The sequence below is a fragment of the Haloarchaeobius sp. FL176 genome (assembly GCF_024609245.1).
Taxonomy (GTDB): Archaea; Halobacteriota; Halobacteria; order Halobacteriales; family Natrialbaceae; genus Haloarchaeobius.
Genome location: NZ_JANJYH010000004.1, coordinates 223,364 through 281,034 on the forward strand (window position 1 = coordinate 223,364; position 57,671 = coordinate 281,034).

Below are 57,671 nucleotides of genomic sequence, written 5' to 3' on the forward strand. Positions count from 1 at the left end.
ACTGGCGGGTTCCGCGATGATCTCTCCGGAAGCTCGCTGGACACCGTCCTCGTCCAGCAAGACGATGTGGACGTATGGGGCGTCGATGACGTCGAACAGGAACTGCGTCAGCGGTTCGGGAGCGGAACGACCGCGCTCGATATCGGTGACTTCGAACTAGAACTCGTTGAAGACGGCGAGATCTGGATCGACGGCGACAGCCACGACGTCGTGATGCGGGCCATCGGTCGGCTCGCTCGTGAGGAGCAGTACGTTATCGTCAAAGGGAACGAGATCCTCGATAAACCACAGTCCGACGCGACGGTCCGAGACGTCGGCGGCGCGGAGGTCGTCGGTGCGTCGTCCCTCGTAGACCGCATCGAGACGCATATCGACGACGACGGCTATGCGAACCTCGACACAATTATCGGCGAGGTCCGTGCCGAGGAGTCGGTGTTCCTGCCGCCGGATGAGACCGAGTCCGTCGCCCGCGAGGCGGTCAACGAATTCCTCGTAGACGACTACGTCCTGGAAGCCGGCGGTCGGTACCTCGGATCGCTGGGAGACCGTGACCCGACGACGGTAAAGATCGTCCCGACCGTTCCCGAACGGATCGGCGACCAGATCCTGGAGTACATCGAGGACTTGGAACCGGGTGACCAGTTTACGGTGAACAAGGTCACAGATCGGTTCGACAGCAGTGTTACCGAGTACATGGTGCGGACGTACCTGCTGGAGAACATCGGAAAGGACGAAGAACCCGAGTACGTCGTCAACACGACCGGCTCGGAGAAAGCCTCCGACTGGGTCCCCGGGTACCCGTTCCGGAAGGCCGACACGGAGATACCCACGTGGCGCTTTGAGTACAACGGCGACGACGTCGCCGCGATGCGGAGCAAGTGGCGGAACAACCACCAAACGGGAAGTGTCGATTACGGCGACGTCACGTTTATGCTGCCCGACCGCGAGGGTGTTCCCGGTGCTCTTCAGGGGACCGCCGACGTTGAGCGGACGCAAGTCAGCCTGACGCTGCGATCCGGACAGGACTACACGAAGGTCCAGGACCTGTTCGAGCGGATGCCCGAGGAGGCGTCAAGTTTGAAGATCGAGATCACCTTCCAAAAATAGCCATAAAATAATTTCTCTGTCATTTCTCAAACTCACACTACTGTTTAGCGTAGCCATTAGTCGTTATTGGACTCTAATCCTCTTCTGAGTCGAGATCCCACGTCAAAATGTGTTCTCCATCTTCGAATCGAGACACTCTCCGAAACTGACGCAGACGAGTGTGACCATACTCCTCGGGTTCGGGAATATCCTCATCGGATCGATATCGATAGACTTCAAAATGCGATCCAACGATCTCGTTTCCATCTTTCGCCCAGAGGGGAACTATCTGTATCCAATCCACAGTACTGTACGTTGACCAGTCCGTAGACTCGATCTCGCTCTTTAACCGTTGATCAAGTTCCTCTTCAGATGTACGGAGGTTCTGATTTCCATAGACAATCTGACTCGGGCACCACTTGGAATCCCTCTCCAACCGAGAGCGCTCAACATCGGCTTCAATGGAATGTTCTGTGAGGAGATTCTCAACCTGCCGTATCTCGGCTTCTGATGCACCGGGCTCCACAAGAATCCTGTTGATGACTGTATCTGATTCGAACGACGCGAACTCCTTCTCATCGTAATCGGGGAGCGGGAACTCTTCATCTGGGTCGTCTCGGATGTCCACGATTGGGTATCCACCTCCAACAAGGGCTATGCGAAATTCATTTTCCCACGAATAGTCTAAACCCTTGAAGAAGTACGTCTCCGGCGGAGAATTGGGGATTGTGTCTCGTTTTCGATCGATATACCTAACCATCCCTATGTACACTTCTGCATCAGTGTGGAGATGTCGCCATATCTGATTGACGGTGGTCTCGATTGCGACACCCAGCTCCCCCGTCCCGAATTTCTCCCAGTGTTCGGGGGTCTCATCGGTTCCGAGCCGCCAACACGAGAGGAAGTATTGTGATTGAGTATTCTGACGGAACCTCTCCATACCAGCTGAGACATTCATCTTACTCCCGTCCTGTAATATGGGCTGCTCGCTGGCCGATTGCACCCGCTCTCTGGTACGAACTTCTTCAGTTACCTGACCTTCTTCGGGGTCATCATCCGCATAGCTCGCTGCCGGACCGAAGTATAGTTCGCCTTCTTCAAGCGTTTTCTCGAACCACTCCAACCCAGTATAGCGACGAATCACCATCTGGTTCGAGGGTAGCGTCCACACCGTATTCCGATAGGCGACCGGATAGGGAACACCCGGTGGCCCAGATACCTCTTCATTGCCTGAGGTACCCTCCGAACTCTTGTCTGCGCTCTCACCTAGCGACTGCTCGGGGTCTGCTTCGTCACTCATATTCTCAGATTGTGGTGATCGGTGCATGAAGATTACTGCCACTTCTACATATTGCGCGTTCCTCGTTGGATGAGAGCGGGCACACTTATGTGGCTCGTACACAATCGCTTCTACATACTGAATAATGTCTGAGCAATCTGGATCTTCACAGGGTCGGCAGGAGCGGACAGAACTCCCCATTGAGCGTGGATTCCCCATTGAGCGTGTCAACGAGCTCGCCGAGAAAGAAGGTCGGGCAAAAATGCACTACCGACCGAACTACACGATGCACAAGTGGTGGGCACGGAGACTCGGTTGTGTCTTCCGTGCCATCTCTCTTTACAGCCTGCTTGACGATCCGGAAAAGGTCTCAGTTTTCGAACCCGGTCACGAGAGTGGGACACTGGCAGATTACGGCGACGAAGCCGAGAACGCAACCGTCGATATCGCGTCGCTCATCGATGGAGTCAATATGTCGGATCCAGAGAGTCTGTGGGAACTCTACTCAAAGGACGTTCGCGTTGAGGACAAGAAGATTCTAGACCCATTTATGGGTGGCGGCACCTCACTCATGGAAGCTTCTCGATTCGGTGCTGAATGCCATGGTAATGATTTGAATCCAGTTGCATGGTATATAACAAGCAAAGAAATCGATGCAGGGACAACAAATCTTGGAGAACTAAACAATGCTTTTGATAGAGTGAAAGGCAAAATCGCTGACGATATTCAGAGTTATTATAAGACCGAATGTCCGAATGGGGATCATGAAGCAGATGTCATGTATTTCTTTTGGGTCCGTCAATTAGATTGTGTTTCTTGTCAAAATACGGTGTCCCTTTTTAAAGATTATCGGCTGGGAAAATCAAGATATGGGCAAGATGGTTATGAAGTACTCTGCCCAGACTGTCATTCAATAGTACATACGGAGGACTGGAGAAGCCAGACCTCATGTGACGACTGTGCAGCTAGTTTTGTGCCGCAAGAAGGAAATTATAATCGAGGAAATTATAGCTGTCCTGACTGTGGTCAAAAGTATCGGGTTACAGACGCAATTCAAGAACAAGGAGGATATAATCAACAGCTGTGCGCTATTGAATATTATTGTAGTACCTGTGATGAAGACGGACTAGATAGATGCGATTATAAAAATTATAAGAGTGTAGACGAGTTCGATTTGAAGTTAGTACAAGAAGCGAATCAAGAATGGAATAACTCTGAGGAGCTGAAAGAATATATCCCCCAAGAATCTATTCCAGAGGGTGCTATTACTGCAACTGTTGATGGAAGCCAATCTTCGTCCGTAACCGGAAACAACGTCTTCCAACACAATTTCAATAATTGGTCAGATATGTTTAACAGTCGCCAATTATTGTCGCTAGCAAAAATAATGAAAGCTATAGATGAAATTGAAAATCAAAATACATCTGAATTTCTCCTGCTTGCCCTGACCGAATCTTTAAATTATAACAATATGATGAGTGGGTACCAAGCATCGTATAACAAAGCAACAAACCTGTTTAAATCAAACTCTTTTGAACCACCGGTTCTTCCAGTTGAGATAAATGTATGGGGGTCAGAATATGGTGCTGGTAGCTTTTCAGCGATGTGGGATATGGTAGTGTCAGGAGTTGAATATTCGAATGCTCCCACTGAAAGGTATATAGAAAATGGAGAAACTCACGAGACTGAACCGTTCAGCCAGCCTCTCGGTAATAATTGCAAGGTTACATGTGGTGATATGAGGGAAATGTCTACAGATTCAGACTACGATGCGATAATCACAGATCCACCGTATTACGATAATGTTATTTACTCCGAATTATCAGATTTCTTTTATGTGTGGCAAAGAGTCCTTCTAAAGGACGAATACAAAGAATTTGAGCCAGAGATGACGCCACGACAAGAGAGTATTGTTGCCAATCCCGCTCTAAACAAAGGGGCAGAGGAGTTTGAGACCGAACTAGGGCAGGCATTTAGTGTTCTCAGAAACAGCTTGAAAGAAGATGGTGTACTGACATTCACATACCACCACAGTGATTCCGATTCTTGGGGAGAACTACTTACTTCTGTCTGTAACTCTGGTTTCATAGTTACTGCAACGTACCCGATTAGTGCAGACATTCAAAAGTTCATAAAGGGTGAGGCTGTTTCATTCGATATCGTAGTTGTGGCGCGTCCAATTAATGAAACAGAACCGGTATCTTGGAATTCCCTCAGGCGTGACATCTACCGCACAGCCCGGCGGACACGTCAGCAACTCGAAGAGACTCGTGATCTCTCACGGGGCGACATAGGCGTGATGGAGATGGGTGCATGTTTCCGCGAGTACTCCAAGCATCACGGGAAAGTCCAGCGCGACGGCGAGATCATGAACGCGAAGGAGGTTGTCCAGGAGATATACGGCATCATCCAGGAAGCCAGCGACATCGGCGTCGAAGACGTGTTCATCGACCTGCTCGACACGTCGAACCCCTCCTTCGACGACGTCAACAAGCTCTGCCGTGGGACGAACGCTACGCCGGAGGATCTGAAAGAGACGCACCTATACAACCAGGACGACGGCTTCGAACTCGGCACCTGGGACAACGAGAAGCGCCAGGCCTACATCCAGGAGCGCGTCAACGGCGACGGCGGCGAACACCTCTCGAACCTCGACAAACTCCAGTTCCTCCGGTACCGCTATGAGAAGGGGCAGGCGGTCCAGAACTATGTTGAGAAGTGGGACGTCGATGACGACCTGCGCGAACTCGCCGGTCGGCTTGCCGACGTGACCGGCGACGACACGTACACGCGCGTGCTCGGGGATCGGGACATCACGAGCTACGGCGAATAGGATCCCCGAAGCTGACCGCGAAGGCAATTCCCGCTGGCGCTTTTCGATAAACCATTTCGAGACTCTCGCTGGGAGTGCTTCTGTTGCTTGCCGTAGCCCATCTTCCTACGGACTGTCTAAGGCGAGTCGGCGATATGGTCGTACTGTGAGCCTGCTTCCCGGACTCTGAATCCGAATATTGGCCATATAGACGCTATTGGGTCGATACCACGGTGTTCTCTGGGCAGAGGTTTTTACGCACCTGGTTATTTGACCCATTCCCAGAATGGTAGCAAAACAACACCTCGCAACGGCGGGCCGTCCGCGAATGTGGTCAAGAATTGACTCTGCCCGCCTTCTGAATCGAAGAGCTCGATCAGTCGTTTTCTCGCGCGTAAGGAGTGGTGGTTGTGATGAGTGACACTGATCATCGCGTCATATTTGTGGAGTCCATCCAACCGTACTGCACGTTCCCGATCTCTCAGAATGAACGAGATACCCTCCTTCGGAATGTGACCAGAGAGATGGACAAGCAACGCTCAGATCCGACCAGGGACAGTGTAGCGACGTGGTTGCAAAACCTGCGGCCCGTGATTGAGAAGCCCGTTTCGATACTTCAGCTTGATATGTCGGACCACTCGAATCTGTCCACCCTCCTTACCCAGGTGATGGACTCAGACGATCTCTTGGATCGATTCCGGGCGGCGACTCCTGAGTGTCACTGGTGTGGCGATTCTGCCGACCGGCAGCTCGATTTCCATGACTACTATCTCGTATTGGTCTGTAGCGAGTGCCTCGCAACGATTGATTCGCCGGATGGCCACCATCTTCTAGAGGATCTCGATCCCACGATCACTCCTGCGACGACAATCGACTGTCAGGATGGATCCACCCACCAGAGAACGAGTGAACAACAGTCCACCCTATTACAATTCAATACATCGGACTAACGCCGACCACGGCGGAGTTCACGATATCTAACTCGGATTATTACGTGTGGAAAAGATTTATTCCCCCTTAGGGCGGAGACTGTGTATGGAAGAACCGCGCGAGGAACTGAAGGCCGATGCCGATGAGCGTGCTGAGGCACCCGACTTCGAGGCCTTGACTCCCCCAGATGAGTTGGTTCGCGGCGACCGAACGCGGGACGATTTCTTCGACGCGGTCCTCGCACTTGACAGTCCAGCGACGGCGAACGACGTCGCCGAACTCGCGGGACATGGTGTCGATGCCGCACGCGAATATCTGGACTGGTTCGAACGGATGGGGATCGTAACTCAAGTCACAGAATCACCGGCGACCTACGAGCGGAATCAAGAATATCTGAACTGGCGGCGGGTTCAGAAACTCCGGCAGGACTACGCCACAGAAGAACTTCTTGACCTTCTCAAGGCGGAGTCGGAGCGTGCAGAGACGCTGGAAGGAGAATTCGACGTCGAATCACCGGATGAGATCTCGATTTCCCGCTATGCGAGCGAGACTGACCAGTCCATCGAAGACGTCTGGGAGCGTCTCTCCGCGTGGCAAACAGCACGTCGTCGGGTGGCGCTGCTCGAACGAGCCCTCACGACCGAGTCCAGTGACGGCGCTGATCTACAGTCTGCGGTATGAGCGGCGGCGACGAAAATTCGGCTGACTCACTTAGCGGTGCGCCGATTGATTTCGACCGACTTGACGCTATTCGAGAACGGTTCTCGGCTGATGACCGCTTCAAACGAACCGATGAGCAACCGGCGTTTGCTCCGGACCGCCTGGTGTGCGTGTACGACCGACGGTTCTACCCAGAACGAGTTCGTGGTGCTCGACTAGAAATTGCCTGGTTCGAGAATGGAGACTTCTCGCTACACTATCACGAAGAACACGACACCAGTGAGTTCGATCATCGATGGGATAGGCATCCATCTGGTCACAACACCCGTGATCATGTCCATCCAGGCCCTAACGCACCGACGCCGGGTGACGACACGTCACACCCAATCGACTGGCGAGATGTTCTCTCGATGGCGCTCTCTGAAATCGAAGAACGCCAGCGTGCCTTCTGGGAGGAGTAGGACTTTCGTAGAGATGCGTGACTACGCTAACATATCCATTTTTGTCCCTTCGGAGACGTTGTCTGCGTAATGGCAGGCCCCGGACAGATACCTGGACAGTACAACCTCGTTATCGATGGTGCCTACGAGACCTTCGAGCACCAGATCCCCGTGAAAGATTTCCTCCAGCGGCTCACGGAAGACGACGTTCCTGAGACGGTAAGTGTCGTCGGACTCGCAGATGCTCTGGCCGACGATGACTTGGCGAATGAACTTGCTCGTGAGATGGACCGACGTGCGAACGATTTGGAGTACCAGAGTCCCACGGTACAGTTCGTCGTCGAAGGATCGTTCCACCGAAGCGGGAAGACCTACGACCTCCGGTACGACGACGAACTCTACTCGCTCCAGCAGGTCTTCGGTCCGCAACTCGATCGGAAAGAGGACGGGAAATGGCTTGTCGCGCCGTTCTAAGGCACTACAGTAGTTTCAGCGGTCCCTCCTTCTCAACCTCACCGCCACCGTCTAGGAAGTAGAGGTCGATCCACTCCTGCCCCTGTTCACGACAAAACACCGGCAGGCACGTCGTCGTGTGTTCGTAACGCTGCTCACAGCGCGTCTCAATCTGTTCCCGCGTCCAGTCACCGTCTTGCTCCAGATCGTACCGGTTTCGGACCTCCCAAGAGTGTTCGTCGGCGGCAGCCTTGAGAACACGTAAGGAGAAATCCCGAGCATCCTTGAACGTGAACGGACCGCTCATCGACTTCGCGTCGCTCAGATCTGTCTCTTCGACGCCATCGAGGCACAGTCGGTTTTCCGCAACGGCGCGGAAGGCTTCGAGTTCAGCGGATTTGCGGACGAGTACGTCGTGCAGATAGTCGTGGACGACGTCGCCGTACCCACTCAACGTAAACTCCTGCTCGGGCGAAACGATCTGCAGCTCGGCATCTGTCTGTGTGACTCGCCGACGCTTCGGTTCGAGAAGCGGACACAGGAACGCGAGTCGATCGGAGTGAAGGAGATACGCGTAACTGAAGAGCCGTGATCTGGACGGGGATTCCTTCACGGGATCGTGACCCTCTGCGTAGTATTTCGAGTCCAGTACAGCCAGTGTCTCGTCACCTTCCTGCAGGGCGTGGTCTGGTTCGTGGTATATCTGCCCTTCATCCTCGAACGGGTTCACCGATGGTGACCGAACGGGTGTCACGTCGTCGAGGTCTCCGAGGTGGTCGTAGGACTTGATGTACGAGAGTTCGCGCTCGATGACGACCTGCGAGTACTGCTCGAACAGCGACTCCATATTCAGGACGTAGTCCACGACCAGCTCCCGTGGGCCATCACGGAGTTGCTGACCGAGCGACGACGACATCACCGCCTTGGCGACGTCGAACGCCTTCTGGTAGTAACGTCGCTGCTTCGGAAGGTCGCTGAGCGAGAGGCGTCGATACGCGTCCATCCGGTCCAACCCGCTGCTGACACCCATACTCTCCAGGCGTTCCACCTCGCGGTGTACTTCGGAGAAGATCCGATCATATGCAGGGTGGTCGTTCTCGTGGGAGTTCTGTCGGAAGAGCCGAAGGAGCGTCTTTCCAGCGAAGTGGAGCAGCGAGTTCGCAGCGTTGTCGTACTCGGTCTCGTTGCGGATCCAGTGTGGCTCCAACGTCCCGCGCCCGTGGTTCAACAGCGTTTGTTCGACGTCAATCTCCCCCCGTCCGTCAAGACTGTCGAGCCGGCGGATGACCAAGTCGCGGATGTACCCCTGCCGGTGGATCGTCTCCAAGCCATCCAGGTAGTTGATCGCCAGCACCACAAACACGTCGTCAAGATGGATGTCGTCGGAGAGGAAGTCCTGCAGCGGGATTCCGTGATACTCGATAGACCGGTTCTGGTCGTAGACGGCCAGGAGCATGTCGAAGATGTGTTCCCAGTCGATCTTCGGATCGACCTGCACCTTCGACGACGGCGTGAGGCTCACGACGCCGATGATGTCCGTCGCCTCAACGTGGAGTACCTCGTTCTCGTCGCCGTCTACTGTGACCGTGACAACTTCGTACTCTTGCTCGCCATCGAGTGCCGCCTGACTCTTCGTGAAGACGCCGGGGCTCTCCTGTGTGAAGGACGCGCGACGAAGTTGATCCCCGATGGACGACGGACAGCCCTCTATCCGGATCTCCCCGCGTTCGGGGACGTTGAAGGTGTCCTGCCCGTACTCGTAAACTTCGTCAACCGTACTCATTACTCGTAGGAGCCCATCTGGCGTCGTTCCTGTTCGAGTTCCCGTTCGGCGAGTTCAGCTGCCGGCGCGAGATCGAACTCCTCGAACTCGCCGTTCATCGCGCGGTAGTGTTCCGCGATGCGCTCGATTTGCGGGAATGCGGCTGCGTTCAGGAGCCGCGGGACGATGTACGTCCGGAACGCCTGTCCAACCGCGTCGGTCTGATCGTACTCGTACTCGCTGCCTTCCCGGCAGCCGACGCCAAGGAAGACGGCAACGTCGCGGTAGTGCATCGGACCAAACCGCATAATCGAACCCTGCGACGTCGATTCGTGACCGTGATTGATCCCTTGGTAGTCCCGCTCGAACAGGCGGAGGATCTCGCTTTCGCCGAGGTCCGTGTGGTCGGTGACGTGCGTGGTAATCCAGTCTTTGAACAACTGTCTGCGCTTGTCTTCCTCGTATTCGTCCAACTCGATCATGGCGAACCGGCGGGTGATCGCGTTGTCGAGTTCGTTCACCGTCCGGTCGGACATGTTCATCGTACAGATGATGTTCACCCGCTCATCCAGTTCGATGGTCTCGCCCTCATCGGTCTCGAAGATGGTCTGATGGGGGTTCTCGATGGCGGTGTACAGCGGACCAAAGATCTTCGAGATGTCTGCCCGAGTGATTTCATCGAGGATGACGCCGTATTCGACGTCGAACCGGCGAGCACGCTGAACGGCTTCGGACACGCAGCCAAGTTTCGTCCGGTAGCTTAGCGAGTCGCCGGTGTAGTCCGGACTGATGCCGCCGATGATGTCCGACGGTGTCCACGAGGGAGTGGCAGTGTTGAGGGTGTATCCGATTCCGGTTTCACGAGCGAGTTGCTTAGCAAACGTTGTCTTCCCTGTCCCGGTCGGCCCATACAGGACGACTGGCTTGCCAGCTTCCAGCGCGACCTTCGCGTTCCGCTCAACGTCGTTCGGAACGAGTATCTCTTTAGGCGTTTCGTCACCGCGGAGACTCACGACACGCTTGAGTCGATCTGACGCCAATGGAGATTCAAGTACGGCACGTCGGACCTGCCCCAACCCCCGCTCACCGTCGTGGATCACGTCGAGTTTTTCGTCCTCAATCAGGAACTCCAGTACCTCCTCGTTCTCCGCGCTCTGGATTGCTTCGACGACGTCGTCGGTCACACGGCGAAGAATTCCGACTTCGTCTTGCGCATCCTCAAGCGTATAGTCGTCCGACGAATCGCTCATTACCAGATACAGGTAGTTCTGAGTATATAAAATCCCGTTCAAGAGCCAAGCAGATTCCTATTGGCCCGCAGGTGCCTATATTCATCTAACCGTTTTTACTGGCATTGAGATACTGATTTCTCCTGTCCATTATACCGGACATCGTTGCTGGGGCAATATCCAGTTCGTCCTCCACCTCACGGTAGGTCGATCCGGCCTCAACCATATGTATGGCTTCGAGGACAATCTCAAATTGCCCGTTCCGATCAGGTACCCATTGTTTGCCCTCGTTATCGAATCGAAATCCGATTGGAGGGCGACCGTGATCGTATCCTTTGTCCACCCGCTCTTGGACAGCTTCGCGTGCGCGCTCAATTTCCTTCTTCTTAGCCTCATGTTCGCTGGCTGCTTGGAGGACTTCGACGGCAGCCTGGACCGGGTCAGAGAGGTCAAGCTCGCCCTCTTCGAAGGTATGGGCTTCAACACCGTATTCACGGAGATCCAAAATGAGTCTCATCGTTTCGTCGAAGTCGCGTGCGAGACGGCGTTTATCGTTGATGACAACCGCATCAATATCTCCAGATTGGACACGACTCCGGGCCTGTTGGTACTGTTCTCTGCTCTCATCCCAACCCGACGTTCGCTCGCCGTCGTCGTAGATACGTTCGAGTGGCATCCCGTGTTCATCGGTGTATTCCCGGATATGACGCTTTTGGCGCTCAATAGAGGCATCTGAGTCCTGTGAGAGGCGGGTGTATCCGATTACCTTAGCCATCGTCTTCACCTCGGGGGTCACCGACCGGGACCGCGCCATATTCGGGACAATCAATCCAACCTTGTCCGAATGCGCCTCCCATCCCACTGTCGGGATACCATTCGTGCATCTCTCCACAGACGTTACACTCTACCAACGGGGGATCCTGCTCAAGAGCCTCCTGCTCGATATAGTGATTTCCTTGGTATGAGTCGCAATGTTCACAGATATTCCCCCAAACCTCTCTCCCCTGGGTCTTACTGTACACCTTTTGGACTGGGTACTCACCTGCTTTCGCTAGCTTCTCACCTACGTCACTATTCAGGTGACTCTCCTCTGGCCAAACAACGGGTGTCTCCCGTTCACATTTCCAGCATTCGGTATTCCATTCAAGCACGGCAACATCACTCATCGACAACAGTCACCTCCAATGTGTTCCCCGACTTGACTTTCCATTCTAGTCGTTGGCCATCCAAGGCCATCGCTTCCGCGATACCCTTTGGAACAGTGACCTTGTACTGTCCATTCGCCCCCTGGCTGACTCTTGTTTTTGGCATCTCTGTATAGGCCTTTAGATAGGCCTATATTTAGTACTATTCCGTGTCTTCGAGAAACCGGGGTTTCTCGAACAAAGGCAGCGTGATCAGTGATACAGTTCTTAAAGAGTATCTGCCACTCTGGGGTCTCGGTTGCATCTTGTCGCTGTGCGAGACCAAATCTACTCGGATAAACGGTGATTTGAGTCGATGCAGTGAATTGCCCTACTAAGCAGGATTGCGTTTCGAGTTAATGCCAGTACGACCATCGTGGTAGCCACCACGCCACACGATGGTCCGGCATTTTCGGGGGAACACTTTCTCTCTCGTGGGGTGCCGTGTGTTAACTCCCACGGCGACTAAACACAGTGTAGAAAACCACATAAACAGTCGTATATCACTTCGCAAGTCGAGACTCAGAATACCACGGGAATAATCGGCACCTCGGTGAATCAGCTGTTTGTCGAATGATTCCACAAAGCCTGTCCGGGATCCTGTGGAAATCTGGAGACCAATCGCACTTCAACCGGTAAGGCTCTCATGATGATCGTACATGTACGTACCGCTTCGGAAGGGGAAACGTGTATCTGAGTTCCGCAATCTAATTTGAGTATGCCGTGCTCAGATTGTGGATCCTTACTTTGTGTCTCTAAAACCGATTCTAAGTCGTTGTTTTGCCCTGATTGTAACGGTTATCGTGTCGAATCTCAACCGGTTCTCGATGCGAAAATCAACTGGTTCCTAAAAGACCACGTGACCCCCCGTAGCATCAATCACCTCCTCACACAGTACTCGAAGCAGAGTTTGACGTACAAGCTCCTCCACCGCGTTAACTACATCAGCAACCAATTTTTCTCAGGCGCAGAAACCCCGCTTCCCCTTGACGAGTTTGGATATATTGCATATCTGATCAAGCGCGTCTACGAGATTGAGAACAGTGAATTTGGGAATGAAACACTTAGTCAAGACTCTCCCGACCTTGATGAGACGCTTACTACTGTTCAAGAGTACTATACCAAACTCGTTTCCCGACTTGAAAGAGTCCAAAACCAATTCACTGTGTGTGTTCGTGATCCGGAGGAGTTCACTGGCCGTATGCAGAATTTTCTGACGGATTATGATCGATACCAATCCGAGTATGGATTATGTAATGACCGGTGTACTAACAGCGTCGGGGGTATCAAAGACGAGTACGAGGACTTCAGTTACGTATACGACGAAATTCGGCAGACAGACGGTGTTGAGACGGGTACTGCAGAGACGCCTAGAGAATTCGCGGGCGCGTGGTATCCAGTTATTCAGCAACTCCGGTTTATCGCGGGATCAGATACCCGTATCGGTACGACGTACAAAACGAGATTCCCAGAAGGTGTCACCGTATTCGATATCCGCGCGTTTCTGAATGAATTAGACGATCGAATCTCGCTTGAACATATGGCGCATGTGCAGCACAATAGCGCTGTCATGCCGTTCCGACCGGAGGTGGTGGATGAATGTGGGCACGAGGTGTTTGGAGCGCAGTGGCCCGAGGTGAAAGACTACGTCGTTATGAGCGATAATAATCTGGATGCCCATCCGTTTCTGTTCGAGATGACGTTTGATCTTCCGTATCAGACACCGCAGGGTGGCTCGGTCACTGTCCCAACAACGAATGTGTACTACCCAAGGTACTACGCACAGTTACTGAAATTCCAAGTGTTCCCGTTACTGCAGAACAATACTGGTGAATCGAACGGACATACGTTACTATCGAACGTCGCAGGTGATAATGGGACTATCCGCGAACGGAACCTGTATGAGTTTCTAACCGAGCAAGATATCAAGTGCTACCACAGCGCTGAAATCACGACCAAGAACCCAAATGAGATCGATTTATTGTGCGTATTCGAGGATCGAATCTTGTTTATTGAGGTGAAATACCGATTCCCCCCGCTCCAAATTAATGAAGCAGATGGGGTTGCTGAGTTAAATCAGTACTTCAATCGCGTAATCTTCAACGAAGTCCCGCCGGATTCCGATCGTAAAGGGAAAGGGCCATTCCCTGAGAAAGTAGCGTCCTGGCGTGAGTTAGATTCTGGTGATACGTTTACATCGCAAGCGTCACGAGACGACATGAACCGGGAAGACCAAACGATCCCGGACAGATGGCATGATCGAGACGTCGACATGTTCGTTGTTTCTAATGTCGTCCCTTCATTCATCACGAAACAAGATGTCAGGTTTCTCACCGATATCGAATTTTACCAGTACATAAAAAACGATGACGATAGCGTACTTTATTCTGTCTCAGAGAACTGACCCTAAGAACTGAATGAGTCATCGTACTGTTCGTATGCAAGGCACTGCAGATTGGATCGGTCAATGTGCAATCCTCCTCACTGCTGTTTCATCACAGATAGTACGGACTAATGGAATCTCAACAGAGCCAGAGGACTCTAACTAGGGTTCTGCTAACTGTATGGTTTAATCTTCGTCCTGTGGCCGGAGAGCGTCAAAACCGCTGACTACTCACTAACTATACAAATAGTTTTTATACTCCATTCAGTACCTTATGACGGCGTGAAACCGCCGCCCGGTGGTAGAAGCACCGGGCAGATGCTGCCAGCTATGACAGCGAAAGACACTACTCGTGTCGTGAGTGATAACTCTGTCTCTCACGCGATCGAGGGACCGATTCCTCCACGACACAGGAAACAGGACCGAGATGTACAGGTCACTTCCCAAGTAATGGATCGACTTCAGGAGGTGGAGAATGGAGCAGACTAGCTCCTGCCGTGCGATCCCGATGGATCCAGACGATGCGTTCCGCGCAATCTCGAACAGCCGTCGCCGGAGCGTCATTCTGTCGTTAGCGCAAAGTGAGGATGTTCTCTCTGTATCGGACCTCGCCGTCGAAATTGCGGCAATCGAGAACCTCACCGATCCAAGTGAGGTAACCTCGAAGCAGCGCACACGCGTATATATCTCACTTATCCAATCTCACCTGGAAACGCTTGACGAAACGGGTGCTGCGGTATACGATAGCCGATCCAAGCAGGTTGCACCGACGGAAGCAACTGATCCCTTGGCCACGCACATTCGCCAGATTTCGACTGCGTGTTACAAACCCACGGAGGAATCTGTATGACTCCGGAAGAAGCATGCATCATCTCTGATGATGAAGTAGTCCAGCAGAAACTTGGCTACCAACTGAACCGACTCCAAGAGTTGCTCCAAGGATTGTCCACAGACGGAGATGACCCATTTGCTTGTATCGTAGAGGCGTACTCCCATGGAGACGTAGAGAGGGCTGCAAAGCAGGTGTTAACGGGCCAGTCTTTTCCCAAGAGTACAGCAGAGTGTGACCACTGTGGTCGAACCTTGTCTGAGGGGAGTCCCATACAGATCCGTGGACGTCGTCCTGCTGGTTTGCTCAACTGGTACATCGGTACTCTCGCTTGTAACTCTTGCAACCTGCCTCTGAATCCGAAGCCTGATGGCTTAGATGTAGTAGCGACCGCACGACTGAGCGCCGTTGATCGCGGAGATGAGTTGTGGCTTCGACAGGTATCCATTGAAGAATCAAGTGGAACCTGCTACCGTGCCGTTGCTGAACGGTCAGGGAAACCAGAAGAAACAGATAGTAGATGTGGCTATGATTAATGTAACTATCCGGGAAGAACAATCTGCTGACGATGAGATCCTGCATCTCACTCTCCCTACACTGGCAGACTCTGACCAATCAATGGAACAAACCCTCCAAACCCAGCTCCCACGGAACTTAATGCTTCATGTCGGTCATGAAGAGACGCTCTTGGAGCGTGTGCGGCACTCAACCAATAGAACGGAGTTAGTTCTCGCACCAGTCGAGTTACACCGAAGAAACATACAGCGCCGACTTCGTGAAGCCCAACTCCCCAAAGATCGCCTCCATTTCGCAGATCCACCAGAAGTTGGAAAGCAACTCCTTCCAGACGGCCAGCAGTCGAGAGATTCGATTGACCGTATCGATCGATTATCGATTATTCAGTCGCTCTTAGAAGAGAATAATAGGTTGGATACCTCTGAACCAACGATACCGTCTGCTCCGCAAGAGATTGAGCAGATTAGAACGGTAGTTGAGAGTGTAACGGGGTTTCACCCAGAACGCCTTGAGACATTTAGCGGAATTGCGGAGGAACTCCCATCTCCAATTGATGTTGATTCCACTGAGATCCTGGAGGCGGCTGTAGCAGTCGAGCGCGCCCTCCGTCAGGATACCGAGAAGGTGGTTTCTGACGTGGAATTTGTTCGACGTGCCTCACAGAATCTTCTTCGGACTAGTGGGACCTGTCTGGAAGCCGCGTTTCCGGATGTCGAACGAATCTCGCTTGTTGGAGTCAGTAGTCTCCCTGCAGCACACGTCGATCTACTGCACGCAATTCTGGAAGCAACGCAGGTTCCGGTTCACATCCATTTCCGTCGTGGAACCGGATCATACCTTTCGCGTCGTCTCCCTGAACTTCTCAATGTTACCGAGCCTGGTACGGTGGTGTTCGAGTCGTGACCGCTGAAGATCGCCTCAGCCTTTCGAAACCACTTGAACCCCCTGACGTGCCTATTGCTGAGATCAAAGCGAGGACACGGCGAGCGGAGGCCAGAAGTGTGATGGCTACCGTAGCAAGTCTCCGAGACCACGGTGTCCCAACCCGGGATATTGCCGTAGTAGTACGCGACCTCGACAACTACGAGGAACCGTTGTACCGTGCTTCCGTTCACTATGGACTAACGCCCGTGTTTTGGGTCCAGCTCAGGGTAACACAGACACGCCCATTCGCACTCATCGAGTCGGTATGCGACGTCCTCGCCTCTGATAACCCATCTCGGGAAATCCTATGTCGCCCGCTCGAACACCGTTGGGCCCCTCCGTCGGCGACGTCGTCAGAGTGGCCAATCGATCCCAAGACGATCCAGGTGTCGATGCAGGCGTTACCGGACGAATCACGAACGCTCAGTGAGTGGCACGACGGGTTCGAAGGAAATCCGGAGATTGACGAACGCTTCGTGACGTATGCTGAGTGGCTTGGAGACTGTCCCGAACCGGCCCCGGAAGCCGTGACGAACGTCCTTACTGATGTCGTCGAAACATACGAGGAACTCGGCCTCCCGGTAACGAAGGAGAACGATTCGCCCTCCCTTATCGAAACAGAGCGTGACGCCCGTGGAACTGTTCGTGTGAAAACTCTCGTCCAACAGCTACGCCACAAGTACGCAGATCGACTCGATGAAGGAACGCTTGACCGGTCGTGGAGTAGCGTCGCAGAGTTAAGTCAGCTAATCGCCACCCAGCGCCCAGGCCGACGTGAGCACTCAAACGCACGTGCTATCGATATCCTCGAAGCAAACGATATCTGGCTGTTGAACGTGCCGTACGTCCTCGCCGTCGGATTGATCGACGGTGAGTGGCCTCAGCAAACAGAGAGTGTCGTCCCCCCGGAACTCCAAGAAGCAATCCTCCGTGGCGACGGGAGTGTTGGAACGCTCGCACCACGAACAGCGTGGACAACGGGCCGAGACCGTGACCAGTTTGACGACACGTTGCGGGCCGCTGGAAATGGACTGATTGTAACCCGCCATACAGAATCCACTTCTGGAGAAGAACGCCGCCCATCTCCACTACTAGACCATCTGGACACCGACCTTGTTCCTCCCGACGAGCGCCGACAGCTGATGAGCGAAGAACGAGAACTCCCGAACAGCGTTCGAGCGATGCTCAAACACGAGGTGACCGACAGTGAGTGACGATCCGATCCGTCTCCAGAACGCGCAACGAGACATTCGGGATGCGTACTTCGAGCACGATTCGGGATTGTATACGCTCAACTGCGTCCCAGGTGCAGGGAAATCCGAGGTCACTGACCATATCTCCGCAGAGGACATTCTCCGCCGGTACGTTGCTGGAGACCCGACGCCCGAACAGCGAGTCGCAGCCATCTCGTTCAACCGTAGTGAGGCGGAGAGCATCATTCCGGATATCTGTGACCGCCTTCGGGAGATTGTCAAACACGATCTTGTCCCTGCTGCAAGCAAAGTCTCAGATTCAGAGGTAGAATATCTGATCCAACGGATCAGACAAGCACCGTTCGTCGGTACCATCGACAGTATTCTTCGGGATGTGCTGAGTGAGATTGCCTCCGATATCGGCTTCGAGGAGATGCCGGTCGTTGGCAACACGGCTCGGCAGAAACAGCTGCATGCTGCCTGTTACCGGGCCATTCAGGAGGATTCGGACTTGGCGCAGCGAGTAGAGCGGTTGGAGGATGCGTATCCCACTGGCGAGTACGACGACGACGTGAGCGAGATGCTTGAGACCGCCGTCACCTACTGCCGAGATCGCCGTATCTCTACGGAGAGGTTCCACTCCAACCTTGAACAGACTGTTGAAGATGTCTACGCACAGGGTCGTCCAGGATCGTTCAGCGACGTCGTCGCCGCGGTCGAACACTGTGTTGGGGCAGATATTGACGAAAGTGCCTACGACGACATCGGCGACGACGAACGAAACAGAATCTGTGACGCAGATTCGAGGCTTCACGACGACTGGCGTGCCCGTATTAACGATTTCTGTACAGTACTCGAAGAGTATCGAATTACGTATCGCCAGACTATCCGCGACCGTGGCGTTGTCTCCCACACAGATGTGGCGTACCTCGTGGACGCGTACTTCGACGACCGACTCGGTAATGTCGATGATGCTCACCGGACCAGAATCAGACACCGGTACCAGACACGAATCCAGAGCCTGATTATCGATGAGGCCCAAGACGTGTCGTCGATACAGCACGCGGCACTCTCTCACTTGGTCACCCCCAGTGCGCGTGTGTTCGGTGCGGGCGACCTGCTCCAGAGCGTCTATCTGTGGCGGCATGCTGAACCAACGCTCTTCGAGACCGCAACAGACGATGGGGAGTACCTCGGAATCGACTGGGATATCCACGAGCACCGGACTGCGAAGACGACGTACAGGTGCGTCCCCGATGTCGCCAGTGCGATCAACGAAATCTCGGAAGCAGCGCTCACGGATCCAGCACGTGGGAACCTCGGAGCACTGGACGTCCGATACCCTGGGCTCGAAGCTGATCGTGGTTCGACCGATGAGTCGAATGTTCATATTGCAGCCTTCGATCCGAGAGCTTCAGACCCTGATTCCTACACGTGGGTCAAACCTGTCGAAGGGCGCGGGGAAGCAACGACGCTGGCGACGCTCCTCTCAAAGGGGCTCGCAGATGGATCATTTACTGACGAGAACGATGACTCTCTCGGAATCACCGTGTTGTTCCGGTGGTCGTCGAAGATGGATGTGTATGAAGAGGCCTTCGAGGAAATGGGGCTCAGTGTTCGGAACGCGAGTGAAGACCTCTTCGAATGCTCAGTCGTCGATGTAGTTCTTGACGTCTGTGAGTGGCTAGTCGCACCTGCTGACCCTGAAAGAAATCGTGATCTCGTCATTGAGTCGAATCTCGGTCTCGAACCACTCACAAACAACTTCGAGACCCATCATTGGGACATCGATGCGATTCTCGATGGCTGCGACCTCACGGACGCACACCAGCACGTACTCGGTGGCCTCTCCGAACTCCGAGATCGACGTGACAGCTTCCTCTCCCGCCCCGCTGGCACCTACGCCCAAGACATCATCGAGACACTCGCCCTTCGCGCAGATCCCTATGGGTGCTTCGACATCGATCCCGCACAACGGGTCGCCAACCTCGATGCACTCGTAGAGACCTTGGACGAGTGGGAAGCGGACGAGCACTTCACGCCAAGTGAACTCACCGAACTGATCGAACCGTTCCGAGAGAACCCGTACATGGGACCGAACCAGCCGAGTACCGCCGACACGAGTCACGACGTCGAATTCCGGACGGTTCATGACGCTAAGGGCGACCAAGACGACGTCGTCGCCATTGCGAATCCCGGATTCGACCTCTGGAAGCACGGGCCGCAAGCCCAACGGTTCCTCACTCAGGGAAGCATCGCCGGACTCGCCCCGCCAACGAACACCGACATCCCCTCAGACGTTGCGCTCCCAGCGTTCGTCAACGGGCTGTATGATCCCGAAGACACGAGGGACCGCGATGTCGGACTGCGGTGGGCTACGGGCCACTGGTGCGACGATATCGCTGAGTCTGCGGATTCGACGTCGCTGGTCGGTCCAGAACGCCTCAGACGAGTTGCGGCGAACGAGCGGGCCGAAACGTGGCGGCTCCTGTATGTCGCGCTCACGCGGGCGAGAGACCATCTTGTTGTTCCACTCCCACGATCACTGCCCGACGAATCCCGACCCCGAGACCGATGGCTCGACACGATCCGAGAAGGACTCAACTTCACAGGCAGTCAAACTGGGTCGTACACGGTCGATACGGACACGGGGCCGTTCGACATCGGCGTCAACGATGTCGCACTTCAAGCCACGTGGGCGGAAACGACCACGACTTGTGACGACGACGTCGCCGTCAACCCACCACGACGAACCGATCTCGATCCGTGGGTTCCACGGTTCACCAACCCGAGCACGCTGTATCCCCTCACGGACGACCCCGACGCACAGGTACTTGATCACCTCCTCGGGAATGCCCTGCACACAGAAGCTAACGACGTTCCCGACGATGTCCCCCTACAGTTCGACCAGTTAGGCCCAGACGACGTCGGCTCCTGCTTACACGAGGTTCTGACCACGCTCGTCGAACGCGAGGTTCCGGAACACACACTTCGATCGCTGGGTGACGAAGTTCGGCGCGTGTTCGACGACGTCGTTGACGACCACACTACGCGAATCGACGACGACGAACGCGACGGATTATTCACCTTCTTCGGGGAGGAGGTATTGGACGACTTCGTCGCGTCCGACTTATGGGGAGATATCCAACGAGCCGAACGGGTTACCGTTGAGAGACCCATCGATGGTCTCGTCACGATTGACGACGTCGAGATCGAGATACACGGCACGAGCGATTTCGTCGTCAAATTACCCTCCGGCGAACAGCACGTGGCCGATCTGAAGATCACGCTGACGGATCAAACATCGGAGACGCGACGCCGGTACGAACTCCAAGTAACTGCCTACTCGTACCTCTTCGAGCAGCAGGAGAGTTCGGAGAGCCCTGTGAAACGAACAGTAGAGACATTCGGCGTCGAAAGAGATACAATCGAGTCCTCATGGCCGTCGAACATCGTCGAGCGGAGACTCGCGGCTCTGGTTCGACAATAGCTGTCGGTTACGTCCCTGTCTCACGGCTGACTTTTTCCCGCATTCGCTCATATGAAGTGTGCATGACGAACCCAAACGCCCTTCCATCGGCCGATAAAGCCCTCAACACGGACGCTTACTTTCGACTCTATCAGGGCGCGCTCAAAATCAAGAACCCTAGTGCGCGACTCGCCGCCTGCTACATCATCCTACTCGCTGGACGACTTGGTTTCCGTCTCCAAGAGATCCAACACCTCCGTGAGGAGTGGATCGATTGGCGGCGCGGCGAAATCAAAATCCCAAGGAACGAAATATGTACCTGTGCTATGGCGTACTGCGAAAAAACGTCAGATCCCGGTTCTCAGTGTCGATACCTGCCTCATCGAACGAAACTCTTGCAGGAGTCGTCATCTGGACCGGTACGGGCTCGGGAACCTAGCGGATTCAGAAGAGTAACTATCGATTCTGCTAAGGCAGTTTGCACTCAGATGGAATATGTACGGCACAGGGGCTATTTGGCGGGAAAAACACAGAACCGAGGATGATCCGGTTCTGCTGAACACCACGCCTGTTTAACGAGCGTTTTACGCTGCTAATTAGATGACGCGGTTCTGGAGGTAGTCGAGGTGCTTCGCGTTGTAGACGATCTTGACCTCGTCAGCGGTCGGCGAACCGATGCAGGTCAGGCGGACGTCCTTGTCCTCGACCTCCTCGTCGGAGAGGATCTGCTGCATGTCCATGTCGATGTCGCCTTCCTTGACGATGGCTGCGCAGTTCGCACACGCGCCAGCGCGGCAGGAGAAGGGCCAGTCGTAGCCCTGCGCCTCGGCCGCTTCCAGGATGTACTCGCCCTGGTTGACCTCGAGGGTGCCGTAGTCCTCGTCACCGAGGTCTGCGTCGGCGGCGCTCTCGAAGAGGTCGTCGTCGTCCATGTCCCAGCCGTGGTCGTCCAGCACTTCGTAGTTGAGGTATTCTACCGTGGGCATCACCCGACGGTTGGTTCCCCCTACCCTAAGAACTTGCTGTTCTGGCCCTCACGAACATGCGCATTAATCCTGAAAGACTCTCTCGGCTGTCGGTCCTCACCCGTAGATGGGGAACGCGGAGAACAACAGGAACGACGCAACGGCCGAGATGCTCGGGGTAAGTATCCACAGCGAGATGACGCGGGCGGTCGTTCCCGGGTTGAACAGGTCACTCGCCTTGAGCTCGTTCGCCTCTTCCTCGCCGATGCGCGCGACCTCCCCGCCGGGCTGGTCGGCACTGAGCGCCGCACTCACACTCTTATCCGGCGTCACCTGTTCGGGGGCCTCACCGCTGACTGCCTTCCCGGCGGCCTCGCTGATCTTCGTCGTGCGGGTCGCACGGCCCCAGCCGAGTCCGACGATGGCCATCGTCGCGGAGACGGCGAGGGAGGCGGGGATACCGAGCGCGGAGAGGAACGTGATGATACTGGCGCTGACGGCCTCGACGATGAGCGCCGCCAGCAGCGGCAGGTCGGTCAGGTCGTTCCCGACCGTGTCCAGCGTGCGGCGTGCGATGGTGAACGCACCCAGCCCGATGGCCCCGCCGGCGAGCAGGATGCCGGGTTCGAGGCCGAGTTCGCCGCTCCCGACGAGCGGTGCGACCGCGTTCGCGACGTTCGACGCCCCCGCCGAGAACGCCATGTAACAGCCGATGACGACGACCAGCACCTGTCCGATCCGCTGTTTCGTCGTCACGTTCCCGTCCTCGTCGGCTTCGAGGTCGATGTTCGAGACGAGGTACGGGTAGAAGTACCGGCCGATGACGGCACAGAGCCAGAACGCGATCACGGGTGCGATGAGCCACCACGAGATTATCTCGCCCATCTTCTCCATGTTCAGACTGCCGCTGGCCGCGCCGAGGCCGGCGATAGCGCCGACCGCCGTCATCGACGTCGAGGCGGGGACGCCGGAGAGGTTCGAGATGAGCAGTGCGAAACCCACGAAGAAGAGCACAGCGACGCTCGCCGCGAGCGTGAACCGCGTCTGGGGGACGATCTGCCCGCCCATCGTGTTGACGACCTCCCGGCCGACAGTCCACCCGCCGAGCAGCGCGAACCCGGTCATCAGGCCAGCCGCGAGGAGTTTCGAGAGCGTCCCGCTGCCCACTGCCGGGCCGAAGGCGACGCCGGTCGACGAGCCACCGATGTTGAAGCCCACGAACACCGCGACGGCGATACCGACGACGAAGAGAAGCTCGACCATATCTACCACCTCGTATGTCCACCCATGCTAAAAGCGTGGTCCAACGCCCCGTCGCAAGAGGACATGGCGTCGGCTGCCGTCCCCTGGAGCGATGGGACACACCGGAACAGCCGGAACGCGGCGACCGTCTCCAGCAGGGGGAACGAAGCGGGTGGTGTCCCGGGACCGTCGCACTTACCTCCTGCCGTCGCCCATCCTCGGCCATGTTCCCCGAGTTCGAGGTCGTCCCCGCGGTCGACGTACAGGACGGCGAGGTGGTCCAGCTGGTCCAGGGCGAGCGCGGCACCGAGAAGACGTACGGCGACCCCGTCGCGGCGGCCGAACGGTGGGTCGATCAGGGCGCACGTACCCTGCATCTGGTGGACCTCGACGGCGCGTTCGAGGGCGAACGCGCGAACGCGCCGGCCATCGACGCCATCCTCGACGCGGTAGACGTGACCGTCCAGCTCGGTGGCGGCATCCGCACCGCCGAGGACGCCGTCGACCTGCTCGACCGCGGCGTCGACCGGGTCATCCTCGGCACCGCCGCCGTCGAGAACCCCGATATCGTCGCCGATATCAGCGACGAGTACCCCGACGGCGTGCTCGTGAGCCTCGACGCGAAAGACGGCGAGGTCGTCGTCTCGGGGTGGACCGAAGGGACTGGGCTCGACCCCGCCGAGGCCGCGGGCCGATACGAGGACCTCGGCGCGGCGGGCATCCTGTTCACCGACGTCGACGTCGAGGGACGGCTCGACGGCGTCCAGACCGAGCCGGTCCGGCGACTGGCCGAGGCGGTCGACATTCCGGTCGTCGCGAGCGGCGGCGTCGCGACGCTCGACGACGTTCGGGCGCTGCGCGACGCGGGAGCAGCCGCCGTCGTCGTCGGCAGCGCGCTGTACGAGGGCCGGTTCACGCTCCGGGAAGCGATGGCCGCGGTCGAGTCTCCGTAGGCAGTGTCGCGAGAGCCACCGCTGTAGAGCGGTGGAACGATGGTGTGGTGTGGGAGGAGGGCGGGTTGTTCAGGGCGGTCCCCGGGACGGATGCGCGGTTAGTCGTCGCTCCGGTCGCTGCGGTGACCGTGACCGACGACGAGCGTCCCGAGGTTCAGCCCGAGCAGTACGAGGAACGCCTGCACTTCTGCAGTCGAGTCGATACCCGACGCGAGCAGCGAGAGGTACGCGAACGGTAACACGACGGCGAGCCAGAAGCACGCCATCCGGAGCTGTGCGACGGCCGCGCTCACGCTCAGTCGCTCGCTGACGGGGCTCGGAATCGAAGGGAGTTGGTTTGGAGTTGCGGGAGCCATATCGGGGACACCTGATTCGCATCCACTCCTACAGTCGGGACCATCATATAACGGGGCGAGCCTTTCGTCTATTTCGACCCGTTTTATCGCGAATACTGACGTTTTTTGACGCTGTGAGAGGCGTTTTAATGTTTTACAACCACCTCTGAGGACGTGATATTGGTTCTGGACCGGTCCCTCTACAGTCACCGTTGACGGGGGCTGAGAGCGCCGAGCCGCTGTGGTCGCCGGTACGGTATGCGGTCCCATCCGTCTCACGGACCGGGACGCACCCCGCGGACGCTGTGGCCTGCGGCGAGCGCAACGGCTTTGCCCGGGCGGTGGTTGTGTTGCCGTATGAGCGACCGAAGCGCGGCCGTCTCGCGCGAGACAGCCGAGACGGAGATCGACCTGACCCTCGTCGTCGACGGCGACGGCGACAGCGAGATCGACACCGGCGTCGGCTTCTTCGACCACATGCTCGCGTCGTTCGCCAAGCACGGCCTGTTCGACCTGACGGTCCACTGCGACGGCGACCTCGCTATCGACGACCATCACACCGTCGAGGACGTCGCCATCGTCCTCGGCGAGGCGTTCGCGGAGGCGCTCGGCGACAAGCGCGGCATCGTCCGCTACGCCGACCGCAAGGTGCCGCTCGACGAGGCAGTTGCCGGCGTCGTCGTCGACGTCTCCGGCCGACCCTACTTCGCGTTCGACGGCGAGTTCTCCCAGCCGTCAGTCGGCGAGTTCACCAGCCACATGGCCGAGCACTTCGCCATGTCGCTGGCGATGAACGCCGGACTGACCCTGCACTGCGAGGTCGGCGGCGACAACGCACATCACGAGGTCGAGGCGCTGTTCAAGGCGCTCGCACGGGCGCTCGACGACGCGACCCAGGTCGACGAACGCCGGAGCGACACGCCGAGCACGAAGGGCGAGCTGTAGCCCGAGTCGACAGTTCTTTCGCGGTTCCTGTCGTCGGTTCGGACAGGCATGTTCGACGAGATCATGGAGAAGTTCGAGGGCTCTCCCAGCCAGCAGGCGGTCATCCGGCTGCTGCTCGAGCGCGGCTTCTCCGTGAACGACGAGGGGCGCGTGGTCTCCGGCGGCATCGAGATCCCCAACACGGGCATCGCCCGCGAGATCGGTGTCGACCGGCGCGTCGTCGACTCCACGACCGATGCCATCCTCGCGGACGAGGAACTGCGACGCATCTTCCAGAACATCTCGCAGGTACCGAGCCTGATGGACCTCGCGCCCGTGCTCGACCTGACCGTGCTCACCGTCGCGGTCTCCGACGCCGAGCAGCAGGGCATCGTCTCGCAGGTGACCGGGCTGCTCGCCGAGCACGACATCTCCATCCGGCAGACCATCAGCGAGGACCCCGAGTTCACCGACGAACCGAAGCTCCACCTCGTCACCGACCAGCCCCTGCCGGGCGACCTCATCAACGAGATCCGCGCCCTGCCGTTCGTCCGGAAGATAGAGCTCCAGTAGCGCCGAACCGACGCGCTATTGGGCTCGGCGGCCCGAGTTCGGCTATGGACGAGAACGTCGAGGTCGCCCTGCGCTTCACCGCGGCGCAGCTCGCGGCCGCGACAGCGGGCATCCACCTCTGGATCGGGCTGCGCCCGCTGCTCCTGTACGCGCAGGTCGGCGAGCCACTCACCGACCCGCGCCAGGCACTGTTCGTGCTCTCCTCGCTCGCCGTGCTCGTCGGCATCGGGCTGGCCGCGTACGGCCTCCGGCGCGACTACGTCTACGGACTCGGCATCGTTCTCGCGCTGACGTACATCGTCGGCTGGCTACTGCTCGGCGGCCACCCCGAGGGCAACGAGGTCATCGCCTACGCCTGGGAGTCCACCGGCCACGCCCACGGCTCGACGCTCGGCACGCTCGTCGAGCACCTCTTCGGCTCCATCTGGCTCGTGACGACGAAGACCATCGAGACGGTGCTGCTCGGCATCCTGCTCGTGCTGCTCTACCACGAGCGGTTCGGCGACGACACCGCCGACGGCGCGGCCGACGACAGCCGCGACGGCGACGCGGAGGCGGCCCCGTGACCGGGGACACCTACCTGACCGTCGCTGGCCCGGCACACACCTCTTTCACCGTACAGGGCTCGGAGTTCATCGGCCACACCAGGCCCGCGGAAACCGTCGCCGCCGCCGAAGCCTTCGTCGACGAGATACGCGCCGAGTACGACGACGCGACGCACAACGTCCCGGCGTACCGGGTCCGTGCCGACCCGTTCCGCGAGTGGGCCAGCGACGACGGTGAACCCTCCGGCAGCGCGGGCAAGCCCGCCCTCAACGTGCTCCAGGGCCAGGAGGTCGAGAACGTGGTCGTCGTCGTCACGCGCTACTACGGCGGGACGAACCTCGGCGTCGGTGGCCTCGTCAGCGCCTACGGCCAGTCGGTCAAGGACGCGCTCGACGCCGCAGAGGTCGTCGAGGAGCGCCCACACGAGCCCGTCGGCGTCACCGTCGACTACGACGATTCGGGGACCGTCCGTGGCATCCTCGAAGGCTGGGACTGCGAGTTCGACGCCGACTACGCCGAGCGCGTCAGCTTCGACGTGCGGGTCCCCGTCTCGGAGGTGGAGGCGCTCCGGGACCGACTCCGGAGCGCGACGAGCGGGCGCGTCGAGCTGTCGTAGTCCGGCGTGTTTCCCCGAACCGAACGCCTAACCCACGTGCAGCCGAACGCAGGGCCATGGATTCAATCGAGGCGAGCGACTTCCACGAGCTCGCGAGCGTCTCGGAGCCGCGGGTCGCGCCAGGGGGCGAGCGGGTGGCCTACGTTCGAACGGTACCCAGCGACGACGAGGAGTACGAGGCGACGGTGTACGTCGCGCCGGTCGGGGGCGACGAGTCACAGCGGTTCACCGTCCGCGAGGGGCAGGACGCCGCGCCCCGCTGGTCGCCGTCGGGTGACCGGCTGGCGTTCACGAGCACCCGCGGCGATGGCGACCGGAGCCAGCTGTGGGTGGTTCCGGCCGACGGGGGTGAGGCACGACAGATTACGTCGGTCGCGGGCGGGGTCGCCACGCCCGTCTGGAGTCCCGACGGGAGCCACCTCGCGTTCGTCCAGCAGGTGGCCCCGGACGACCGCGAGGCGGGGCGGGACCGGTGGGTCGACGAGGCGTACGAGCCGGAGGAGCCGGACCCGCGGGTCGTCGACCGGACGGTGTACCGGGCGGAGGGACGGTACTTCGACCGGCGGCGACCGCAGGTGTACGTCGTCGACGTGGACGCAGTGGACGGCGTCGGGAACGACGAGGAGAGCGCGGGCGATGCAGTGACGCGCGTCACCGAGTCCGACGCGGACCACTTCTCGCCGACGTGGGGCGACGCGGAGACGCTGTACTTCGGTCGGCAGGTGCCGCGCGAGGCCGAGACGGATGCCGACGACGCGATCCGGATAGAGATACGGCGCTGTGACCCGGCCGAGCCCGAGGACGACGAGCTGGTCACGCGCGACGAGGGCTGGGGCGGGTTCGTCCGGGCCGCGAGCGACGGCCGGGTCGCGTACTTCCACACGCCGGCGGAGCGCTCCACCCTGCAGCAGACCGAGGTCCGGGTGTACGACGCCGCGAACGACGAGACGCGGACGCCGACGGCGGGCATGGACCGGACGATGGCGTACCACTCCGTGCTGGAGTGGGGGGCCGACGAGGAGCGGTTGTACGTCACCACGCCCGACGAGGGCTCCGTGGTCCTCCGGCGGTTCCCCTGGGACGCCGACGACAGCGACGACGCGCCGGACCCGTCGACGGTCGTCGCGGGCGAGGGGATGGACGTCGACGCGGCCCACGTCGGCCGGGACGTGCTCGCCTACACCGCCAGCGAGTGGGACCACCCCGGCGACGTGTTCATCTCGACGCCGGGCGGCGGCGAGGGGAACCGGCTCACCAGGGTCAACGCGGACGTGCTCGACGGTGTCGCAGTCCCCCAGCCCGAGGAACTCCGCTTCGAGAGCGACGGCCACGAGATACAGGGCTGGCTGCTGACGCCGCCGGACGCCGACGGGGCGAGCCCGCTGGTCGTGAACGTCCACGGCGGCCCGCACATCATGTGGTCCGACGCGGGGACGATGTGGCACGAGTTCCAGTCGCTCGCCTCGGCGGGCTACGCCGTCTTCTTCTGCAACCCGCGCGGCTCGGCGGGCTACGGGGCCGAGTTCATGCAGGCCATCGAGGGCGACTGGGGCGACGTGACCGGCGCAGACGTGCTCGCCGGCGTCGACCACGTCACCGGCCGCGCGGCCGTCGACGCCTCGAACGTGTTCCTCACCGGCGGCTCCTTCGGCGGCTACCTCACCGCGTGGCTGGCGGCGACGAGCGACCGGTTCGACGCGACGGTCGCCCAGCGCGGCGTCTACGACCTCCTCGGCTTCTACGGCTCGACCGACGTCGCGTACCGTCTCGTCGAGGGCGACTTCGGCACCGACCCGTGGGCTGACCCCGAGTTCCTCTGGGCGCACTCGCCGGTCGCCCACGCCGACGACATCGACGCGCCGACGCTGGTGTTGCATGCAGAGAACGACTTCCGGGTACCCGTCGACGGTGCCGAGTTCCTCTTCCGGGCACTGCGCAAGACCGGGACCGACACCCGGTTCGTCCGCTACCCGCGCGAGGGCCACGAGCTCTCCCGGTCTGGCGAGCCCGGCCACGTCGTCGACCGCATCGAGCGCATCCGGCGCTGGTTCGACGGTTACAGCGACCACCACGACGCCCAACCCGTACTGGAGCGACCGCCCAGCGCGGGGCTGTCCGCGGGCGACGGCGACGAGCACGGGGAGCACTGAGGGCTACTCGGTCACGAACTCGACGCCGGTGAACTCGAACCGCGCACCGCCGGCCTCACTCTCGGTCACCCGTATCGACCAGTCGTGCGCTTCGGCGACCTGCTCGACGATGCTGAGCCCGAAGCCCGTCCCGTCGGCGCTCGTCGAGTACCCCGTCTCGAACACCTGGTCGCGCTCGGACTCGGGGATACCCTGGCCGTCGTCGGCGACGTAGAACCCGTCTGCCAGGTCGCCGACGGTCACCGTCAGCCCGGCGTCGGTCGCCGGCCCGTTCCCGTCGGTCGTCGCGTCCCGCGAACCGGTATCGGCGGCGGGCTCGTCGCTCGTGTCCCCGTGTTCCACCGCATTCCGGAACAGGTTCTCGAACAGCTGTCGGAGTCGCGCCCGGTCGGCCCGAATCGTCCGGTCCGTCTCGGCGACGAGGGACGTGCCGCGCGTGTCGACGCTCCCCCAGCAGTTCGACACGAGCGGCGCCAGCTCGACGTCCGTGACCTCGCTCAGCGTCTGCCCTTCGCGGGCGAGCGTCAGGAGGTCCTCGATGAGCGCCCCCATCCGGTCGTGTGCGCGTTCGACGCCGTCGAGGTACTCGCTGTCGCACTCCTCGGCGACCAGCTCGAGGTTCAGGCTCGCAACGTTCAGCGGGTTGCGCAGGTCGTGGCTGATGACGCTCGCGAACTCCTCCAGGCGCTCGTTCTGGCGCTGGAGTGCCTCCTGGCGCGACTGGAGATCGGCCCGCTGTTCCTGGGACTGGAGCGCCGTCTCCCCCGCCGTAGCCAGGATGCGTGCCAGGAACTCGTCGGTGTCGTCGAGCGCTCGCGGCACGGTCTCACCGACGGAGATGGTCCCGAACTCGCCCATCGGGAGCATCATGAGGCTCCGCAGGCCGGTCCCGCTGTCGGACACGTCGCCGAGGGCCTCGATGTCGTCGATGATGCGCACCGTCCCGGAGTCGAAGGTCTCCCAGTTGAGGCTCCCGCCGTCCGAGGTGAACACCGTTCGCTCCGGCAGCACCTCGGCGACCTGCTCCGTCTGGGCGACCGGCACCAGCCCGCCCTCGTCGGCGTCGTACAGCCGAACCACGGTGAGTGAGAAGCCGAGTATCTCCTCGGCGGCCTCGGCGATGCGCTCGGTTACCTCCCGCGTCGACTCCGCGCGAATCAGGTCGCGCGTCGCCTCGTGGAGCAGCCGGAGGCGGTTCTCCCGCGTCCGGAGCGTCTGCTCGCGGTCGACTCGGTCGAGCGTCGCCTCGAGATTGTTCGCGAGTATCTCCGCGAGGAGCTGGTCGGTGTCCGTGAACGCCCGGGGGGCCTTCGACGAGATGATGAACACTCCGTGGCCGCCGAGCGGGTGGATGGCGACGCTCTCGGCCGGGCTCTCCTCGGTCACCCGGTCGGAGTCCGAGAGGGAGTCGATTGAGACCGGGTCCCCGCTCCGGTAGACGTCCCAGACGAGCGCCGCCCGCGAACCGGGGGCACCGCCCCGCTCGAACCGGGGCAGGTCAGGGAAGACGTCCGGCAGGGACTCCGCCACGGCGACCGGCTCCAGTGCCGACCCGTCGTCGTTCAGGAGGTGGATGCCGCTCAACGGAGCGTCGATTATCTCGTCCGCGGCCGCGGCGGCGAGGCTGGTGCTCTCCTCGACCGTTGCCGTGTACATCAGCTCCTGGGTGCGCTCCCGCAGCTGCTCCAGCTTCTGTTCGCGTTCGACTCTGTCGGTGATATCCTGGGTCATCACGATGCCCGCGAAGACGGCCCCCCCGTCGTCCCGGACGGGGATGGTGTACACCCTGAACACCAGGTCGTCGTACTCCACCCGTCGCTGGCAGGTCTCGCCGTCGAGCGTCGCCTCGTACATCTCCCGCTTGATCGCGAGCGTCTCGCCCTCGAACACCTCGTCGAGCCGGTTGCCGACGTAAGTTTCCCGGTCGACGCCCGGACGCGAGAACAGGTCTCCGTCCGCGCTCAGGTAGCGGAGCTCCGTGTCGAACTCGAGGACGGCCCCGTTCGGCAGGTTCCCCGCGAGGGCGCGGTAGCGATGCTCGCTGCGCTCCAGCTGTCGTTCGCGCGCCCGCTGCTCGGAGATGTCGCGGCTGATTACGACGAACCGGTCGGCACCCTCCAGGTCGAGCCGTTTCACGTGGATCTCGACCGGGAACGTCGAGCCGTCGCGGCGCTCGTAGACGCCCTCGAATCGCCGGCTTTCCCCGACAGCCATCCCGTCCCAGGCGTCGGTCGCCTGGGCAGGCGTGGTTGTCCGGTCGAGCTCCCAGACCTTCATCCCGGTGAGCTCGTCGTGCTCGTAGCCGGTCGCCTCGCAGAGCTTCGCGTTCGGGTCGAGGATGGAGCCGGACGCGTCGTGGATGTTGATCATGTCGGGCGAGTCCTCGAACAGCACTTCGAGCCGGGCGGTCGTCTCCTCCAGGCGCTGCCGCCGTCGCTCCGCCTCGTCGGCCGACCGTCGAGCGGAGACGGCGTTCCCGATGCGGTTGGCGAGGATGGCGTACTGTTCGCTGCCGGTGCCCTTCTGGAGGTAGTCCGTCACGCCGGCCGAGATAGCCTCGCTGGCGACCTCCTCCGAGCCCTTCCCCGTGTAGAGGATGAACGGGAGCTCCCCGTGGCGCTCGCGGACCGCCGCGAGGAACTCGATGCCGGTCTGTCCGGGCATGTCGTAGTCGGAGACGACGCAGTCCACGTCGGTGTCGTCGAGCAGTGCCAGGCCGTCGGCTGCGCTCGTCGCCGTCCTGACGGTCATCCGTTCGTCCTCGTTTTCGAGGCACGTCGCGACGATCTCGGTGAACGCCGGGTCGTCGTCGACGTGGAGGACCTCGATGGTTTCGGAGGTGTCTGACATGTCGTCCTCTGGTTCCGTTGTGTGCCCTCAGAGCGGCTAGGCTAAAGTTTTACCCGCCGACTCGACTGCTCGGGCGGCGATGGCACCACCGCGCTCGCCAGCGTCGCCGGCCACGGCGGACGGGCTCACCCATCCCCACGAACCAAGTACATAATTGCCATACAGGGGTACGTTTCGCCCGGAGAATTTCACCCGGCACCACGGCTCTGTCGTGTGGTTCGGAGCCGAAACGAAGGGGTTCGAGTTGGGGTGCGTCTGCATGCCACTTTTCCACACAGTATCGGTCCCGTCGACTACAGAGCGAACTAACGGGTCGTTTCCCCCGGAGAAATTCCACGTCGATCCCGGCGCAGGCGGGCGCTTTCGACACGAAGCGGAGGGGTTCAGTCTACGATTATATCGTCGTCGTCGATGTCGACCGACGAGCCGTCGTCGGTCCCCATCTCGTGCTGATAGCGGTCGATCCAGTCGGCGAAACAGTCGGGGCAGAGCCGCTGTGCGTCGATCTGCGTGCGGTCGACCGCCAGCTGGACGGTCCGTGAGAGCGCGTCGCTGACTGGCTCGCCGCAGTCGTCACACGGGTCGTCGGTCATGGACGGACCGTCGCACTCGGCAGTTAAAGGCATTCAGGTCCTCACGTCGTGCGGAACGCACGGTCGCCCGCGTCGCCCAGGCCCGGGACGATGAAGCCGTTGTCGTCGAGGTGGTCGTCGATGGCGACGGTAAGCAGGTCTGCCTCGGGGAACTGCTCGCCGACGCGGATGAGGCCATCGGGTGCGCTGACCGCCGAGAGCACGATGAGGTGCTCCGGGTCCGGTGCCTGCTCCGTGACGTGGTCGAGCACCGCGTTCATCGTCGAACCCGTCGCGAGCATCGGGTCGGCGACGATGACGGTGTCCTCCTCCTTGATATCGGGGAGCTTCACGTAGTCGATGGTGATCGGGAACTCACCGTCCTCGTTGCGCCCCGCCTCCTCGTCGCGCGAGGCCGAGATGACGCCCTGTCTGGCGCGCGGGAACGCCTTCAACAGCCCCTCGACGAACGGCGTCGCGGCGCGGAGGACGTTGATGATGACCACGTCGTCCAGGCCCTTCACGCGCTCGCCCATCGTCTTTTCGAGCGGCGTCTGCACCTCGACGTACTGCGTCTCCATCCGGCCGTCGATGATCTCGTAGCCACAGATTCGGCCGAGCTTGACCAGACCCTTGCGGAACGCGACCTGTTCCGTCTCGACGCTGCGGAGCTTCGTGAGCGTGTCCGTCGCCAGTGCGTGCGTGACGAGGTACGCGTCGCCACGGTCTTCGATAGTCATACACCCAACAGTGCGGCCGCACCTGTAAAATCGTTCGATTCGCACCCTGGTACCTCGTGACTCCCTGGAAAGTTTATCACTGACGGGGGCATAGGCCGGTGCAAGCCGATGGAAGAGAGTATCTCCGGGTTCAAGATCCGCGGGACCTGGCCCGAGGTCGTCGAACACGGCGAACGCGTCACCAGGGCATTACGCGACCTCGATGTGAACGACGGCGAACAGGCAGACGCCTTCGCCGAGTGGAACGAGTGGCGGCCGAAGGTCACCGAAGACATCGACGAGGACGTCAGCCAGAAGACCGCCGAGCAGGCCAGCGTCGACGAGGGCGAGGGCGAGAAAGCGGGCAAGGACCCCAACGAGGACGTCCAGACCGCCGGCGAGAAGCTCTCGCAGTCCTACGAGAATCTTGAAGACGGCGACACCGACTCGGCCGTCGACAAGTGGAACGAGTCGATCGGGTACGTCGCCCGCGCCGCCGACTCGGCGGGTCGGAAGGCCCTCCGCAAGGTCGAGGACACCGTCTACCAGCGCGTGATGACCCAGCTCGCCCCGTACTACTTCGACAACGAGATCGTCAGCGCGAACCTCCAGCAGTCCGCCGGCGAGGACGACGAGTTCATCTTCGAGGTCAACATCAACGACGAGGAGATCAAAGAGCAGGTCGGCGACCGCCTCTACGAGTACGAGGACACCGTCGACCGCTGGCACGTCGACGTCGAGAAGGACACCACGCACGTCGAGGCCGCGGAGGGCGTCGAGCCGCCGCCGTCCGAGGACCGGTCGAAGCCCTCGACGAACTGACCGGCCCGACGCTTCTCCGGACGGTTTCCCCTGGCGAGCAGAGCGACCCGCGAGCGTGCGACGGGGTGCGCGGGTGCCAGCGGAGTACTGCCACAACAGCCACGGCGGCGGACACACGAACCAGCAGCGACGTCCGGGAGGCGACACCGTCTTAAACCACCCAGCCGAGGCTCAGAGCAATGGTAGGGACCGCGACGATCGCGACGTTCCTCGTCGCGGGACTGGCGAGTCTGTTCATGGCGTGGTCGATCGGCGCTGGCTCCTCGGGCTCGACGCCGTTCGCACCGGCGGTCGGCGCGAACGCCATCTCGGTGATGCGGGCGGGGTTCTTCGTCGGCATCCTGGGTTTCGCCGGAGCCGTCCTGCAGGGGCAGGGCGTCACCGAGGCCGTCGGGAAGGAGCTCATCGGCGGAGTGACGCTGTCGGCGGAGGCGGCGACCGTCGCGTTGCTCGTGGCGGCGGCACTCGTCGCCATCGGCATCTTTGCGGGCTACCCCATCGCCACCGCATTCACTGTCACGGGCGCGGTCGTCGGCGTCGGCCTGGCGATGGGCGGCACCCCCGAGGTCAGCAAGTACACCGAGATCGTGACGCTGTGGGTCCTGGTACCGTTCGTCGGCGGGGGGGTGGCCTACACCACGGCACGCGCCCTGCGTGGTGACGCGCTGGAGGAGGGCTGGCTGGTCCCCGCACTCGCGGGCGTCGTCGGCGCTATCCTCGCGAACGTCGAGTTCGTGCTGCTCGGGCCACCCGGCGAGAGCGCGTCGCTTGCGGGGGTGGTCGCCCCGTCGCTCCCGGGCACCCCGCTCGTCGCGACCGTCGTCGTCACATTCGCAGTCGCCATCGCCGTCGGGCTGGTGCTCGCGTTGGACGTGTCGCGCGACCAGGCGGCGGCACAGCGTCGGTTCCTGCTGGCCCTCGGCGGGCTCGTCGCGTTCTCCGCCGGGGGGAGCCAGGTCGGCCTCGCCGTCGGGCCGCTCGCGCCGCTGCTCTCCGATTTCGACGTCCCGCTCGTGGCGGTGCTCGTTGGCGGGGGCCTGGGCCTGCTCGTCGGGTCGTGGACGGGCGCACCACGGATGATCAAGGCCCTCTCGCAGGACTACTCCTCGCTCGGGCCGCGTCGCTCCATCGCCGCGCTCATCCCGAGCTTCGCCATCGCGCAGATCGCCATCTTCTTTGGCATCCCAGTCTCGTTCAACGAGATCATCGTCAGCGCCATCATCGGTAGCGGCTACGCGGCCGGCGGGAGCGGCGTGAGCCGTGAGAAGATGGTGAAGACGGTGCTCGCGTGGGTCGGCTCGCTCGCGCTCTCGTTCGCGGTCGCGTACGTCGGCTTCGTGGTCGTCGACACGCTGCTGCTGTGAGCGACGGCGGTGAACCGCGAGTCGACTACTCCGGCTGGACCTCGCCCGGCTCGGCGTCGACGTCGTCGCCGTCGTCCTCGTCGCTCGACAGGTCGCCGTCGTCGATGCGGGCGAGTCGGGCCCGCATGATGCGGGTGTTCTCGACCTGTTCGACGGTTATCTCGATGCCGTCGTAGGTGATCCGCTCTCCCTCCTCGACGAGGCGGCCCGCGCGGTTGAAGATGAAGCCGGCGATGGTCTCGAACTCCTCGCCCTCGGGGAGGTCGATTCCCATCGCCTCGTTGACGTCCTCGATGTTGAGCTCGCCCTTGACGACGAACGTGTCGTCGTCGACGGCCTCGATGGGTTCCTCCTCCTCGCCCTCCAGGATCTCGCCGACGATCTCTTCGATCATGTCCTCCATCGTGACGAGCCCCTCGGTGGTGCCGAACTCGTCGATGACGATGACCATGTGCATGCGGTTCTCGCGCATTTCGGCCATCAGGTCGTCGACGTTCTTCGACTCGGGTACGTGCAGCGTCGGCTGGATGAGGTCCTCGAGCTCGATGTCCTCGGGCTCCGTCTCGCCGTAGTTGTTGTCGCGGACGAGGTCGCGGATGTGGACGACGCCGATGACGTTGTCGAGGCTGCCCTCGTACACCGGGACGCGGGCGTGGCCGGAGTGGATGGCCGTCTCGATGGCCTCGTCGATGGCGGCGTCCTTCGGCACGCCGGTCATGTCCAGCCGTGGCGTCATCACCTCCTTGGCGATGGTGTTGTTGAACCGGAAGATACGCTGGAGCATCTCGCGCTCGTCCTCCTCGATGACGCCCTCGCGCTCGCCGGTCTCGATCATGTCCTGTATCTCGTCGCGGGTGACGTAGGAGGTCTCGATGGCGGAGCGACCACCCGTGACCTTGTTGACCAGCCGGGTGAGGTAGTCGAACAGGACGATGAGCGGCAACAGGAGGTACTCCGAGAACTTCAGCGGGCGGGCGATGCGGAGGGCCCACGACTCGGTGTTCTCGACGGCGTAGCTCTTCGGCGCGCTCTCCCCGAACAGCAGGACGAGCGCGGTGATCCCGAACGTCGAGGCGGCGACCGCCAGCGCCTGACTGTCGAGGTAGATACCGAGCAGTCCCGTCGCGATGGAGGTCATCGCGATGTTGACCAGGTTGTTCCCGACGAGGATGGTCACCAGCAGGCGGTGGGGGTCACGCTTGAGGCCGGCCAGCGTTCTCGCCCCGGGGTTCCCCTCCTCGACCAGCGCGTCGATGCGGTGTTTCGCCAGGGAGAACATGGCGATCTCCGAGGAGGAGAAGAAGGCCGACAGTCCGAGCAGGACGAGGATCGAGAAGGCGCCCAGGAGGCCGACGACGTCCCGCGAGAGTTCGATACCAAGCAGCGGCAGCTCGTACAGTGCGGGGAGCTCCACGGACACGAGACTAGGCAATGAACCCATTCGACAGTGAGCATTGGTGGGCCCCGGGATTAACTCTTTTCTTGTTTCCTGACCGGTTCACCGGGTTCGGGCCGGGTGACTGCCGCGAGCGAAGACCTTTCAGCGGCGACGTACCTACGTTGGTTCATGTCCGAGGCTCCACCCATCACACTCTACCGGCTCCAGGCGTGCCCGTTCTGCGAGCGCGTCGTCCGCGTGCTCGACGAGTACGACCTCGACTACCGCTCGCGGTTCGTCGAACCGCTGCACTCCCGGCGGAACGCCGTCAAGCGCGTCTCCGGCAAGCGAACCGTCCCTGCCATCGCGGACGAGAACACCGGTGTCACGATGACCGAGAGCGCGAACATCGTCGAGTACCTCCACGCGACCTACGGGGGTGAGGCCTGATGGAGCTCGAGTTCGACGTCGTCGACCTGCCGGAGGCGACCCACGTCGAGGTGGGCGAGACGGCTCCCGACTTCACCCGGCCGCTGGTGAACGACGAGTACTGGGAGGACGCCTCGCTCTCGGCACTGACCGACGACGGCCCGGTACTGCTCGTCGCGCATACGATGAACGGTGCGTTCCCGGCGACGTACACGTGGAACGAGGTCCGCGACCGCGACTGGGGCGAGCGCTTCGACGTACAGGTCGTCGGCATCTCCGTGTCGGACCCGTACGCCCACAAGCGGCTCATCGAGGAACGCGGCATCGACAACCCGCTGTTCTCCGACCCCGCCGCGGGGGTCGCCGCCGAGTACGGCATCGAGCACGACCTCGACGGGATGGCCGGCGTCACGGAGTTCCGGCCCGCGGTCTTCCTCGTCGACGCGGACCGGACGGTCCGGTACGCCTGGACCGCCCAGGAGTGGCCGGACTTCCCCGACTACGACGACGTCGAGGCCGCGCTCGAAGCGCTGTAGCGACCCGGTCGGTCGTGGTTCTGACACGCTTTTAGGCCTCCCCAGAGTAGCTCCTGCCATGACCGACGTGACCGACGCCGGCGAGGTCCTCCGCGAAGGCGGCCTCGTCGTCTATCCCACCGAGACGGTGTACGGACTCGGTGCCGATGCGCTCGACGCCGAGGCCGTCGAACGAGTGTTCGAGGCGAAAGAACGGGCCCGCGACAAGCCCGTCTCGCTCGGGGTGCCCGACGTCGAGGCCGCGACCGAGCACGTGCAGGCGACCGAGCGCGAGACGGAGTTCATGCACGAGTTCCTGCCCGGCCCGGTGACGGTGCTCTGCCAGCGCCGCGAGCACGTCCCCGACGTCCTGACCGCCGGCCGCGAACAGGTCGGCGTCCGCGTGCCGGACCACGCGACGGCGCTGGCGCTGTACCGGACCGCTGGGACGCCCGTCACGGCGACGAGCGCGAACCTGAGTGGACGACCCAGCGTCACCGACCCTGCAGACCTCGACGACACGTTCGTCGAGCAGGTCGACCACGTCGTCGACGACGGACCGACCGACGGCACCGAGAGCACCGTCGTCGACGTCGAGGCCGGCGAGATACACCGACGCGGAGCGCTCGCTGACCGCATCGAGGAGTGGCTCGACGGGTCGTGACGGCGACGGAGGTATCTCCGGTCGAGGCGACAACCGTCAAGTCGGCTGAACTCGTAGCTACCCTATGACCACTATCGACGACCCACGAATGGTCCAGCGTGACGCGTTCACTGTTGTCGGGCTCACGACGCGTGCGACCGACGAAGCCGACCTGGGCGCGCACTGGAGCGACTTCGAACGACGCCACGGCGCGTACACCGACCGCATCAACTCCGAGGAGGCCTTCGGCGTCCTGTTCGACTTCGACGCCGGGACCGGCTCGTTCACGTACCTCGCCGGGGTCGAGCCGTCGGACGAGACGGACACCCCCGCATCACTCGAGCACGTCGAGATTCCCGGCGGGACGTACGCCGTGTTCACCGCCCGACTCGACGAGATCGGGACGCTGATGGATCGCGTGTACGACGAGTGGTTCCCGTCGGTAGCGTACGAGCGCACCGACGGCCCCGCGTTCGAGTACTACGGACCCGACTTCGACCCCACCACCGCCGGGGAGACGCTCGACGTGTTCGTCCCCGTCTCGGAGTGACCGCCGGGCACCGGGCTACAGCCCCAGCAGCGAGCTGAGCGACCGGGTCTTCACGCCGCAGGTGTCGGCGTACTCGCAGGACTCGCATTTCGCGCTGTCTCGCAGTCGCGGGGGCGGGCCGTCGATCCCCTCGACCGTCCGCACCGCCCGCCGATAGGCGGCCGTCCGTCGTGCCGTGATGTCGACGGTACGGACGACGCCGTGGGCCGGATACTCGACGTACGCCCGCTCGACGGGGCTCTCGCGCTCCCACGCGAGCGCCTTCGCCGCCGCGACCGCCCACACCGAGTGTGGCTCCCAGACGCCGTTCTCGGGTGGCTTTCCGGGCGAGACGAGCGACGGCTCGGGCGGACCGGCGAGCACCTTCCCGGCGATGCCGCGACAGTCCCGGCCAGTCAGCAGTACGTCACGGTCGGCGGGTTCACAGAGCGCGTCGAACCGGGGGCAGCGCTCGGCGGTGCAGCGAAGCTGCTCGCGGTACACCGGTGGTGGCGGTGCGGCCAGCGTCGCGAGTTCGTCGTCGCAGTCGCCGTCGAGGACCTCGTCGTATCGGTGCGCGAGCTCCCGGACCGCCTCGACCTCGTCGGGGACCGTCCGGTCGGCGCGGCGGGCGTAGTAGAGCTTGCGCGGGCAGTAGGTCGCCTCTCGGAGGTCGCTGAACGCGAGCACGACCGCTCTGGCCTCGGCTTCCTACTTAAAATGAGACGTCGACCTCGGCGTCCTCCGTCGCGTCCTCGAGCCCGTCGTTCTGCACGTCGTCCGTGAGTCCACCCGTCAGGTCGCTGTCCGCGAGGATGCTGTCGAACTCGCCGCGATACCGGTCGTTCGCACCGCGGGACTCGTTCCGGGCGGCGAGCGCGTCGCGGTAGCGGCGCACCGTCGACGCGCTGACGCCGAGGTCGTCAGCCACCTCGGTCAGCGGGTCCTCGTCCTCGAGCCTGTCCCGCAAGACGCCGATGTCGAACGGCGCGTCGAGGTCGCTCTCGCGGAGCAGGTGCAGGTCCATCCGCGCCCGGAACACGGTGTGTCGGGAGATATCGAGCGTGCGCGCGAGCTCGGCGTCGGTCTCGTCGTCGTAGAAGCCACGCACCAGGGTGCACAGCTCCTCGTCGTCGAGGTCGGCCCGGAACGCGTACCGCTCTCGCATCCCGGCGACGACGTCGGACAGGCGCTGGCCGACATCACCCCTGTCCGCGAGCGACCCGCGCGACTCCTCCTGTGCCTCCGTGACCGTCTCACCCTCGGCCACGTCCATGAAGATATCGCGCAGTTCCTCCGTTTTTCTGTCCATCGTGGCGACACAATTACTCGGACGGACTATAAAAGACTGCGGTGAACTGGTTGGGGTCCGGACCGCCGCCGGTCGCACTCGGGCGGAATCGCAGGACGGCAGTCAGCCGGGGTAAACTGGAAACTGGTTCGAGATTCCCGCAAGACGCCGGCGGGATGCTTTCGGAGTGGTGTGGCAAGATTTAAGCCGTCGTCGTCCGGGTGATAGACTATGACAGTTCCGCCGTTACAGACCCCCGGACGGGAGACGTTCTGGCAGATCGGGCACGTCCAGGAGATACTGTTCTACTTCTTCGCTGCGATGGCGCTGTTGACGTTCGGCTGGGGCGTCTACCGGCGGTTCAAGCGGTACACGCGCGGCTCGGAGGACTGGTTCGACCGGACGGACGACATCGTGAGTCGCGTCGTCGAAGCGACGAAGATCGTCGCGACGAACGAGAAGCAGTTCAACCGCGACCTGTACGGGGGCCTGATGCACACGTTCATCATGTGGGGCTTCCTGACGCTGCTCATCGGGACCACCATCATCGGCATCGACATCGACCTCTGGCAGAAGGCACTCGGCAACGAGCCGTTCCTCCAGGGCGCGTTCTACCTCTCCTACTCCCTGGTGATGGACGCGATGGGGCTGCTGTTCGTCGTCGGCGTCGGCATGGCCATCTACCGGCGCTACTGGGTGCGCAACGAGCGCCTCTGGGGCAAGCACACCAGCACCGAGGACAGCCTGTTCGTCTGGACGCTGTTCCTGCTCGGCGTCGGCGGCTACGTCGTCGAGGGCATTCGTATCCTCGGCGACGGCGCGGGTAGCGCCTCGATGCCGGAGTACGAGATCGTCAGCTTCGTCGGCTGGTTCAGCGCGCGGTCGTTCCAGGCCGTCGGCGTCTCGCCGAGTCTCGCCGCCGACCTCTACCCCGCGATGTGGTGGAGCCACGCGCTGCTCGCGTTCGGCTTCATCGCGCTCATCCCGTTCGCGAAGCCGTTCCACATGATATCGAGCTTCGCGAACGTCGTCACCCGCGACGAGAAGGCTGGCAAGCGCCTCCCCTCGGTGCCGGCGGACCTCGACGCCGAGACGGGCGCGGCGAGCATCGACCACTTCTCGTGGAAGGAGATGCTCGACCAGGACGCCTGCACGAAGTGCGGCCGCTGTTCCTCGGTCTGTCCGGCGAAGGCCTCCGGGCGCAACCTCGACCCGCGTGACGTCATCCTCGACCTGAAGCAGTACCGGGAGAACTTAGAGGCCGGTGGCGACGAGAGGACCATCGTCGCCGACGGCGGCTCCTCGGTCATCCAGGCCGAGACGATGGAGTCCTGTATGTCCTGCATGGCCTGCATGGACGCCTGCCCGGTCGAGATCGAGCACCTCAAGAGCTTCACCCGGATGAACCGGGAGCTCACCGACGCCGGCGAGATCCAGCCGTCGATGCAGGAGGTGTTCCAGAACGTGATGCAGAAGGGCAACACGTTCGGCGACCCCAACCGGAAGCGCGGCGACTGGGCCGACGACGTCGACGTGGACGTGCCGGACGCTCGCGAGCAGGAGGTCGAATACCTCTGGTACGTCGGCGACTACCCGAGCTTCGACGACCGCAACAAGAAGGTCGCCCGCTCGCTGGCGACCATCCTCGACGCCGCCGACGTGAGCTTCGGCATCCTGTTCGACGACGAGAAGTACGACGGCAACGACATCCGCCGCGTCGGCGAGGAGTTCCTCTACATCGAGCTGGCGGGCCACCACGTCGAGTCCTTCGAGGACTGCGAGTTCGAGAAGATCGTCTGTACGGACCCGCACTCCTACAACACCATCAAGAACGAGTACCCCGAGGTCGACTTCGAGGACTTCGCCGACGACCCCGTGATGCCGTTCGACTACGAGGGCACCTGGAACGAGGACGGCGAGATCGACGTCTACCACTGGACGCAGGTCGTCGAGGAACTCGTCCCGCAGCTCGGACTCTCCGGCGACGAACTCGACTACACCGTCACCTACCACGACCCCTGCCACCTCGGCCGGTACAACGACGAGTACGAGGCCCCGCGCGAACTCGTGAAGGCGACGGGCTGTGAGCTCCACGAGATGCCGCGCAACCGGTCAGACTCGTTCTGTTGCGGTGGCGGCGGCGGTGGCCTCTGGATGGAGATGGAGGAGGAGGAGAAGCCCAGCGAGGAACGCCTCCGCGAGGCCCTGGAGGACACCGACGCCGGCCAGGCGGTCGAGAAGTTCGTCGTCGCCTGCCCGATGTGCATGACGATGTACGAGGACGGCCGGAAGACCGGCGGCTTCGAGGACGACATCGAGATCGTCGACGTGGCCGAGCTGGTCGTCGAGGCCCTCGGCGAGCACGAGACGGCCGGCCTGTAGCGCCCCCGGACGCAACGCCGTTCGCCCGCGCTCGAAGCGCTGGCGGAGTTTTTTGTGGATTCCGCGTCAATTCGGAGCGATGACAGCAGACGACCCCGACGAGGCGCGCGACGCCGCCGAAGCGTTCGCCCTGCTCGGCGACGCGAGCCGCCTCGAGATCCTCGACGCGCTCCACGAGGCGCAGGGGACACTGCTCGCGTTCGCCGAACTGCACCGTCGGGTCGACGTGCGCGACAGCGCGCAGTTCAACTACCACCTCAAGCAGCTCCGGCCTCGGTTCGTCGCGAAGGCGGACGACGGCTACGAGCTGACGGCGGCGGGGCGGCGGCTCGCCCGCGCGGTCACCGCCGGCACGTACACCGACGAACAGCGGCTCGAACCGTTCGACATCGAGGGCGAGTGCATCGACTGCGGGGCGACCGCCCTGTCGGCGGCCTACGAGGACGAGCGATTCACCGTCACCTGTGGCGACTGTGCCGCGACGGTCCTCGCGGTCCGGATGCCGCCGACGGTCGTCCGGGACCGCGACCCCGACGAGGTCGTCGACGCCTTCGACCGGTGGTCCCGGCTCGGCACCGAGCAGGCCGCCCAGGGACTCTGCGGGGACTGTGGCGGCGTCGTCGAGCCATCAGTTACCGAGGACGTTCACGAGTCCATCCGGTACGACGCGCTGGCGGTGTTCGACTGCACGGTCTGCGGTCGTCGGACGATGACCTCCTTCGGAGCGCTCGCGTCCCGGCACCCAGCCGTCGAGGCGTTCCACAGGGAGCGCGGCGTCTCGCTCCGCGAGCGGCCGTACTGGGAAGTGAGTCAGTACGTCACCGACGAGCACGTCGAGTACGTCTCGCGGGACCCGTGGCGTGTCCAGGTACGCTTCCACGCCGACGGCGACAGCTGTGTAGCCGAACTCGACGGCGACCTCGAGGTGGACCGGACCGAGGTCGTCGAAGGGCATCCGAGGACTGAACGGCTGAACCGATTGTTCTCGTGTCGACGAGCGGGGGCTCTCCGAGAGCACCCGCGTCACCACTGCACCCTGGCAACAGGTTACGTCCCATCCACTACATTTATTGTAACGCAACTACGCAACATCTGGTATAAGAAAAGATACGCAATATGACGGGGGCGACCCACCCGCGGACGAAGCACTGCTGACGAACGGCCACATCGAGCGGACCATCCTCCACTGCATCGTGGGAGCCGACCCGGACCGCTACGAGCCGACCCGTGTGAGCGCCGTGCTCGACCCGCTCGCGGCGGTCATCGAGCGCGGCGGCTACGGCAACGTCGGCATGCGCAACGAGTCGCCGACGGTCCGGAAGTCGTCGGTCCGACGGACGTTCACCCAGCTCGCGGAGAAGGGGCTCATCCAGCGCGTCGAGGCGCTCTCGGCCACCGAGCTGCGGGCCGACCGGTTCGACCTCGGCCCGCTGGCCGACGGTGGCGACCCGGACGACCCGCGAGCCTACGCGAAGGTGTCGGACGACGCCCGCGTCACGGACTGGATACTGACCGACGAGGGCCGGGCCAAGGTCGACCGTCTCGACGCGCGGTACGCGGCCGAACTGAACGAGCTCGCGGCAAGGTACGGGCGGGGACGCGGCGAGACGACCACGCGGGTCGAGGGCTGACGCGTCCCCCTGCGTCGGTGGTCACCTGCCGCGGACTGGGTCGAAGTAGCCCGGTACGTGCATACATCGACGGCTTCTTACCGCCGAATTACGCACGTCCGTGTATGTACATCGGACGATTCCTCGTGGTCGGCCCCGACGTGGGCGCGTACCGCGTCTCCTCGCGCTCGTTCCCGAATCGGACCATCTCGCGACGTGACGACGACACGCTGACCGTCGGCCCGACGGCGGACGCCCCGGAGACGGACAATCCCTACGTGGCGTACAACTGCGTCCGCGTGACCGACGCCGGCGCGGTGCTGGGCAACGGCTCGCACGTCGACCCCATCGCGGAGAAACTGGCGATGGGCTACCCGGCCCGCGACGCGCTCGCCACCGCGCTGCTCTCGCTCGACTACGAGAAGGACGACTACGACACGCCCCGCATCGCCGGCGTCGTCGGCGACGAGGCGGCACACGTCGGCATCGTGCGCCGGGACGCCCTCCTCGTCCGCGAGGTCACCGAGCCGACGCTCGTCGCGACGTACGAGAAGGACACCCCCGAGGCGTACGACTTCGACGCGGCAGACGCCGAAGACGCCGCCCGTGAGGTCCTCGACGCGCCGTTCGAGCACGCGGTCTGTGCTGCCGGCGTCGTCCGCGACGGCGACGGCTTTTCGCTCGCCAGTCTGGACGACTGAGCGTCGTCCCTCGGTACGCCACCGCCCATACCATCGCAGGATTGAACGGTCGTCAGCCACTGCTCTCGTGACATGCGCTTCGGCGTCATCTCCGACGTACACGCCAACGCGGTCGCGCTACGTGCCGTCCTCGCGGACATGCCCCCCGTCGACGGCCTGCTCTGTGCTGGCGACGTCGTCGGCTACGGTCCAGCTCCCGGCGAGTGCGTCGACACCCTCGCCGACCGTGACGTGGTGAGCGTCTCGGGCAACCACGACCGGGCGGTCGTCACCGACACCGCGTTCCGGTTCAACGACATGGCCCGCGCCGGCGTTGAGTACGCCCGGGAACAGCTCACCGACGGCCAGCTGACGTGGCTCGCCGACCTCCCGACCGAGCGTCGCGCCTGCGACGGCTACGTCAAGCTCGTCCACGGCCACCCCGACGACCCCGACCACTACACCCGGACCCACGAGTTCTCGTCGAACCTGCTCCGCGGCGAGGCGGTCCTCGTCATGGGCCACACGCACGTCCAGCACCACGAGACCTACGACGACGGCATCGTCATGAATCCAGGCAGCGTCGGCCAGCCGCGGGACAGCGACCCCCGCGCCGCCTACGCCGTCCTCGACATGGACGACGGAACCGTCGAGGAGCGACGGGTGGAGTACGACATCGAAGCGGTGCAGGAACAGGTGGCCGCGGCTGGACTGCCCGAACGCATCGGGACCCGGCTGGAAGACGGGCGGTAAGGTCACGTTTCTCGCCGGGGGAACCAACGTGGACCGGGACGAAATCGACGGTTGCCCAACACGCAGCCGGTAAATTGTCGGGTCGAACTCGAACAGAGTCTCGCTGCCAGCGTGGTGAACGCGGTCGAACGGAGTGCCGCCTCAGAGCGGTGCCAGCTCGGCCGAGAAGTGACGGATCTCCTTCATCGGCGGCTCGTCGACGACCTCGTAGCCGCCGATCTCCTCGCGGCGGTCCCAGACCGCAGTGACGGTGTCGACGACGTGCTCGATGTGCTCCTTGTGGTACATCCGGCGCGGGACGGCCATCCGGACGAGTTCGGGGCGGTCGCTGTCGGGGAACGCGAAGCTCCCGAGTTCGACGCAGCGGACGCCGCCTTCGCGGTACAGTTCGACGGCGAGCGCCTGGCCGGGGAACTCCTCCGCCGGAATTTGCGGGAGGAACTCGCCGGCGTCGAGGTAGACCGCGTGGCCGCCGACGGGCTCGAACACCGGAACGCCGTGCTCGGCGATGCGCTCGCCGAGGAAGCGGACCTGCTCGATGCGGTCCGCGATGTAGTCCTCCTCGACGGCCTCGCGCAGCCCGACCGCCATCGCCTCGATGTCCCGACCGGACATCCCGCCGTAGGTGGAGAAGCCCTCGTAGAGGATGCCCCGCTGCTTGGCGTGCTCGTACAGGTCCTCGTCGCGGCAGGCGACGAAGCCACCGATGTTGACGAGACCGTCCTTCTTGCCGGACATGACGGCAACGTCGGCGTAGGAGAGCTGTTCGCGGGCGACTCCAGCGACGGTCGCGTCGGCGAACTCGGACTCGCGGTTGCGGACGAAGTAGGCGTTCTCCGCGAACCGGCAGGCGTCGAGGACGAACGTGGCGTCGATCTCGTCGCAGAACTCGCGGACTGCGCGGGTGTTCTCGATGGAGACCGGCTGGCCGGCGGCGGAGTTGTTCGTGATGGTCAGGATGACCGCCGGCACGTTCTCGGCCCCGACCTCGTCGACGACGCGCCGGCCTTCGTCGACGGAGAAGTTGCCCTTGAAGTCGCCCTCGCTGTCGAACTCGCTCGCCTCGGGGACGGGGCAGTCCACGGCCTCAGCGCCCTGGTTCGCGACGTGCGCTCTGGTCGTGTCGAAGTGCGTGTTGTTCAGCACCACGTCGCCCTCCTCCAGGATGGTGCCGTAGAGCACGTTCTCCGCGCCGCGGCCCTGGTGGGCGGGGACGACGTGGTCGAAGCCCATGACGTCCGCGACGGCGTCCTCGAGCTTCCGGAAGCTCGAACTCCCGGCGTAGGCCTCGTCGCCCCGGATCATCGCGGCCCACTGCTCGGCCGACATGGTCCCCGTCCCGGAGTCTGTGAGCAGGTCGACGAACACGTCGTCGGCGTCGAGGTTGAACAGGTTGTAGCCCGCGTCCTCGAGGTTGGCCGCTCGCTCCTCGCGTGCCGGCAGGTGGATCGGCTCCACCATCTTCGACTTGTAGTGTGTCATAGACACCTAGAGGGGCGAGAGCGTGAAAGTCCTAGTTGGCGCTGTCTGCGAATCGAACGACAGAACGCCGGGTGAGTGTACTGATACGGGCACCGGAAGACAGATGTATGCGCTCGCCGGTCACCGACGGCGTGTTCCGCTGGACCAGCGACGCGTCGCTGCCGCTCCTCGAGGGCCGCCGAAACGAGCCCGTGGCTCGCTTCACTCCTCGTCAACTTCCATCGCCGCGAGTGCAGCGATGCAGGCGAGACAGCAGCCGACGACAGGGAGGAGCCAGGCGAGGTCCAGCGGAGCGCCGGCCAGAACACTGCCGACCTCGTAGGCGACCGACGCGCTGGCGATGGCGAGGAGAGCGAGGACCAGGGTGAAGCGCTCGGTACCGCGACGGAACGGGCCGAGCTGCTCGGTCTCGTTCATGGCAACTTATTGCCACTAAAGGGTCAAAAGTGTTCCGTGGACGACCGGCCACGAGCGGTGGTACGGACCGCGGGTCAGTACAGCTCCTGTAAGATTTCGAGCGTCTCCTCGCGGTCGTCCCAGGCGACAACGACGGCGACGCTGGTCGCGGAGGTGATGAGTTCGTGGATGTTGATACCCGCCTCGGCTATCGGCGAGACGATGTTGTTGATGACGCCGGGCTCGTTCGGGAGCTCGCCGCCGGTGATACGCACGACTGCGAGGTCGTCCTCGACGGTGACGGAGGAGAGCATCTCGTCGTCGATGACCTCCCGATGCAGGATGTTCTCGGCCCGCTCGGACTCGTGCTCGTCGACGTAGAACGTCACGGTGTCCATGCCGCTGGCGACGGCGTCGACGTTGATGCCCGACTCGGCGAGCGACGACGCGAGCTGGTGGAAGACGCCGGACTGGTTGCGGATGGCCCGCCCCGCAACGGTGACACAGGCCAGCGGTTTCTCGCGGAGGTCGACCAGGTGTCTGAACTCGCCCGTGATGCTCGTCCCCCCCGAGAGCAGGTCGCCGTGCTGGTAGTGGACGACGCGGACCGCCAGCTCGTCGTCCTTGTACGAGAGCGCCGACGGTGCGACGACCTCCGCCCCGCGGAACGAGAGGTTCCGGAGCTCGTCGACCGAGATCTGGCCGACGTTTCTCGCGCCTTCGACGACATGCGGGTCACCGGTCATGACGCCCTCGACGTCGGTGACGATGACGACCTCGTCCGCGTCCAGGTACTTGCCGAGCATCACCGCGGTGGTGTCGCTGCCGCCCCGCCCGAGCGTCGCGATGGAGCCGTCCGGTGTCTCCGCCAGGAAGCCCGTCATGACCGGGACGACGCCGTCGAGCTGTTCGGCCAGCTCTGCCGCGCGCTTCGTCGTCTCCTCGACGTCGACTTCCCCGTGCTCGTCCGTGATGACCGGCCACTCGGGGTGGCCGGGTTCGAGGAACAGCGCGTCGATACCCCGGGCAGTCAGTGCCGCCTTCAGCATCCGGACGGACGTGCGCTCGCCCATGCTGACGATCTCCGCCCGGTCGGCGTCGTCGGCCTCGAACGTGATGTCGTCGAGGAGTTCGTCCGTCGTGTTTCCCATCGCACTTGCGACCACGGCTATCTCGTGCCCCTCGCGTACCGCGCTGGCGACCGAGTCCGCGGCCCGGTTGATGCGGTCGCCGCTGCCGAGGCTCGTACCCCCGAACTTGGCGACTACGCGCATCCTACCACCGGGTCGCTGCTGCACTCGCTCGTCGCGCCGATACTGGCGTCACTCATACCCCCTCGTAACCGTGTCGGGGCCATAACTATGTCCCCCACTGGAAATACCTGCCGGGCTTCGGGGTCCGTGGCACGGTCGCCGTGACGGCGTACGCAACCGTCTGCAGCCGTCTCGCGGGCTGGATTTATACGCACGGAGAGACAATAGACGCCTGATGCACGTGCGTGAGGCGGTCGAAGCCGACGCCGACGCGATGGCCGCCATCGCAGACGGACCGGTCGACGTGATGCGCAATCTCGTCCACGACCGGACGGTCCGCGTCGCCGAGGCCGAGGACGCACGGACCAACGACCCGAACGCGGACGTCGAGGAGCCCGAGACGCCGGAGCTCCTCGGGTTCGTCAGCTTCGACGCTGCCACCGACGTCGTCTACGTCACGCAACTGGACGGCACGCCCGACGCCTGCGAGCGACTCCTCGCCGAACCGCTCCGCTTCGCCCGGAACGAGTCGATGGACGTCGAACTGCTCGTCACCGACCCCGGCGAACCTGCCGGCGTCGCCGCCGAACGCGTCGGGTTCGAACAGGCCGGCCACGGTCCGCGGTTCGACCGCCAGCAGACGGTTCGGTACCGCTACGCGACGAGCGACTGAGTGAGTCGGCGGCGGCCGGCGCTGGGTCCGTTCAGGAGAACTTTCTGACCGTCACGTCGAGCGTGTCGAGGTCGACGACCGGCGCGTACCCGGCGTCCGGCTGGATGTTGACCGACTTCTGGAAGTCGGTCTGACGCTGCCAGCAGCCGGAGTTGATGGCGAGCACGTTGTGGTACTTCCCGAAGCCGAGCTTGTGGACGTGGCCCGTGTGGAAGATGTCGGGCACGTCCTCGATGACGAGGTAGTCCTTCTCCTCGGGTGCGAGGCGGGTGTGCCCGCCGTACTGTGGTGCGACGTGGCGCTTCTTCAGCAGCTGGTACATCGCCTTGTGTGGCTCCTCGTAGCTCGCGGTGTGCTCGGGGGTCTCCGCGATGACCTCGTCCAGCGAGACCCCGTGGTACATCAGCACCGAGACCCCCTCCAGGGTGACGGTGGACGGGTTGCTCACGATCCGGGGGTCATGGGCCGACATGATGTTCCGCAGTTCCTCGTCGAATCCCGGTTGAGGTTCGGCGAGGCGTACCGCGTCGTGGTTGCCCGGAATCATCGTCACGTCGATGTCGCCGGGGATCTGCTTGAGCTTCTCGTTGAACGTCTCGTACTGGTCGTAGATGTCGACCACGTCGAGCTCCTCGTCCTGGTTCGGGTAGACGCCGACGCCCTCGACCATGTCGCCCGCGATGAGCAGGTACTCGATTGCCTCGGCCTCCTCGGTGTAGAGCCAGTCCGCGAAGGCGTCCCACTCCTCGTGCATGAACTCCTGACTGCCGACGTGGACGTCGGAGATGAGCGCCGCCTGCACGTGCCGGTCGGCGTAGCTCGGCTCGTGGGTCCGGGGCACGTCGGGGAAGTACATCGAGTCCACGAAGACGATGCCGGCGTCGTCCGCCAGCGTGCCCTCGATGGCGATGACCTCGTCGTACAGCAGCTCGTCGACGAGTTCTGCGATGTTCCGGTCCTTCATCACCAGACAGGGGAACGTCCCCTTCGTGTCCTCGAGCTCGACGAGCCAGTGGCCCGACGCTGTCGAGCGGATGTCGTTGACCATGCCGACGAGGGCAACCTCGCTGCCACCGGCCATCGACTCGATGGCGTCGGTCGGCCGGTGGTTCACCCGTCCCCGGAGCTTCGAGGCGAGCTTGTCGTAGCGGTCGCGGAACACCGAGACGAAGTCGCTGTACTCGCCGGTGCCGGTGCTGCGGCCGGTCATGTCGTTCTCGACGCCCACGGAGCGCTGGTCCGTCGAGCGGTCGGCGCTCCGTTCTCTGGGGGCGAGTTCGTCGGCGGCGGACTCCGCCGGGGTGTCGGCCGCTGCGCCGGTCACCGCGCCTGTCGTTCCAGCGTCGCCCTGGGCCCCGTCGAGCACGTCCTCGTCACCGTTTTCAGACCCCCCCGTTTCAACTGGAGAACTCCCGTTCGAATCCGAGGCACTCGACCGGGTCTGTGAACGGCCATCTCCAGTCGAAACGGGGGGGTGTTCGTCCGCCGTCGTCGCCGTCCCGTCCCGCGGTTCCTCGCCACCGACGGAGCGTTCTCCACGTGGTGCAGTGGCGTCCTGGACCGCACGCACGTCCTCGGCGGTCACCTTCAGCGCGTCAGCGCCCGTCGCGTCGACGACAGCTGCGAGCGTCGCGTCCGGGTCCTCTGCGCTCGCGATGAGCGTCACCGCCTCTCGCTCGGCGTTGTAGCCACGGCTCGCGAGTTCGCCGACGATGCATGCGGTCGCCTCCTGTGGCACATCACTCCACAGCACTCGGCCTGCCAAAAGCGTGCCGGAACTGACGACCGGGGGAACGCCAGAACCGACCGACTGCAGCGGGAGTCACCACGCTCTCGGCATCAGAAAGTTGATTGGTGGGGGCATCTAACCGACGCGCAGATGACCGGACCCGGCACGGACGACGAGTCGGACGACCCGCCCGAAGAGCGGGAGACTCCGCGACACGACACCGACCGTGCCGAGCCCGGAGCCGACAGGGACGACCGTGCGGCCTCGGCCGACGACACGCACGAGAGTGACGACCCGACGACCGGTCGCGACGGCGGAACCGACCCCCACGGTTCGAGTCGAGATGCCGTGGACCGCTCGGCATCGACGGACCCCAGCGAGTCCGAGACGGACGCTACGGGTCCAGTCGAAGCCACGCCCGGCAGGCGAGACGACGGCGCGGCAGACGACGAGACGCAGAGGCCGTATCCGGAGCGTTCGGACGGGACTACTGCGACCCCGGACGGGCCTGCACCGGAACCAGACGGGGCCGCACCAGAACCTGACGGCCCACCCATCCCCGGCGACGACGACGGACGCGAGACGTTCGACGGCCCTATCGACTGGTTCTTCCACACCAACGATTCGTTCGTCGTGACGGTGCGGGACATCGGCAGCAGCCTCCTCACCGTCGCGGTGCTGGGTCTCGTGCTCTTTGCGGTCAGCGGTATCTGGCCGCCGCTCGTCGCCGTCGAGAGCGGGAGCATGGAGCCGCACATGCACAAGAACGACCTCGTGTTCATCGTCGAGGAGGGACGGTTCGCCGGGGACAGCGCCCAGCCCGGCACCGGCGTCGTGACCCACCGTGCCGCACAGCAGAACGACGGCTACTGGAGCTTCGGGAACTACGGGAACGTCATCGTCTACCAGCCCAACGACGATCCTCGACGGGTGCCGATCATCCATCGCGCTCGCTTCTGGGTCGAGGAAGGCGAGAACTGGGTCGACAGCGAGGCAGAAGGCGGGACCGGAAAGGCCAATCCCCAGTATCTCAGCCGAGCCGAATCGGCAGATAGGGAGTTCGACTGCGACGAGATAACGGCCTGCCGACCCAGCCACAGCGGCTTCGTCACCAAGGGCGACGCGAACGACGTGTACGATCAGGTCGGCGGTCAGAGCAACGTCGTCAGACCCGACTGGGTCCGCGGGAAGGCGAAGGTCCGCATCCCGCTGCTGGGCTGGATCCGCCTTCAGTTCGCACAGCTGGCGACCACGTTCGGCGGGGTCGCCCCAACCTCGCTCGCAGTGCTTCGACTGCAACTCGGGGCCGTGTTCGCCGGCGTCGGGACAGTCGTGGCACGGCGACGCGGCGTGCTGTAAGCTATCGGATGTCGTTTCGACAGTCGGCCCACGTTTCACGTCGAGTAGGCATCGCAGTCGAGTTCTGGAGAACGAGTGAATCGCGATCAGTTGGGTCGCAGCGAGACAGCTTGCTCAGTTGTTGAATCGGGCCTGCACGAACGGCTGGACCTCCTCGATGTCGCCGAGCCTGGAGTCGCTGAGGAGGACGGCTTCGGTCTCCTCGATGGGAACGGAGAGGCTGATCTCCTTCGTCCGCCCGTAACGACCCTTCGAGACGACGACCGCGTTGACGATGCCGAGCATGTCGAGCTCGGAGATGAGGTCGGTGACGCGACGCTGGGTGAGCACGTCGGCGTCGATCTCCTCGCAGAGGCGCTTGTAGATGTTGAACACCTCGCCCGTGTTGATGTTGTGGACGCCGTTCTTCTCGAGCAGGATGATGGCGAAGAGGACGAGCTTGCTCTGTGTCGGGAGCGTACGGACGACCTCGACGACGCGGTCGAGCTCGATTTTGTCCTGGGCCTGGCGGACGTGGTCCTCGTCGACGACCTCGGACTGCGAGCGCTCCGCGAGCTCGCCGGCCGTCCGGAGCAGGTCGAGCGCGCGTCGGGCGTCGCCGTGCTCCTGGGCGGCAAAGGCTGCACACAGCGGGATGACGTCCTCGGTGAGCGCCCCGGGCTCGAACGCCACGTCGGAGCGGTGCTGGAGGATGTCCCGGAGCTGGTTCGCGTCGTACGGCGGGAAGACTATCTCCTCCTCGCCGAGGCTGGACTTGACGCGTGGGTCGAGGAAGTCAGTGAACTTCAGGTCGTTCGAGATACCCATGATGCTCACGCGGGAGTTCTCCAGCTCGGAGTTCATCCGCGAGAGGTTGTACAGGGTGTCGTCACCCGACTTCTCGACGAGCTTGTCGATCTCGTCGAGCATGATGACGACGACGCGCTCCTCGTAGTCGACGGCGTCGAAGAAGACGCTGTAGACGCGGTCCGTCGGCCAGCCGGTCATCGGGACGTCCTCGAACTCCTCGGCGTCGGCCTCGAGCTCGTCGATCCGCTCGGCGACGTCCCCGCGCGAGTCGAACTCGGTATCGGCGAGGGGCCGGGTTTCGTCTCCGTCGTCGATGCTGTCGAGCAGTTCCTCGAGTTCGGCGACGCGGTCCTCGATGTACGCCTCGTTCTCGTCGATGAACTTGTTCGCGAGCTGGGCGAGCACGCGATACTGCGTGTCCGTCACCTCGCAGTTGATGTACTCGACCGAACAGGGCACCTCGTACTTCTTCGAAGTGCTCTCCAGCTCGTTCGAGACGAACTTCGCGCTCGCGGTCTTCCCGGTCCCCGTCTTTCCGTAGATGAGGATGTTCGACGGGGTCTCGCCACGCAGCGCTGCGACCAGGATGGTCGCCATCTTGTTGATCTGTTCTTTCCGGTGCGGCAGTTCGTGCGGTGTGTAGGACGGCCGCAGGACTTCCTTGTTCTCGAAGATGGGTTCTCCGCTCAGGAGGTCGTCGAACAGTCCCTGTGATGCCCCCTCGTCGTCCGATTCGTCGAGTACGACATCGTCGAGGTCGACGTCGAAGTCCCGTGAGTTCTCCGCAGGCGTCCGCTCCGTGCCTTCGGATACGTCCGTATCCGCGTTGTCGTTGTCTGTCATCCCTTTGGTTCACCCCCTCGTTTCGATTGGAACTCGAAACGAGGTCCCGTGAAAGCGGACGTGTACCGGTCGTACGTCGGATATGAGACGAACGGATCGTCGATACGCCGTCCAGTTGATGCAAACGAACCAGATGAACAGGAGGGTAATAATAGTTGCCCTTCAGTAATAGCAGTTAGTAGTGCTACACCCCGGGATTGAGTGCGAGACGACCGTTCTCTGGTGTTCTCGTCGTATCTCGAACGGGAGAGCTCTTCCCGAGGCTGCGAATAGGGCCGTTTCATCTCGATGGCCGAGCCCGTGGCGTACTCGGCCGAGCGTGGTGCTAGAGAACGTGACACGGGATAGCATGTTGAAGAAAGTCATTCGTCCCACGTCCGCGAGCGACTACCTCGGCAAGGTCGCGACGGCCCGTACCAGATGCGATAGATCTGTACTCGGAATGCCGACCGCAACCTGGTTCGTCGAGTGTACCCACCCGCTGGGGACCCCCGATGACGGATCGGGAGGAAGGCTGGCCACGGAGTTGGAAGCCGGGATAGAGCTCGCGTGCAGCGGCCAGTCGAGGGGAAACAGGGGGTGCAACGACTCGTAGTGGCTGGCCAAACTCCTCGACAGCGACGGGGTTGTTCGACTGGGGTTTCCGTTCGACCTGAACGAGAGGGGGGGTTGGTGGCTGAGGGCCGACGACGACCGGCGGCCGATCGGGAGTTCCGGAGCCTGAGCTGTGGACCGAGCCGAGGGCTGTGTCGTAAGCTAGCACGGAAGGAAAACCCCCCCACCCCTTCGTTTCGGGTGGAACAACGTTGGGGCGGGGTGGGGGTGGTGGGGTCGTCTAGCGAAGACAATCTTTAATACACTACTCTTGAAACAGTATCCGCAAACTAGAGAAAAACCAATTTCTACTAGTTACTAGCTATATTGTACACTAGACGTTCGTCCATTCCTATCCGTCTCCTAGAACGAAACCGCCGGTTCGTCCACCACCCCACGCACCCTCGTCACCTGTTCCACCCGAAACGAAGGGGTGGGGGGCCTCGAGCGGGAATGGCACGCGACAACGTGGGTCATCCTTCTGGACACGAGAACCGATAGTTCGTGTAGAGTCGGACTGCAGCGAACGGCCGGTCGGAGCTCGACACCCGAGCCGGAGTGTCGTTGTACTGACTCTGTCCACGGCGACAGCATCGACAGTCTGCCGTTCTCGTTCGGAGTCTGTCCGGCGGAACGCGTTCGGTTGCTCGCAGTCGAGGGCATATCTCGATGACTCCAGGGCCGTATCTCGACCTGTAGTCCTCGCGTGGGGATTGAACGTTCGGGTCCGTGCGGACAACTCGAACTTCGACGCTGGAGTGACGGGGTAGCTCCGGTCGGCCTTCGATTCGAGCTTTCGACCGGGTCAGAACCTTCGATCCGGCGAGAAGTGCATCGGATTCTATCCGGCTGGTGCCCATCACAGCCGTTGCCTGCCGTCCTGGGCCAACCGTCGGTCGCTCCCCTACAGGTGAGGTAGGGTGCCACGACTGGGGGGTCGTTCGGACGTGCCGTCGTCAGTTTCCCTTCGGAGATCAACCTCCACGTGAAACAGTCGGCTTTCGTGTCGGAGAAGATGAATCACGACTCTCGGCGGCCGAAATCTACAATAGTACGCACGGACCATCGTAATCACACCCCCACATTTCGACTGGAGATCGAACGGCGTGAGGGGCCCAAAACCCCATGTCTGACGTACGCTTAAGTGAATCGAGTGCGGTACTACTGCCAGACGCACGCGGACCATCGTTTCGAGACGCGTGTGGGAGGACAGAATAGGATGGGACTCATTTCAGGACTCAAAAGCAGTTTACAGCAGGTACGAGAGAGCCTGTTCACGGAAGAAGAACAGAAACGGATCGGTATCTACGGCCCACCCAACGCAGGGAAGACGACGCTGGCGAACCGCATCGCCCGTGACTGGACCGGTGACGCCGTCGGTCCGGAGAGCCACGTGCCACACGAGACACGACGCGCACGTCGGAAGGAGAACGTCGAGATCGAGCGCAACGGGAGCTCGGTCAACATCGACATCGTCGACACGCCCGGTGTGACGACGAAGGTGGACTACGAGGAGTTCCTCGACTACGAGGAGTTCGACCAGGACGAAGCCGTCCGGCGGTCGCGGGAAGCCACCGAGGGCGTCGCCGAGGCCATGCACTGGCTCCGCGAGGACGTCGATGGCGTCATCTACGTGCTCGACAGCACGACGGACCCCTTCACGCAGGTGAACACGATGCTCATCGGCATCATCGAGTCGCGGGACCTGCCGGTGCTCATCTTCGCCAACAAGATCGACCTCGACGACGCGAGCATCAAGCGCATCGAGGACGCGTTCCCCCAGCACGAGACGGTGCCACTCTCCGCGCTCGAGGGCGAAAACATGGACGAAGTGTACGACAAGATAGCGGAGTACTTTGGGTGATACAGATGCCGGAAGCAAAAGCCTCAGACAACGGCGGGGTCCAGATCGACCTCATCAGCGGGCAACGCATGGAGAACCTCGCGAGCATGGAGAAGATCCGCGTCATCCTCGACGGGGTTCGCGACGGGAACATCGTCATCCTCGAAGAGGGGCTCTCGCCCGACGAGGAGTCGAAGCTCATCGAGGTGACGATGACGGAGATCAGCCCCGACGAGTTCAACGGTATCGAGATCGAGACCTATCCACGCTCCCAGACGAACGACGCCAGCATCCTCGACCGCATCATGGGCAAGGAGGAGACGGCGAAGCTCACCGTCATCGGTCCGGCGAACCAGATCGAGACGTTGCACAAGGACGAAACGCTCATCAGCGCACTCGTCTCCCGGAAATAATGCCCCACCAGTGTACCGACTGCGGGCGCACGTTCGAGGACGGCTCGAAGGAGATGCTGTCGGGCTGTCCGGACTGCGGCGGCAACAAGTTCCAGTTCATCCCGGCGGACGCCGTCGACGAGTCGGTCGAGGCGAACTCGCCGGGGGACCCCCCGAGCCGAGGCTCCTCGGCTGGTGCGGTGAGCAAGGCGGCCACCACGGTCCGAGATTGGGTCGGCGGTGGCAGTGACGAGCCCGACAGACCGTCGGACCGCGACGGACCGGCCAGTGAGTCACCGTCCGGCGAGTGGCCGAAGTCGGGCACCGA

General features: G+C 62.2%; 49 protein-coding genes (2 of these 49 running past the window's edge). 31 read left to right on the plus strand and 18 right to left on the minus strand.

The window, feature by feature from the left end; all coding sequences use genetic code 11:
- Window positions 1-1,107 carry the 3' portion of a DUF499 domain-containing protein gene (locus NO978_RS09655; RefSeq protein WP_257299380.1) on the plus strand. The gene continues 2,100 nt to the left of window position 1, outside the view, so the window shows 1,107 of its 3,207 coding nt (coding positions 2,101-3,207); its start codon lies beyond the left edge, outside the window; the stop codon is at window positions 1,105-1,107.
- Window positions 1,108-1,180: 73 nt separating this feature from the next.
- Here NO978_RS09655 and NO978_RS09660 read toward each other — a convergent pair whose 3' ends face one another.
- Window positions 1,181-2,386, minus strand: a complete 1,206-nt coding sequence (locus NO978_RS09660) for a hypothetical protein (RefSeq protein WP_257299381.1) — start codon at window positions 2,384-2,386, stop codon at window positions 1,181-1,183.
- 124 nt (window positions 2,387-2,510) lie between these two features.
- On the opposite strand from NO978_RS09660, the gene NO978_RS09665 reads away from it, so the two are divergent.
- The 4 genes from NO978_RS09665 (at window position 2,511) to NO978_RS09680 (ending at window position 7,681) form a co-directional block, all read left to right on the plus strand.
- Complete coding sequence (locus tag NO978_RS09665; protein ID WP_257299382.1) at window positions 2,511-5,198, plus strand: DUF1156 domain-containing protein; 2,688 nt, start codon at window positions 2,511-2,513, stop codon at window positions 5,196-5,198.
- A gap of 1,014 nt (window positions 5,199-6,212) precedes the next feature.
- Entirely contained in the window at window positions 6,213-6,788 is a 576-nt protein-coding gene (locus NO978_RS09670; protein ID WP_257299383.1) for a hypothetical protein, read from the plus strand.
- Entirely contained in the window at window positions 6,785-7,228 is a 444-nt protein-coding gene (locus NO978_RS09675; RefSeq protein WP_257299384.1) for a hypothetical protein, read from the plus strand. Before NO978_RS09670 ends, NO978_RS09675 begins: the two co-directional genes overlap by 4 nt.
- Window positions 7,229-7,297: 69 nt before the next feature.
- Window positions 7,298-7,681, plus strand: a complete 384-nt coding sequence (locus NO978_RS09680; RefSeq protein WP_257299385.1) for a hypothetical protein — start codon at window positions 7,298-7,300, stop codon at window positions 7,679-7,681.
- Between the two features lie 4 nt (window positions 7,682-7,685).
- On the opposite strand, the gene NO978_RS09685 is transcribed toward NO978_RS09680, so the two are convergent.
- From NO978_RS09685 to NO978_RS09695, 3 genes are all read right to left on the minus strand, one after another.
- Window positions 7,686-9,443: an McrC family protein gene (locus tag NO978_RS09685; RefSeq protein ID WP_257299386.1), complete on the minus strand. Its 1,758-nt coding sequence runs from the start codon at window positions 9,441-9,443 to the stop codon at window positions 7,686-7,688.
- Window positions 9,443-10,672, minus strand: a complete 1,230-nt coding sequence (locus NO978_RS09690; RefSeq protein WP_257299387.1) for an AAA family ATPase — start codon at window positions 10,670-10,672, stop codon at window positions 9,443-9,445. The genes NO978_RS09685 and NO978_RS09690 overlap by 1 nt, the downstream gene beginning before the upstream one ends.
- An 85-nt stretch (window positions 10,673-10,757) precedes the next feature.
- Complete coding sequence (locus tag NO978_RS09695) at window positions 10,758-11,426, minus strand: recombinase family protein (protein WP_257299388.1); 669 nt, start codon at window positions 11,424-11,426, stop codon at window positions 10,758-10,760.
- Between the two features lie 1,127 nt (window positions 11,427-12,553).
- Here NO978_RS09695 and NO978_RS09700 point away from each other — a divergent pair.
- From NO978_RS09700 to NO978_RS09715, 4 genes are all read left to right on the plus strand, one after another.
- Complete coding sequence (locus tag NO978_RS09700) at window positions 12,554-14,239, plus strand: hypothetical protein (RefSeq protein WP_257299389.1); 1,686 nt, start codon at window positions 12,554-12,556, stop codon at window positions 14,237-14,239.
- 1,216 nt (window positions 14,240-15,455) lie between these two features.
- Window positions 15,456-16,466, plus strand: a complete 1,011-nt coding sequence (locus NO978_RS09705) for a hypothetical protein (RefSeq protein WP_257299390.1) — start codon at window positions 15,456-15,458, stop codon at window positions 16,464-16,466.
- Between the two features lie 407 nt (window positions 16,467-16,873).
- Complete coding sequence (locus tag NO978_RS09710) at window positions 16,874-17,701, plus strand: hypothetical protein (protein ID WP_257299391.1); 828 nt, start codon at window positions 16,874-16,876, stop codon at window positions 17,699-17,701.
- A complete protein-coding gene (locus NO978_RS09715) occupies window positions 17,694-21,170 on the plus strand; it encodes a UvrD-helicase domain-containing protein (protein WP_257299392.1) in 3,477 nt (1,158 codons plus the stop codon). Before NO978_RS09710 ends, NO978_RS09715 begins: the two co-directional genes overlap by 8 nt.
- 575 nt (window positions 21,171-21,745) lie before the next feature.
- Here NO978_RS09715 and fer read toward each other — a convergent pair.
- Window positions 21,746-22,135: a ferredoxin Fer gene (gene fer / locus NO978_RS09720; RefSeq protein WP_257299393.1), complete on the minus strand. Its 390-nt coding sequence runs from the start codon at window positions 22,133-22,135 to the stop codon at window positions 21,746-21,748.
- Between the two features lie 96 nt (window positions 22,136-22,231).
- Complete coding sequence (locus NO978_RS09725; RefSeq protein WP_257299394.1) at window positions 22,232-23,377, minus strand: inorganic phosphate transporter; 1,146 nt, start codon at window positions 23,375-23,377, stop codon at window positions 22,232-22,234.
- 203 nt (window positions 23,378-23,580) lie between these two features.
- Between NO978_RS09725 and hisA the strand changes: the two genes are divergently transcribed.
- Entirely contained in the window at window positions 23,581-24,309 is a 729-nt protein-coding gene (gene hisA / locus NO978_RS09730; protein ID WP_257299395.1) for a 1-(5-phosphoribosyl)-5-[(5-phosphoribosylamino)methylideneamino]imidazole-4-carboxamide isomerase, read from the plus strand.
- Between the two features lie 98 nt (window positions 24,310-24,407).
- Here the strand turns inward: hisA and NO978_RS09735 are convergent, their stop codons facing one another.
- Window positions 24,408-24,665: a hypothetical protein gene (locus NO978_RS09735; protein WP_257299396.1), complete on the minus strand. Its 258-nt coding sequence runs from the start codon at window positions 24,663-24,665 to the stop codon at window positions 24,408-24,410.
- 336 nt (window positions 24,666-25,001) lie between these two features.
- Here NO978_RS09735 and hisB point away from each other — a divergent pair, with 336 nt between their 5' ends.
- From hisB to NO978_RS09760, 5 genes are read left to right on the plus strand one after another with little or no spacing between them, the layout of a single operon-like run.
- Window positions 25,002-25,589, plus strand: coding sequence for an imidazoleglycerol-phosphate dehydratase HisB (gene hisB / locus NO978_RS09740; RefSeq protein WP_257299397.1), 588 nt, complete (start codon window positions 25,002-25,004; stop codon window positions 25,587-25,589).
- A gap of 48 nt (window positions 25,590-25,637) precedes the next feature.
- Window positions 25,638-26,141: an amino acid-binding protein gene (locus tag NO978_RS09745; protein WP_257299398.1), complete on the plus strand. Its 504-nt coding sequence runs from the start codon at window positions 25,638-25,640 to the stop codon at window positions 26,139-26,141.
- 44 nt (window positions 26,142-26,185) lie between these two features.
- A complete protein-coding gene (locus NO978_RS09750) occupies window positions 26,186-26,707 on the plus strand; it encodes a hypothetical protein (RefSeq protein ID WP_257299399.1) in 522 nt (173 codons plus the stop codon).
- Window positions 26,704-27,303: a YigZ family protein gene (locus NO978_RS09755; protein WP_257299400.1), complete on the plus strand. Its 600-nt coding sequence runs from the start codon at window positions 26,704-26,706 to the stop codon at window positions 27,301-27,303. The genes NO978_RS09750 and NO978_RS09755 overlap by 4 nt, the downstream gene beginning before the upstream one ends.
- A 56-nt stretch (window positions 27,304-27,359) precedes the next feature.
- Window positions 27,360-29,453 (plus strand): S9 family peptidase, encoded by a 2,094-nt coding sequence (locus tag NO978_RS09760; protein WP_257299401.1) that lies wholly within the window; start codon window positions 27,360-27,362, stop codon window positions 29,451-29,453.
- A 3-nt stretch (window positions 29,454-29,456) separates the two neighbouring features.
- Here the strand turns inward: NO978_RS09760 and NO978_RS09765 are convergent, their stop codons facing one another.
- The 3 genes from NO978_RS09765 to upp all read right to left on the minus strand — a co-directional run bounded on the left by NO978_RS09765 (window position 29,457) and on the right by upp (window position 33,615).
- Window positions 29,457-32,303 (minus strand): PAS domain S-box protein, encoded by a 2,847-nt coding sequence (locus tag NO978_RS09765; protein WP_257299402.1) that lies wholly within the window; start codon window positions 32,301-32,303, stop codon window positions 29,457-29,459.
- A 383-nt stretch (window positions 32,304-32,686) separates the two neighbouring features.
- Complete coding sequence (locus tag NO978_RS09770; RefSeq protein ID WP_257299403.1) at window positions 32,687-32,896, minus strand: hypothetical protein; 210 nt, start codon at window positions 32,894-32,896, stop codon at window positions 32,687-32,689.
- Window positions 32,897-32,937: 41 nt separating this feature from the next.
- The gene (upp, locus tag NO978_RS09775; RefSeq protein ID WP_257299404.1) at window positions 32,938-33,615 is read right to left on the minus strand and encodes a uracil phosphoribosyltransferase; all 678 of its coding nucleotides are present in this window, start codon (window positions 33,613-33,615) and stop codon (window positions 32,938-32,940) included.
- Between the two features lie 108 nt (window positions 33,616-33,723).
- Here upp and NO978_RS09780 point away from each other — a divergent pair, with 108 nt between their 5' ends.
- Together NO978_RS09780 and NO978_RS09785 are read left to right on the plus strand one after the other, a co-directional pair.
- Window positions 33,724-34,416, plus strand: coding sequence for a DUF5828 family protein (locus NO978_RS09780; RefSeq protein ID WP_257299405.1), 693 nt, complete (start codon window positions 33,724-33,726; stop codon window positions 34,414-34,416).
- 179 nt (window positions 34,417-34,595) lie between these two features.
- On the plus strand, window positions 34,596-35,780 hold the full coding sequence (locus NO978_RS09785; RefSeq protein WP_257299406.1) for an inorganic phosphate transporter: 1,185 nt from the start codon (window positions 34,596-34,598) through the stop codon (window positions 35,778-35,780).
- Between the two features lie 25 nt (window positions 35,781-35,805).
- On the opposite strand, the gene NO978_RS09790 is transcribed toward NO978_RS09785, so the two are convergent.
- Window positions 35,806-37,221, minus strand: a complete 1,416-nt coding sequence (locus NO978_RS09790; protein ID WP_257299407.1) for a hemolysin family protein — start codon at window positions 37,219-37,221, stop codon at window positions 35,806-35,808.
- Between the two features lie 126 nt (window positions 37,222-37,347).
- Here NO978_RS09790 and NO978_RS09795 point away from each other — a divergent pair, with 126 nt between their 5' ends.
- The 4 genes from NO978_RS09795 to NO978_RS09810 all read left to right on the plus strand — a co-directional run bounded on the left by NO978_RS09795 (window position 37,348) and on the right by NO978_RS09810 (window position 39,295).
- Window positions 37,348-37,608 carry a glutathione S-transferase N-terminal domain-containing protein gene (locus tag NO978_RS09795; protein WP_257299408.1) on the plus strand — a complete coding sequence of 87 codons (261 nt, stop codon included), beginning with the start codon at window positions 37,348-37,350 and terminating at the stop codon, window positions 37,606-37,608.
- On the plus strand, window positions 37,608-38,123 hold the full coding sequence (locus NO978_RS09800) for a redoxin domain-containing protein (RefSeq protein ID WP_257299409.1): 516 nt from the start codon (window positions 37,608-37,610) through the stop codon (window positions 38,121-38,123). Before NO978_RS09795 ends, NO978_RS09800 begins: the two co-directional genes overlap by 1 nt.
- Before the next feature lie 58 nt (window positions 38,124-38,181).
- Entirely contained in the window at window positions 38,182-38,766 is a 585-nt protein-coding gene (locus NO978_RS09805; protein ID WP_257299410.1) for an L-threonylcarbamoyladenylate synthase, read from the plus strand.
- 64 nt (window positions 38,767-38,830) lie between these two features.
- The gene (locus NO978_RS09810; RefSeq protein ID WP_257299411.1) at window positions 38,831-39,295 is read left to right on the plus strand and encodes a GyrI-like domain-containing protein; all 465 of its coding nucleotides are present in this window, start codon (window positions 38,831-38,833) and stop codon (window positions 39,293-39,295) included.
- A gap of 15 nt (window positions 39,296-39,310) precedes the next feature.
- Here the strand turns inward: NO978_RS09810 and NO978_RS09815 are convergent, their stop codons facing one another.
- Window positions 39,311-39,964, minus strand: a complete 654-nt coding sequence (locus tag NO978_RS09815) for a hypothetical protein (RefSeq protein WP_257299412.1) — start codon at window positions 39,962-39,964, stop codon at window positions 39,311-39,313.
- A 25-nt stretch (window positions 39,965-39,989) separates the two neighbouring features.
- Window positions 39,990-40,586 carry a conditioned medium-induced protein 4 gene (locus NO978_RS09820; protein WP_257299413.1) on the minus strand — a complete coding sequence of 199 codons (597 nt, stop codon included), beginning with the start codon at window positions 40,584-40,586 and terminating at the stop codon, window positions 39,990-39,992.
- Between the two features lie 210 nt (window positions 40,587-40,796).
- On the opposite strand from NO978_RS09820, the gene NO978_RS09825 reads away from it, so the two are divergent.
- The 5 genes from NO978_RS09825 to NO978_RS09845 all read left to right on the plus strand — a co-directional run bounded on the left by NO978_RS09825 (window position 40,797) and on the right by NO978_RS09845 (window position 45,990).
- Window positions 40,797-42,947 (plus strand): heterodisulfide reductase-related iron-sulfur binding cluster, encoded by a 2,151-nt coding sequence (locus NO978_RS09825; RefSeq protein ID WP_257299414.1) that lies wholly within the window; start codon window positions 40,797-40,799, stop codon window positions 42,945-42,947.
- Window positions 42,948-43,026: 79 nt separating this feature from the next.
- On the plus strand, window positions 43,027-44,067 hold the full coding sequence (locus tag NO978_RS09830) for a helix-turn-helix domain-containing protein (RefSeq protein ID WP_257299415.1): 1,041 nt from the start codon (window positions 43,027-43,029) through the stop codon (window positions 44,065-44,067).
- A 73-nt stretch (window positions 44,068-44,140) separates the two neighbouring features.
- Window positions 44,141-44,578 carry a hypothetical protein gene (locus tag NO978_RS09835; protein ID WP_257299416.1) on the plus strand — a complete coding sequence of 146 codons (438 nt, stop codon included), beginning with the start codon at window positions 44,141-44,143 and terminating at the stop codon, window positions 44,576-44,578.
- A gap of 104 nt (window positions 44,579-44,682) precedes the next feature.
- Window positions 44,683-45,258 carry an IMP cyclohydrolase gene (locus NO978_RS09840; protein WP_257299417.1) on the plus strand — a complete coding sequence of 192 codons (576 nt, stop codon included), beginning with the start codon at window positions 44,683-44,685 and terminating at the stop codon, window positions 45,256-45,258.
- Window positions 45,259-45,330: 72 nt separating this feature from the next.
- Window positions 45,331-45,990, plus strand: a complete 660-nt coding sequence (locus NO978_RS09845) for a metallophosphoesterase (RefSeq protein ID WP_257299418.1) — start codon at window positions 45,331-45,333, stop codon at window positions 45,988-45,990.
- A gap of 141 nt (window positions 45,991-46,131) precedes the next feature.
- Here NO978_RS09845 and NO978_RS09850 read toward each other — a convergent pair whose 3' ends face one another.
- The 3 genes from NO978_RS09850 to NO978_RS09860 all read right to left on the minus strand — a co-directional run bounded on the left by NO978_RS09850 (window position 46,132) and on the right by NO978_RS09860 (window position 49,142).
- A complete protein-coding gene (locus NO978_RS09850) occupies window positions 46,132-47,472 on the minus strand; it encodes a tryptophanase (protein WP_257299419.1) in 1,341 nt (446 codons plus the stop codon).
- A 201-nt stretch (window positions 47,473-47,673) separates the two neighbouring features.
- Entirely contained in the window at window positions 47,674-47,889 is a 216-nt protein-coding gene (locus NO978_RS09855; protein WP_257299420.1) for a hypothetical protein, read from the minus strand.
- Window positions 47,890-47,963: 74 nt separating this feature from the next.
- On the minus strand, window positions 47,964-49,142 hold the full coding sequence (locus NO978_RS09860; RefSeq protein ID WP_257299421.1) for an aspartate kinase: 1,179 nt from the start codon (window positions 49,140-49,142) through the stop codon (window positions 47,964-47,966).
- Between the two features lie 214 nt (window positions 49,143-49,356).
- Between NO978_RS09860 and NO978_RS09865 the strand changes: the two genes are divergently transcribed.
- Complete coding sequence (locus tag NO978_RS09865) at window positions 49,357-49,794, plus strand: hypothetical protein (protein WP_257299422.1); 438 nt, start codon at window positions 49,357-49,359, stop codon at window positions 49,792-49,794.
- Window positions 49,795-49,825: 31 nt separating this feature from the next.
- Here the strand turns inward: NO978_RS09865 and NO978_RS09870 are convergent, their stop codons facing one another.
- Window positions 49,826-51,532: a DNA-directed DNA polymerase II small subunit gene (locus NO978_RS09870; RefSeq protein WP_257299423.1), complete on the minus strand. Its 1,707-nt coding sequence runs from the start codon at window positions 51,530-51,532 to the stop codon at window positions 49,826-49,828.
- Window positions 51,533-51,673: 141 nt separating this feature from the next.
- On the opposite strand from NO978_RS09870, the gene NO978_RS09875 reads away from it, so the two are divergent.
- Window positions 51,674-52,882 carry a S26 family signal peptidase gene (locus NO978_RS09875; RefSeq protein WP_257299424.1) on the plus strand — a complete coding sequence of 403 codons (1,209 nt, stop codon included), beginning with the start codon at window positions 51,674-51,676 and terminating at the stop codon, window positions 52,880-52,882.
- Between the two features lie 114 nt (window positions 52,883-52,996).
- On the opposite strand, the gene NO978_RS09880 is transcribed toward NO978_RS09875, so the two are convergent.
- Window positions 52,997-54,514 carry a Cdc6/Cdc18 family protein gene (locus NO978_RS09880; RefSeq protein ID WP_257299425.1) on the minus strand — a complete coding sequence of 506 codons (1,518 nt, stop codon included), beginning with the start codon at window positions 54,512-54,514 and terminating at the stop codon, window positions 52,997-52,999.
- Between the two features lie 1,813 nt (window positions 54,515-56,327).
- Between NO978_RS09880 and NO978_RS09885 the strand changes: the two genes are divergently transcribed.
- The 3 genes in view from NO978_RS09885 to NO978_RS09895 are tightly spaced (at most 5 nt apart) and all read left to right on the plus strand, a layout consistent with a single transcriptional unit that may run on beyond the window.
- The gene (locus NO978_RS09885) at window positions 56,328-56,972 is read left to right on the plus strand and encodes an Era-like GTP-binding protein (protein WP_257299426.1); all 645 of its coding nucleotides are present in this window, start codon (window positions 56,328-56,330) and stop codon (window positions 56,970-56,972) included.
- Window positions 56,973-56,977: 5 nt separating this feature from the next.
- On the plus strand, window positions 56,978-57,364 hold the full coding sequence (locus tag NO978_RS09890) for a DUF2073 domain-containing protein (protein ID WP_257299427.1): 387 nt from the start codon (window positions 56,978-56,980) through the stop codon (window positions 57,362-57,364).
- Window positions 57,364-57,671, plus strand: the 5' portion of a protein-coding gene (locus tag NO978_RS09895) for a Zn-ribbon containing protein (RefSeq protein ID WP_257299428.1). 646 nt of this gene lie beyond the right edge of the window; only the first 308 of its 954 coding nucleotides appear in the window; the start codon lies at window positions 57,364-57,366; its stop codon lies off the right edge, out of view. The genes NO978_RS09890 and NO978_RS09895 overlap by 1 nt, the downstream gene beginning before the upstream one ends.

Coding starts and splice junctions, on each gene's coding strand:
- NO978_RS09750 (WP_257299399.1), top strand. CDS start 26,186: ATGGACGAGAACGTCGAGGTCGCCCTGCGCTTCACCGCGGCGCAGCTC.
- NO978_RS09660 (WP_257299381.1), bottom strand. CDS start 2,386: ATGAGTGACGAAGCAGACCCCGAGCAGTCGCTAGGTGAGAGCGCAGAC.
- NO978_RS09810 (WP_257299411.1), top strand. CDS start 38,831: ATGACCACTATCGACGACCCACGAATGGTCCAGCGTGACGCGTTCACT.
- NO978_RS09735 (WP_257299396.1), bottom strand. CDS start 24,665: ATGGCTCCCGCAACTCCAAACCAACTCCCTTCGATTCCGAGCCCCGTC.
- NO978_RS09785 (WP_257299406.1), top strand. CDS start 34,596: ATGGTAGGGACCGCGACGATCGCGACGTTCCTCGTCGCGGGACTGGCG.
- upp (WP_257299404.1), bottom strand. CDS start 33,615: ATGACTATCGAAGACCGTGGCGACGCGTACCTCGTCACGCACGCACTG.
- NO978_RS09725 (WP_257299394.1), bottom strand. CDS start 23,377: ATGGTCGAGCTTCTCTTCGTCGTCGGTATCGCCGTCGCGGTGTTCGTG.
- NO978_RS09685 (WP_257299386.1), bottom strand. CDS start 9,443: ATGAGTACGGTTGACGAAGTTTACGAGTACGGGCAGGACACCTTCAAC.
- NO978_RS09760 (WP_257299401.1), top strand. CDS start 27,360: ATGGATTCAATCGAGGCGAGCGACTTCCACGAGCTCGCGAGCGTCTCG.
- hisA (WP_257299395.1), top strand. CDS start 23,581: ATGTTCCCCGAGTTCGAGGTCGTCCCCGCGGTCGACGTACAGGACGGC.
- NO978_RS09770 (WP_257299403.1), bottom strand. CDS start 32,896: ATGACCGACGACCCGTGTGACGACTGCGGCGAGCCAGTCAGCGACGCG.
- NO978_RS09850 (WP_257299419.1), bottom strand. CDS start 47,472: ATGACACACTACAAGTCGAAGATGGTGGAGCCGATCCACCTGCCGGCA.
- NO978_RS09695 (WP_257299388.1), bottom strand. CDS start 11,426: ATGGCTAAGGTAATCGGATACACCCGCCTCTCACAGGACTCAGATGCC.
- NO978_RS09890 (WP_257299427.1), top strand. CDS start 56,978: ATGCCGGAAGCAAAAGCCTCAGACAACGGCGGGGTCCAGATCGACCTC.
- NO978_RS09880 (WP_257299425.1), bottom strand. CDS start 54,514: ATGACAGACAACGACAACGCGGATACGGACGTATCCGAAGGCACGGAG.
- hisB (WP_257299397.1), top strand. CDS start 25,002: ATGAGCGACCGAAGCGCGGCCGTCTCGCGCGAGACAGCCGAGACGGAG.
- NO978_RS09855 (WP_257299420.1), bottom strand. CDS start 47,889: ATGAACGAGACCGAGCAGCTCGGCCCGTTCCGTCGCGGTACCGAGCGC.
- NO978_RS09700 (WP_257299389.1), top strand. CDS start 12,554: ATGCCGTGCTCAGATTGTGGATCCTTACTTTGTGTCTCTAAAACCGAT.
- NO978_RS09840 (WP_257299417.1), top strand. CDS start 44,683: ATGTACATCGGACGATTCCTCGTGGTCGGCCCCGACGTGGGCGCGTAC.
- NO978_RS09665 (WP_257299382.1), top strand. CDS start 2,511: ATGTCTGAGCAATCTGGATCTTCACAGGGTCGGCAGGAGCGGACAGAA.
- NO978_RS09825 (WP_257299414.1), top strand. CDS start 40,797: ATGACAGTTCCGCCGTTACAGACCCCCGGACGGGAGACGTTCTGGCAG.
- NO978_RS09690 (WP_257299387.1), bottom strand. CDS start 10,672: ATGAGCGATTCGTCGGACGACTATACGCTTGAGGATGCGCAAGACGAA.
- NO978_RS09675 (WP_257299384.1), top strand. CDS start 6,785: ATGAGCGGCGGCGACGAAAATTCGGCTGACTCACTTAGCGGTGCGCCG.
- NO978_RS09680 (WP_257299385.1), top strand. CDS start 7,298: ATGGCAGGCCCCGGACAGATACCTGGACAGTACAACCTCGTTATCGAT.
- NO978_RS09860 (WP_257299421.1), bottom strand. CDS start 49,142: ATGCGCGTAGTCGCCAAGTTCGGGGGTACGAGCCTCGGCAGCGGCGAC.
- NO978_RS09795 (WP_257299408.1), top strand. CDS start 37,348: ATGTCCGAGGCTCCACCCATCACACTCTACCGGCTCCAGGCGTGCCCG.
- NO978_RS09885 (WP_257299426.1), top strand. CDS start 56,328: ATGGGACTCATTTCAGGACTCAAAAGCAGTTTACAGCAGGTACGAGAG.
- NO978_RS09790 (WP_257299407.1), bottom strand. CDS start 37,221: ATGGGTTCATTGCCTAGTCTCGTGTCCGTGGAGCTCCCCGCACTGTAC.
- NO978_RS09845 (WP_257299418.1), top strand. CDS start 45,331: ATGCGCTTCGGCGTCATCTCCGACGTACACGCCAACGCGGTCGCGCTA.
- NO978_RS09765 (WP_257299402.1), bottom strand. CDS start 32,303: ATGTCAGACACCTCCGAAACCATCGAGGTCCTCCACGTCGACGACGAC.
- NO978_RS09865 (WP_257299422.1), top strand. CDS start 49,357: ATGCACGTGCGTGAGGCGGTCGAAGCCGACGCCGACGCGATGGCCGCC.
- NO978_RS09800 (WP_257299409.1), top strand. CDS start 37,608: ATGGAGCTCGAGTTCGACGTCGTCGACCTGCCGGAGGCGACCCACGTC.
- NO978_RS09745 (WP_257299398.1), top strand. CDS start 25,638: ATGTTCGACGAGATCATGGAGAAGTTCGAGGGCTCTCCCAGCCAGCAG.
- NO978_RS09830 (WP_257299415.1), top strand. CDS start 43,027: ATGACAGCAGACGACCCCGACGAGGCGCGCGACGCCGCCGAAGCGTTC.
- NO978_RS09670 (WP_257299383.1), top strand. CDS start 6,213: ATGGAAGAACCGCGCGAGGAACTGAAGGCCGATGCCGATGAGCGTGCT.
- NO978_RS09805 (WP_257299410.1), top strand. CDS start 38,182: ATGACCGACGTGACCGACGCCGGCGAGGTCCTCCGCGAAGGCGGCCTC.
- NO978_RS09875 (WP_257299424.1), top strand. CDS start 51,674: ATGACCGGACCCGGCACGGACGACGAGTCGGACGACCCGCCCGAAGAG.
- fer (WP_257299393.1), bottom strand. CDS start 22,135: ATGCCCACGGTAGAATACCTCAACTACGAAGTGCTGGACGACCACGGC.
- NO978_RS09820 (WP_257299413.1), bottom strand. CDS start 40,586: ATGGACAGAAAAACGGAGGAACTGCGCGATATCTTCATGGACGTGGCC.
- NO978_RS09780 (WP_257299405.1), top strand. CDS start 33,724: ATGGAAGAGAGTATCTCCGGGTTCAAGATCCGCGGGACCTGGCCCGAG.